At 63.4% G+C, this 57,671-nt stretch carries 39 protein-coding genes (2 of these 39 cut by a window edge); 13 read left to right on the forward strand and 26 right to left on the reverse strand.

Features of this window, described 5'->3' with window-relative positions:
- The 3 genes in view from FQ705_RS32795 to FQ705_RS32805 are tightly spaced (at most 57 nt apart) and all read right to left on the reverse strand, a layout consistent with a single transcriptional unit that may run on beyond the window.
- Positions 1–298, reverse strand: the 5' portion of a protein-coding gene (locus tag FQ705_RS32795) for a TIGR00366 family protein (protein ID WP_144149041.1). It extends 1,094 nt beyond the left edge of the window; 298 of the gene's 1,392 nt are visible here — the first part of the coding sequence; its start codon is at positions 296–298; the stop codon falls past the left edge of the window.
- Between the two features lie 57 nt (positions 299–355).
- Positions 356–1,420 (reverse strand): phosphotransferase family protein, encoded by a 1,065-nt coding sequence (locus tag FQ705_RS32800; protein ID WP_144149043.1) that lies wholly within the window; start codon positions 1,418–1,420, stop codon positions 356–358.
- On the reverse strand, positions 1,420–2,613 hold the full coding sequence (locus FQ705_RS32805) for an acyl-CoA dehydrogenase family protein (protein ID WP_144149437.1): 1,194 nt from the start codon (positions 2,611–2,613) through the stop codon (positions 1,420–1,422). Before FQ705_RS32805 ends, FQ705_RS32800 begins: the two co-directional genes overlap by 1 nt.
- Positions 2,614–2,776: 163 nt before the next feature.
- Here FQ705_RS32805 and FQ705_RS32810 point away from each other — a divergent pair, with 163 nt between their 5' ends.
- Entirely contained in the window at positions 2,777–3,475 is a 699-nt protein-coding gene (locus tag FQ705_RS32810; protein WP_144149045.1) for a GntR family transcriptional regulator, read from the forward strand.
- 7 nt (positions 3,476–3,482) lie between these two features.
- Here FQ705_RS32810 and FQ705_RS32815 read toward each other — a convergent pair whose 3' ends face one another.
- Entirely contained in the window at positions 3,483–3,920 is a 438-nt protein-coding gene (locus FQ705_RS32815; RefSeq protein WP_144149047.1) for a hypothetical protein, read from the reverse strand.
- Between the two features lie 159 nt (positions 3,921–4,079).
- Positions 4,080–6,401 carry a cytochrome P450/oxidoreductase gene (locus tag FQ705_RS32820; RefSeq protein ID WP_144149049.1) on the reverse strand — a complete coding sequence of 774 codons (2,322 nt, stop codon included), beginning with the start codon at positions 6,399–6,401 and terminating at the stop codon, positions 4,080–4,082.
- Between the two features lie 140 nt (positions 6,402–6,541).
- Between FQ705_RS32820 and FQ705_RS32825 the strand changes: the two genes are divergently transcribed.
- Positions 6,542–7,390 carry an IclR family transcriptional regulator gene (locus tag FQ705_RS32825; RefSeq protein ID WP_144149051.1) on the forward strand — a complete coding sequence of 283 codons (849 nt, stop codon included), beginning with the start codon at positions 6,542–6,544 and terminating at the stop codon, positions 7,388–7,390.
- Between the two features lie 346 nt (positions 7,391–7,736).
- Here FQ705_RS32825 and FQ705_RS32835 read toward each other — a convergent pair whose 3' ends face one another.
- On the reverse strand, positions 7,737–9,026 hold the full coding sequence (locus FQ705_RS32835; protein WP_144149055.1) for an HD domain-containing protein: 1,290 nt from the start codon (positions 9,024–9,026) through the stop codon (positions 7,737–7,739).
- Positions 9,027–9,068: 42 nt separating this feature from the next.
- Positions 9,069–9,983 carry a LysR family transcriptional regulator gene (locus FQ705_RS32840; RefSeq protein WP_144149057.1) on the reverse strand — a complete coding sequence of 305 codons (915 nt, stop codon included), beginning with the start codon at positions 9,981–9,983 and terminating at the stop codon, positions 9,069–9,071.
- Between the two features lie 109 nt (positions 9,984–10,092).
- Between FQ705_RS32840 and metE the strand changes: the two genes are divergently transcribed.
- Both metE and FQ705_RS32850 read left to right on the forward strand, forming a co-directional pair.
- Positions 10,093–12,384, forward strand: coding sequence for a 5-methyltetrahydropteroyltriglutamate--homocysteine S-methyltransferase (gene metE / locus FQ705_RS32845; protein ID WP_144149058.1), 2,292 nt, complete (start codon positions 10,093–10,095; stop codon positions 12,382–12,384).
- Positions 12,385–12,593: 209 nt separating this feature from the next.
- A complete protein-coding gene (locus FQ705_RS32850) occupies positions 12,594–13,877 on the forward strand; it encodes a cystathionine gamma-synthase family protein (protein ID WP_144149060.1) in 1,284 nt (427 codons plus the stop codon).
- Between the two features lie 5 nt (positions 13,878–13,882).
- On the opposite strand, the gene cobF is transcribed toward FQ705_RS32850, so the two are convergent.
- Together cobF and FQ705_RS32860 are read right to left on the reverse strand one after the other, a co-directional pair.
- Complete coding sequence (cobF, locus tag FQ705_RS32855) at positions 13,883–14,647, reverse strand: precorrin-6A synthase (deacetylating) (RefSeq protein WP_144149062.1); 765 nt, start codon at positions 14,645–14,647, stop codon at positions 13,883–13,885.
- Positions 14,647–15,573 (reverse strand): LysR family transcriptional regulator, encoded by a 927-nt coding sequence (locus FQ705_RS32860; protein WP_144149064.1) that lies wholly within the window; start codon positions 15,571–15,573, stop codon positions 14,647–14,649. The genes cobF and FQ705_RS32860 overlap by 1 nt, the downstream gene beginning before the upstream one ends.
- Positions 15,574–15,812: 239 nt before the next feature.
- Between FQ705_RS32860 and FQ705_RS32865 the strand changes: the two genes are divergently transcribed.
- The 3 genes from FQ705_RS32865 (at position 15,813) to FQ705_RS32875 (ending at position 20,310) form a co-directional block, all read left to right on the forward strand.
- Entirely contained in the window at positions 15,813–17,300 is a 1,488-nt protein-coding gene (locus FQ705_RS32865) for an MFS transporter (protein WP_144149066.1), read from the forward strand.
- Between the two features lie 282 nt (positions 17,301–17,582).
- On the forward strand, positions 17,583–19,136 hold the full coding sequence (hpnH, locus tag FQ705_RS32870; RefSeq protein WP_222105689.1) for an adenosyl-hopene transferase HpnH: 1,554 nt from the start codon (positions 17,583–17,585) through the stop codon (positions 19,134–19,136).
- A 331-nt stretch (positions 19,137–19,467) separates the two neighbouring features.
- Positions 19,468–20,310, forward strand: coding sequence for a DMT family transporter (locus FQ705_RS32875; RefSeq protein ID WP_144149068.1), 843 nt, complete (start codon positions 19,468–19,470; stop codon positions 20,308–20,310).
- Between the two features lie 54 nt (positions 20,311–20,364).
- Here the strand turns inward: FQ705_RS32875 and FQ705_RS32880 are convergent, their stop codons facing one another.
- Genes FQ705_RS32880 through FQ705_RS32890 form a run of 3 tightly spaced genes read right to left on the reverse strand, consistent with a single transcriptional unit; the run spans position 20,365 to position 24,555 of the window.
- On the reverse strand, positions 20,365–21,804 hold the full coding sequence (locus FQ705_RS32880) for an efflux transporter outer membrane subunit (RefSeq protein WP_144149070.1): 1,440 nt from the start codon (positions 21,802–21,804) through the stop codon (positions 20,365–20,367).
- 17 nt (positions 21,805–21,821) lie between these two features.
- Positions 21,822–23,420, reverse strand: coding sequence for an MDR family MFS transporter (locus tag FQ705_RS32885; RefSeq protein ID WP_144149439.1), 1,599 nt, complete (start codon positions 23,418–23,420; stop codon positions 21,822–21,824).
- Complete coding sequence (locus FQ705_RS32890) at positions 23,413–24,555, reverse strand: HlyD family secretion protein (RefSeq protein WP_144149072.1); 1,143 nt, start codon at positions 24,553–24,555, stop codon at positions 23,413–23,415. The genes FQ705_RS32885 and FQ705_RS32890 overlap by 8 nt, the downstream gene beginning before the upstream one ends.
- A gap of 95 nt (positions 24,556–24,650) precedes the next feature.
- Between FQ705_RS32890 and FQ705_RS32895 the strand changes: the two genes are divergently transcribed.
- Complete coding sequence (locus tag FQ705_RS32895) at positions 24,651–25,412, forward strand: CerR family C-terminal domain-containing protein (protein WP_144149074.1); 762 nt, start codon at positions 24,651–24,653, stop codon at positions 25,410–25,412.
- Positions 25,413–25,523: 111 nt separating this feature from the next.
- Complete coding sequence (locus FQ705_RS32900) at positions 25,524–26,000, forward strand: YybH family protein (protein ID WP_144149076.1); 477 nt, start codon at positions 25,524–25,526, stop codon at positions 25,998–26,000.
- A gap of 19 nt (positions 26,001–26,019) precedes the next feature.
- Here the strand turns inward: FQ705_RS32900 and FQ705_RS32905 are convergent, their stop codons facing one another.
- Positions 26,020–27,018 (reverse strand): 2-hydroxyacid dehydrogenase, encoded by a 999-nt coding sequence (locus tag FQ705_RS32905; protein ID WP_260854699.1) that lies wholly within the window; start codon positions 27,016–27,018, stop codon positions 26,020–26,022.
- A 34-nt stretch (positions 27,019–27,052) separates the two neighbouring features.
- The gene (locus tag FQ705_RS32910; RefSeq protein ID WP_144149078.1) at positions 27,053–28,408 is read right to left on the reverse strand and encodes an MFS transporter; all 1,356 of its coding nucleotides are present in this window, start codon (positions 28,406–28,408) and stop codon (positions 27,053–27,055) included.
- Positions 28,409–28,564: 156 nt separating this feature from the next.
- Here FQ705_RS32910 and FQ705_RS32915 point away from each other — a divergent pair, with 156 nt between their 5' ends.
- Positions 28,565–29,728 carry a citrate synthase family protein gene (locus FQ705_RS32915; protein ID WP_260854700.1) on the forward strand — a complete coding sequence of 388 codons (1,164 nt, stop codon included), beginning with the start codon at positions 28,565–28,567 and terminating at the stop codon, positions 29,726–29,728.
- Positions 29,729–29,741: 13 nt separating this feature from the next.
- Here the strand turns inward: FQ705_RS32915 and FQ705_RS32920 are convergent, their stop codons facing one another.
- The 3 genes from FQ705_RS32920 to araD form a co-directional block, all read right to left on the reverse strand.
- Positions 29,742–30,812, reverse strand: a complete 1,071-nt coding sequence (locus FQ705_RS32920; RefSeq protein WP_144149081.1) for a LacI family DNA-binding transcriptional regulator — start codon at positions 30,810–30,812, stop codon at positions 29,742–29,744.
- A 222-nt stretch (positions 30,813–31,034) separates the two neighbouring features.
- Positions 31,035–31,769, reverse strand: a complete 735-nt coding sequence (locus FQ705_RS32925; protein ID WP_144149083.1) for a ribonuclease activity regulator RraA — start codon at positions 31,767–31,769, stop codon at positions 31,035–31,037.
- Between the two features lie 12 nt (positions 31,770–31,781).
- Complete coding sequence (gene araD, locus FQ705_RS32930) at positions 31,782–33,605, reverse strand: L-arabinonate dehydratase (protein ID WP_144149085.1); 1,824 nt, start codon at positions 33,603–33,605, stop codon at positions 31,782–31,784.
- 353 nt (positions 33,606–33,958) lie between these two features.
- On the opposite strand from araD, the gene FQ705_RS32935 reads away from it, so the two are divergent.
- Both FQ705_RS32935 and FQ705_RS32940 read left to right on the forward strand, forming a co-directional pair.
- On the forward strand, positions 33,959–35,110 hold the full coding sequence (locus FQ705_RS32935; RefSeq protein ID WP_144149087.1) for an alkene reductase: 1,152 nt from the start codon (positions 33,959–33,961) through the stop codon (positions 35,108–35,110).
- A complete protein-coding gene (locus FQ705_RS32940; RefSeq protein ID WP_144149089.1) occupies positions 35,103–35,816 on the forward strand; it encodes an SDR family oxidoreductase in 714 nt (237 codons plus the stop codon). Before FQ705_RS32935 ends, FQ705_RS32940 begins: the two co-directional genes overlap by 8 nt.
- A gap of 83 nt (positions 35,817–35,899) precedes the next feature.
- On the opposite strand, the gene FQ705_RS32945 is transcribed toward FQ705_RS32940, so the two are convergent.
- The 8 genes from FQ705_RS32945 to FQ705_RS32980 form a co-directional block, all read right to left on the reverse strand.
- Positions 35,900–37,420: an efflux transporter outer membrane subunit gene (locus FQ705_RS32945; protein WP_144149091.1), complete on the reverse strand. Its 1,521-nt coding sequence runs from the start codon at positions 37,418–37,420 to the stop codon at positions 35,900–35,902.
- Entirely contained in the window at positions 37,417–40,740 is a 3,324-nt protein-coding gene (locus FQ705_RS32950) for an efflux RND transporter permease subunit (protein ID WP_144149093.1), read from the reverse strand. Before FQ705_RS32950 ends, FQ705_RS32945 begins: the two co-directional genes overlap by 4 nt.
- Complete coding sequence (locus FQ705_RS32955) at positions 40,737–43,877, reverse strand: efflux RND transporter permease subunit (protein ID WP_144149095.1); 3,141 nt, start codon at positions 43,875–43,877, stop codon at positions 40,737–40,739. Before FQ705_RS32955 ends, FQ705_RS32950 begins: the two co-directional genes overlap by 4 nt.
- A gap of 15 nt (positions 43,878–43,892) precedes the next feature.
- The gene (locus tag FQ705_RS32960) at positions 43,893–45,164 is read right to left on the reverse strand and encodes an efflux RND transporter periplasmic adaptor subunit (RefSeq protein WP_144149097.1); all 1,272 of its coding nucleotides are present in this window, start codon (positions 45,162–45,164) and stop codon (positions 43,893–43,895) included.
- Between the two features lie 608 nt (positions 45,165–45,772).
- A complete protein-coding gene (locus FQ705_RS32965) occupies positions 45,773–46,936 on the reverse strand; it encodes a hybrid sensor histidine kinase/response regulator (RefSeq protein ID WP_260854701.1) in 1,164 nt (387 codons plus the stop codon).
- A complete protein-coding gene (locus FQ705_RS32970; protein ID WP_144149099.1) occupies positions 46,933–49,884 on the reverse strand; it encodes a PAS domain S-box protein in 2,952 nt (983 codons plus the stop codon). Before FQ705_RS32970 ends, FQ705_RS32965 begins: the two co-directional genes overlap by 4 nt.
- 3 nt (positions 49,885–49,887) lie before the next feature.
- Positions 49,888–54,894, reverse strand: a complete 5,007-nt coding sequence (locus tag FQ705_RS32975) for an AAA family ATPase (protein ID WP_144149101.1) — start codon at positions 54,892–54,894, stop codon at positions 49,888–49,890.
- A 26-nt stretch (positions 54,895–54,920) separates the two neighbouring features.
- Positions 54,921–55,601, reverse strand: a complete 681-nt coding sequence (locus FQ705_RS32980; protein WP_144149103.1) for a response regulator transcription factor — start codon at positions 55,599–55,601, stop codon at positions 54,921–54,923.
- A gap of 463 nt (positions 55,602–56,064) precedes the next feature.
- On the opposite strand from FQ705_RS32980, the gene FQ705_RS32985 reads away from it, so the two are divergent.
- A complete protein-coding gene (locus FQ705_RS32985; protein WP_144149105.1) occupies positions 56,065–57,543 on the forward strand; it encodes an ATP-binding protein in 1,479 nt (492 codons plus the stop codon).
- Positions 57,544–57,573: 30 nt separating this feature from the next.
- On the opposite strand, the gene FQ705_RS32990 is transcribed toward FQ705_RS32985, so the two are convergent.
- A protein-coding gene (locus tag FQ705_RS32990; RefSeq protein WP_144149107.1) for a response regulator transcription factor crosses the window boundary here: on the reverse strand, positions 57,574–57,671 show its end. 277 nt of this gene lie beyond the right edge of the window; the window shows 98 of its 375 coding nt (coding positions 278–375); the start codon falls outside the window, past its right edge; it ends in the stop codon at positions 57,574–57,576.

Below are 57,671 nucleotides of genomic sequence, written 5' to 3' on the forward strand. Positions count from 1 at the left end.
CGCGCTGCACGAGCGGCGCCTCGGCGATCGCATAGCCGGTGCAAAGAATCAGGATCATCTGCAGCGCGAAGCCGAAGATCCCGAAGACGCCCGTGTACCACGAGTTGAGCATGACCGGAATCGATGCGTGGGGCGCAAACGCAAACGCGAGCAGCATCACCAGTACCGTGAGTCCGATCGACAGCACGAACGGGTCCGGCATGATCTGTTCGAAGACATACACCATGGCGCCGACGACGCGGTTGGCGGAACCTGTCTTGTGAGCGGGATTGATTGCGGGGGGAGGCGTGGAATTCATGCTTTTGACCTGATGAGACGTTCTTGTAGCAACAGCGGCGCCGTACCGGCGCTCACTTCATTTGTGCAACGACTGCGCCTGCTGCCATGCGAGCGCAGCCACACGTTCGAGCCGCGCCGACATGATCTGGGCGTCCGCACTCGCTGCCGTGCCACGCGCCACGCGGCCGCGAATGCCGTGCAGGATCGCCGCGAAGCGGAACAGATTGAAGGCGACGTAGAAATCCAGATCCGGGATGCCGGTTCGTCCGGTACGACGGCAATAGGCAGCCACATAGCCGGCCTCGCTGGGCAACCCGGCTGCCTCAAGGTCGACGCCGGCCAGACCGCCGAGAATGTCGCTCGGCATGCGGAACATCATCGCGTGATAGGCGAAGTCGGCAAGCGGATGGCCCAGCGTCGACAGCTCCCAATCCAGCACGGCGATGACACGCGGTTCCGTGGCGTGGAAGATCACGTTGTCGACGCGAAAATCGCCGTGCACGATCGAGGTTTCGTCGGCGGCGGGAATGTGTTCGGGAAGCCATTGCGCGAGCCGGTCCATGTCGGCATTGCGGCCGGCCTGCTCGTCCTGCTGATACTGACCGGACCAGCGCGCGACCTGGCGCTCGATATAGCCGCCAACCCGGCCGTAGTCGCTCAAACCGATCGCCACCGGATCGACGAGATGCAGCTTTGCGATGGTGCCGTTCATCGCGTCCATCAACTGCGCTCGCGAAGCAATCGGAGCGGACGAGAAACTCGCATCCCAGAAGATGCGCCCCGCCACCATGTCCATGACATAGAACGCGCTGCCGATCACCGAGTCGTCGGTACACAGGCCATGCACATGGGGCACGGGAAAATCGATCGGTTCCAGCGCGGCGACCACGCGCGCTTCACGCTCGATCGCGTGCGCGCCTTTGAGCAAGGGTCCGGAAGGCTTGCGACGCAATACGTAATCGCCCGTTGGGGTACGCACGCGATAGGTCGGATTGGACTGGCCGCCTTTGAACTGCTCCACCTCGATCGGGCCGTCGAAACCGGCGACATGCTGCTTCATCCAGGCGCCAAGCCGGGCCTCGTCGAACCGATTGCGCGGCGACACCGCTACCGTGCCGGACTGGTCGGGGATGTCGCTCATCATCGCTCTCCTGGCGTCGCGGCGAGCGTCTGCCGCTTGATGGCTTTGGCAATCGACCATTTGTGCACTTCCGTCGGGCCGTCGTAAATGCGAAACGCGCGAATCTCGCGAAACACCTGTTCGACGATGGTGTCGCCCGATACTCCCGTGCCGCCCATCACCTGAACGCAGCGATCCGCCACCCGGAACAGCGCGTCCGACACCGAGGCTTTCGTCATCGAACTTTCGAGCGTGCCGAGCGAACCGCTATCGAGAATGGATGCACACCAGTCGATCATCAATTCCGCCTGCTGGAGGTCCATGAGATTTTCCGCGAGCATGAAGCCGACGCCTTCATGGTCGATCAGCAGTTTGCCGAACGACTTGCGCCGACACGCGTACGCCGTGGCGATTTCATTGGCGCGCGTGGCCGCGCCATGCCAGCGCATGCAATGCGACAGCCGGGCGGGCGAGAGACGCACTTGCGCATAGCGAAAGCCTTCGTCCACTTCGCCCAGCACGTGATCGTGAGGCACCCGTAGACCGTCGAGGCAAACGACGGCGTGGCCGCCTGGCATCGAACTATCGATGGTGTCGAGGATACGCTCGATCCGTACCGCGGGATGCGGCAGTTCGACGAGAAACATGGTGGCTTTGACCGCCTCCGCCGAACCGGTGCGCGCCATCACGATACCGGTTCGCGCGCCGGCGGCGCCCGTAATGAAGGCCTTGCGTCCGTGGATGACCCAGCTATCGCCATCGCGCCCGGCGGTGGTTTGCAGCATCGACGGATCGGAGCCCGCCCCGCCTTCGGCCGACGGTTCGGTCATGAAGAACGCGGAGCGCGCGGTGCCGGCGATCAGCGGCGCGAGAAAGCGCGCCTGTTGCTGCGGCGTGCCGATCTTGCCGAGCAGATACATGTTGCCCTCGTCCGGCGCCGCCGTGTTCAACGCAAGCGGCCCGAGCGGCGAGAGGCCCGAGCGCTTGAGCACGGCAGCCGTTTCGAGTTGCGTCAGATGACTGCCGTCCGCGCCGATGTGCGGCGTCAGAAGTCCGACCTCGCGCGCCTTGGCCCGCAGTTCGTCGACCAATGCATCTTCCGGGCCGTGACTCGTGCGGCGCGGATCGGATTCGTAAGGGATCACGACCTCGCGCACGAATTGCTCCACGCGAGCGGCAATCTCGATGCCGCGCTGCGTTCCGACTACGCTCATGCTGCTCATGGTCCTTTCGTCTCCATCAGGCATATTGTAGGATTGGATTGTAGGACAATTATCCGAAGCACGCACAGCTTACAATCGTGCTACGAATGACGACGCGCCAATGCGTCACGACACGAAACGGGCGGATGCGCCCCGTTCGGAACGACCTTTTCTTATGCCCAAAGCCAGCCAGACCACCGCGCAATCCGACGCTCGAAACCCACCGCGGCAGTCGCCGGCCAGCGCGTCGGACCTCGTTTTCATGGGGATCGTCAGAGGACTCGAGCGACACACGTTCGTGCCCTCGCAGCGACTCGTCGAGGCGGACCTCGCGGAACAGTTCGACGTCGGCAGGAATTCGGTGCGCGAAGCGCTGCAGAGACTGGCCGCCGAAGGCATTGTCGAGCTGAATCGTCACCGCGGTGCGTCGATCCGTTCGCTTTCGCTGCAGGAGGCCAGAGATGTGATGGAGGTGGCGGAACTGCTGACCGGTTTGCTGGGCCGCGCCGCCGCTCGTCATGGGAAACGCTCGCCGCATGCGGCCGAGCTTCGGCTAGCGCTTGCCGATATTGCAAGCGAGCGTGTCAGATCGAGTAGCGAGGCGTTCAGCAAAGCGCGCCGTAATTTCTATCGTGCTCTGCTCGATATCGCGGCGAACCGGGAACTGAACCGTCTGTTTCCCGCCGTTCAGATGCATGTCGTGCACGCGCAATATCGCACGCCGGAACTACTCGAGATGCGGATCGTGGACTATGCCCGCATCGGCGCGGCGGTCCTCGCGGGCGACGGCAAGAAAGCCGAGGCTGCCGGCATCGACCATGTGCGGCACGTGCGCGAGGCGATCGAGCGTGTCGCGACCGGCATGGCGGATTGAACGGACGTCAACGGTTACGCAGCGCCCGGCGCAGTAACGCGCTCAGCGCCACCGTTTTCAACACACATTCCCCCAGCGACAGAGCGAAGCCCAAGGGGAAAATCCGCAATTCGGCGGGCAGGCTGAAGCCGACCGCCACCACGCTCAGCGCACTGAGGAATCCGTAGACCAGTAACGCCGTGCGATTCCGCAAGAGCACGAGCGCGATCAAACCGATCCATAAGACCTTGCTCAGCAGGCACGCCGCCACCTCGGCGCCCCATGGCACACCCCAGACTTCGAACGGCGCTTCCACCAGCGACCAGATGCCCGTGGCGATTACGCCGAGCACGAGCCACCGGCCCAGGGGCGCAGCGACCGAAGTGCGCGGTCCGGTTGCCGACCATGGCGACGCAAACTGCGCGTGACCCAGTTCGAAGCCCAAATCGGTTTCCATCTTTTCCATGAGAATCTCGCTAGCCGAACGCATCGTTTGCGGGGAATGTGCCCTTACCTGAACGGTAGAACATCCTTGCTCCGCCGCCTATCCGACAAACGTTTGCCAGTCGTCCCCATTGGTTGGTGCGACCTATACGAAGGTTTAGCTCGTGGGCAAAATCGCAGCCTAGAGTTCGAGTACCAGTCGCTTTCCGGCAGCGCGCGAGCAACAGGTCATCATCCGCGTATGGGATTGCCGCTCGCCGCGGGTCAACACCACGTCGCGATGATCGACCTCGCCCGCCAGCACGCGAACTTCGCACGAGCCGCATAGGCCTTCTTCACAATCGCTCTGAACGTCCACGTTTGCTTTGCGCAGCGCGGCGAGCAGCGTTTGATCCGCCGGCACCATCACGACCAGACCCGAGTCCTTCAATTCGACCTCGAAGGCGTGCTCGTTGGCGGGGTCGAGCGCGCCGAGCTTCGATTCGAAATGCTCCACTTTCAGCGCGTCGTCGGGCCAGCCCGCGCTGGCTTCCTGCAGCGCATCGAGCATGCGAACCGGGCCGCATGCATAGACCTGGGTGCCTGCGTCCACCTTCAGCGCGCCGAAATCATGGCGAGTGCCTTCCTGCGATACATAGACCTGCAACCGATCGCCGTGCAACGCGATCAGCGCCGGCAATAAGGCCATCGAATCCCGCGCGCGTCCGCTGAAGTGAATCTCGTAGTCCAGGCCGAGTGTTTTCGCGCGGCGCGCCATTGCGCTGATCGGCGTGATGCCGATGCCACCCGCGATCAGAATCAGCTTCGTCGCCGTTTCGTCGAGACGGAAGTGATTGCGTGGCCCGCGAATCCGCAACTGCGCGCCGATCTGAAGGTGGTCGTGCATCCATTGCGAACCGCCGCGGCCTGGCGACTCCCTGAGCACGGCGATGTCGAACACAGCCGTATTCGCAGGATCGCCGCACAGCGAGTATTGACGCGAGATTCCGGTCGCGCCACATGCGACATCGATGTGCGAGCCCGCACTCCAGCGCGGCAGCGGCCGTCCATCGGGCGATGCCAACGTCACGCGCACGATATCGTGCGCCTCGCGCGATAGCGACGTGACCACCACCGGCCGGCTGATCGCATGCGCCGACGGTTCGCCGATCCGCACCGAGCCGCGCGATTCGAGCACGGCGGGATCGCGTCGCTCGGGATTCATCGCCGGGTCCCATTCGACCCGCAGATGTTCCGGGCCACGGAACGAGGTATTCGGCACGTAACTGAAACGTTGCTCGGCGAGCCGCATGTGCGGCAGACGTCGCGTGAACTCTTCGAGGAAGATCTGCATCTCCATGCGCGCGAGGTTCTTGCCCATGCACTGATGCGAACCGTAGCCGAAGGTGAGCTGGTCGCTGGCGTTCTCGCGGCGAATATCGAACAGATCGGCGTCGGCGAACTGGTGCTCGTCATGATTGGCCGACGACGTGACGATCAGCAGCTTCGATCCCGACGGAATGTCGATCCCCCCGATCACCACGTCACGCGTGGCGAGACGCCGCCACGCCGCGACCGAACCGTTGTGCCGCAAGCACTCTTCCACGGCATTCGGAATCAGGCTCGGGTCTTCGCAGATATCGCGCCATGCCTGGGGATGCTCGAGCAGCAGCTTCATGGCATTGGCCGTGGCGTTCGCGGTGGTCTCGTGCGCGGCGACGATCCCCGCCATCATCATCGAATGCAGATAGGAGTCGGTCACGACGTCCGGCAGTTCCTTCTGCTTGCGAATGCCGTATTGCATCCAGCCGGGCGCGTCGGGATTCTGGCGCATCTTGTCGAGCACCTTGCCCGCGAACGTCCAGAATTTGCCCACGGCATGCGCGACGGCCACCTGTTCTTCGGGCCTGGGACGGCCCCACGTGTTGACCGTGTGCGCAATCGAGTATTCGCGCAGCGTGTCCATGTCCTCTTCCGGCACGCCGAGAAAATGCAGCGCGACGGTCAGCGGCACTTCCCACAGCATCTGGTCGACGAGATCCGCGCGGCCGTCGTCGATGAAACGGTCGACGTATTCGCGCGCGAGATGCCGCACCATCGGCTCGTGATGCAGCAGTTCCTCCGGCGTGAACGGGTCCATGAGCGCGCGACGACGCGGCATATGCGCCGGTTCGTCCTCGTTCACGAGCGTGCGGTTCAGCGCGAAGCCATATGACGCGAGCACGGCATTCGCTTCGGGGCCTGTCGGCGTGATTTTTTCGAGCGCGATCGATGGACTGAACGTGAGGTTGTCGCGAAAGATCGCCTTGATGTCGTCGTAACGGGTGACGACCCAGTAGCCGAGTTTCGGGCTGTAAAAGACCGGTTCCTGTTCGCGTGCCCAGCGCACGTATTCCGGCGGGTCCTGCTGATAGCCGTCTTCGAACGGATCGAAGTCCGCGGCCCGCTGGCTGACGGGACACGCTGGTGCGCCGTGGTTGAAGGGACAAGCGGAGCCACGCTCCGTTGAATTCGTCTCGCTCATCAAAGTCTCCTGCGCCAGATAACCATTTGCGTAACTATAATACGCAATGCGTAACTAGGTTCTCGGGGTTTACGAGATGAAGCGACGACCACGCTTTGATGAAACCTTGGTCCGGAAAGAGTGCCCGCTAGAATGCAGCCATGAAAAAAAATCCAATCGAAGCGCCTACGGCGGGCGCGCCCATCGCGGCAGTGCCCGAGCGCGAGCGACGCCAACGCGTGCAATCCGCCACGACCGCCGTCGTGCTGCTCAAAGGTCTGGCCACGCTCGGTGGACGGGCTTCGCTGACGGCGCTGGCGGCTTACGTCGACGAGAGTCCCGCCAAGGTGCACCGCTATCTGGTCAGTCTGATCGAAGAATCGCTGATCGTGCAGGAGGCGGCCACGCAGCAGTACGTGTTGGGCCCGGAGTGCCTCACGATCGGTCTTGCGGCAATGCGGCAGGTCGACCCGATTCGTATCGCGGAGCCGTCACTGGTGCGGTTGAGGGAAAGCCTCGAGGTCACCTGTTTCATCGCGGTAATGGGCAACCGCGGACCGACGATCGTGCGTTTCGAAGAGCCGGGCTTGCCGGTCACCGTCAACGTCCGCGTGGGGTCAGTGATGTCGGTGTTGTGGTCGGCAACGGGCCGGCTTTTTCTGGGCCTGCTGGACGAATCGCGCATCCTCGCGATGGCGCAAGACGAGTTGACCCAGGCCACGGACGATCTGCGCGCGCAACTCGACGCGGACGATCCGATTGGCCGCCTGCGTGCCGACGTGCAAGGCGTGCGGTGCGCGACGGTCAAAGACACGTACCTCAAAGGCATCAGCGCGGTGGCCGCGCCGCTCTTCGATTTCAACGGGCGCTTGTGCGCGACGCTCACGGCGCTCGGTGCAACCGGCGGCTTCGATTGCTCGATCGACGGACCGGTCGCCACGGCGGTAAGACGCGAAGCGGCGGCGATTAGTACGCGGCTTGGTTTTGCTGGCGCGTCGCGTCCGGTTTAATGCTCCGCCGTATCGCGGGTGCGTGAGGGATGAGAGGGTTTGCGTAGCGGCTTCAGCTATCACCAAGGAAAGCGTGCTTACATTTCGCTATGGGTATACAGTCGGACGATCGGTCGCGCTCTGTGACCCCATTCTGGAATGATGATGCGATCACAAACTCAAGTGGCACCGCGAACAACCAGCGTCGTGAGCGAGTACGCAATTTCGCGTCAGGCGCAAAGCCAGGCGTTGCAACAAGCGGACCGCGCACGCGCTGAAAAACGGCGCATCAATGATGAGCGCATCGATTCCAGCGCGAGCAAGTGGCGTTATTCAGTGGACTTGAACGGTAGTTAATTCCGTGTCGTTATTCCGACTGTCTGAACCGGCATGTTTGCGCGAGTTCGCACGGCACGTCGAACATCTCGCCCGCCACCGAAGCGGCACGCCCAAGCGCGCTCTCCGGTACGAATAGATAAAACCGCCAGAGGTCGGCATAGCGATCCTGCAGTGCGCCGATCTCCGCGAAAGCGCTACTGCCTGCGTCGTTCAGATACTCGAGCCCCCGGCTGGTCTCGACCGGTACGGAGGCTTCCTTCATCGCGGTGAGTGCGGGGCAGTACAGCACGACATCCGCAAATGGCAGGTTCAACTTCTCTGCGAGTTCCGCTTCGGCTCGCGCACGCCCCATCCGCGAGGCGTGATAGCGGGCCACCCAGTCTTTTCGCAGTGCGAGCGGCACGCTCCGGCCGGAGACGACGTAGCCGCGTTTGAGCAGGTCGCGATTCAAGGTGCGTCGTGCAAGCGCGGCGGCATCCGCTACGCCGCAGCGCGCGAGACGATCCAGCAAGGTCCAGTCGTTGAGTTCCAGCAGGTCGCCTTCGGCGAGCACGCCGTGATCGAGCGCAATCTCCACCGACTTGGAAATCATCGCACCCGCTACGACTTTGGTGTGGTGATAGTAGACGCGCTCGGTCAGGTAGTAGCGCAACCGCAGCACGCCGATCACTTCGGAACGGGCATCCGGCCGGTCCATACCGTGCTTTGCCAGCCTGATGACGAGCCGGTCGTCGTGTTCGGCGAAGCAGCGGAATATCCGGTCGTCGTAGTCCTGAGCAAGACCGGCAAAGAAGCTATCGCGACGCAGATAGTCGAGCAGATCGGCGTCGATGCTGCCCGACACGATATCCTTCGCCCAAGCCGGTGCCCTTTCCGTCGACGGCAAGCCGAGCAGGCCGCCCACGAGATCGCGAATGCCCAGGCGGCCCAGCGCTTCGCCAGGTTTACCTGCAAACATGTCCGTCAGACGTGAGCCTTTGTCGTGCCGCGCGAATAAACGGCGCTCGTCCTCCAACGTGTGGCCGAACGGCACGTGGGTGACGTCGTGCAGCAAAGCCGCCACGCCAATCACTTCTTCCAGTTCCGTGGGAATCTGCACGCCCGAACGACGCAAGCTCGCGACGATCCGATGCGCGACCGCGCAGACTCCGACCGAGTGATCGAAGCGCGTATGCAGTGCGCCGGGATACACCAGATGCGCCGTGCCGAGTTGCTTGATACCGCGCAGCCGCTGCATCACCGGCAGGTCGACGACCGCCGTCTCGAGAGCGGTCAGCTCGATATCGCCATGGATGGGATCACGTAGCAGCGTAGGCACTCACGGTTAGCACGGCGAGCGGCTCGCGCTGCAGATACTGTGTCATGGCGTTTCCTTCGGTTCGACTGAAGCTGTCGGCGGCTTGCGCGCCATGTCGACGAATGCCTTCAGATAATCGACGTCGGTATCGGTTTCGCGGGCGCCCAAAAAAATCTGTTTGGCAATGCCCTTCCTGCCCAGGCGCACCGGCACGAGATTCATCTTGCCCGCGTATTCTTCCACCAGCCAACGCGGCAGCGCCGCGACGCCCCGGCCGCTCGCCACCATCTGCAGCATGATGTCGGTCGTTTCGATGGCCTTGTGACGCCTGGGCGTGACGCCTGCCGGCATCAGAAACTGATTGTAGATATCGAGCCGATCGGTCTCCACCGGATAAGTGACCAGCACTTCCTGGGTCAGTTGCTCCGGCTTGACATAGTCGGCGCCGGCGAGCGGATGCTCGCGATTCACCACCAGCACCTGTTCGTAATCGAACACGGGTTCGAAGCGCAAACCGGGCTTGTACAGCGGGTCAGGTGTCACGAGCAGATCGATCTCGTAGCCGAACAGCGCGCCAATGCCGCCGAACTGAAACTTCTGTTTCACGTCGACATCGACGTCCGGCCAACTCGCCAGATACGGCGCGACCACCTTGAGCAACCACTGATAGCACGGATGGCATTCCATGCCGATGCGCAAAGCCCCGCGCTCGCCCTGCGCGTATTGCGTGAGACGCTCCTCGGCGAGCGCCAGTTGCGGCAGCACGCGATTGGCGACGGCAAGCAGGTACTCACCGGCCTGCGTCAAACGCAGACTGCGCCCTTCGCGCAACCAGATGTCCGTGCCCAACTGCTGCTCCAGCTTTTTCATGGAGTGACTCAGCGCGGATTGCGTCACACACAGCACGTCCGCCGCAGCGGTGAGCGAGCCGTACTCGTCCACCGCCTGAACGATGGCCAGATGAATTCTTTCAAGCATGGTCGCACATGAGCAAAACTAATGGTTCATTGAATTATCACCATTTTACTTCATGGAATGCCGTCGCTACGATCCACGCATCCGCAACTGATCGAATCAAGGCGAAACGATGGCAACGACACACAATCTGGGCTTCCCCCGCATCGGCGCGAAGCGCGAACTGAAGTTCGCATTGGAATCCTACTGGAAAGGCGAATCGTCGCTGGACGAGCTGAAAGCGCTGGGCGCCCAGTTGCGCGCGCGTCACTGGGCGGACCAGACCGACCTCGACCTCGCCGCCGCCGGCGACTTCGCGTTCTACGACCAGGTGCTGGACATGAGCTTCACGCTGGGCAATCTGCCGGAACGCGTGCACGGTTTCCATGGCGACGCGCTCGACAACGCCTTCCGCGTCGCCCGTGGCCGCTCGGCCAAGGGTGCGGAAGATCACAGCGCCTGCTGCGGCGGCGTCGCGGCCGGCGAGATGACCAAGTGGTTCGATACCAACTATCACTACATCGTCCCCGAATTCAGCGCCAGGACCGAATTCAGGCTCGACGCGTCGCGTCTGCTGGAACAACTGGCCGAAGCCCGCGCGCAAGGCGTCAAGGTCAAGCCGGTGATCGTCGGTCCGGTGACCTATCTCGCGCTCGGCAAAGCCAGGGACGACTCCGACAAGCTGGCCCTGTTGCCGCGCATCCTGCCCGTCTACGCGGAATTACTCACGACGCTGGCCGCACAAGGCGTCGAATGGGTTCAGATCGACGAGCCGATCCTCGTCACCGAACTGTCCGCCGAATGGCAGAAAGCGTACGAAACGGCCTACGCGGCACTCGCCACGAGCAAGGTCAAGCTGCTGCTGGCCACCTACTTCGGCCCATTGCTCGGCAACCTGCCGCTGGCTTGCAAGCTGCCGGTGCAGGGCCTGCATCTGGATGCGATCAATGCCCGCGCCGAAGTCGATACGGTGATCGCTCAATTGCCACGGGATCGCGTGCTGTCGCTCGGCGTAATCAACGGCCGCAACGTCTGGAAGACCGATCTGAGCCGCGTGCTCGAGTGGCTCGAACCGGTCGCGAAGCAACTGGGCGAACGCCTGTGGATCGCACCGTCCTGCTCGCTGCTGCACGTGCCGGTCGACCTCGACAGCGAGCAGAAGCTCGACGCGGAAGTCCGCTCGTGGCTCGCTTTCGCGCTGCAAAAGCTGGGTGAACTGAACGTGCTCGCCACCGCGCTGAACCAGGGCCGCGATGCGGTCAAGGCCGAGTTGGCCGCCAACCGCGCCGCGCTTGCCGCACGCCGTGCTTCGCCGCGCGTCGACCACCCGGCCGTCAAAGCCGCTCTCGCGAAGATCAACCCGGCCCTCGGTCAACGCAAAAACGCTTACCCGGCGCGTGCCGACAAGCAGTCGGCCCTTCTGAACCTGCCGGCCTACCCGACCACGACGATCGGTTCGTTCCCGCAGACCGGCGAAATCCGCCATGCACGCAGCCAGTTCAGGAGCGGCGTGCTGGACCAGGCAGGCTATCAGCGTGCGATGCGCGCCGAGATCGAACGCAGCGTGCGCGAGCAGGAAGCGCTGGGGCTCGACGTGCTGGTGCACGGCGAAGCCGAGCGCAACGACATGGTCGAGTATTTCGGCGAACAGCTCGACGGCTACGCCTTCAGCCAGTTCGGCTGGGTGCAGTCGTATGGCTCGCGTTGCGTGAAGCCGCCGATCCTGTTCGGCGACATCAGCCGCCCGAAGGCCATGACGGTCGAGTGGATCAAGTACGCCCAGTCGCTCACCACCAAGCCGATGAAGGGCATGTTGACCGGCCCGGTCACGATCCTGAACTGGTCGTTCGTGCGCGACGACCAGCCGCGTTCGGTATCGTGCTACCAGTTGGCACTGGCGATCCGCGAAGAAGTGCTGGACCTCGAAAAGGCCGGTGTGCGCGTGATCCAGATCGACGAGGCCGCGCTGCGCGAAGGCCTGCCGCTGCGCCAGTCGCAGTGGCAGGAATACCTCGACTGGGCGGTGGAATCGTTCCGCATCGCGGCTAACGGCGTACGTGACGAAACGCAGATCCACACGCATATGTGCTACTCGGAGTTCAACGACATCATCGCGTCGATCGCCGACATGGACGCCGATGTCATCACGATCGAAACCTCGCGCTCGGACATGGAGTTGCTCGACGCGTTCGACAACTTCAACTACCCGAATGAAATCGGCCCGGGCGTGTACGACATTCACTCGCCGAACATTCCGACCGAAGAGCACATCGTGCAATTGATGAAGAAGGCCGCCGAGCGCATTCCGGCGCAGCGCCTGTGGGTGAATCCGGACTGCGGCCTGAAGACGCGTCAGTGGGAAGAAGTCATGCCGGCGCTGACCAACATGGTGGCGGCGGCGAAGAAGCTGCGCGCAATGGTATAAGCCGCGCGCGCGGTGCTCTGCCGGGTTCTCTCCGCCATGACGAAACCTTTCGCCAGTCTGTTTTATCTGGCCGTGCCGCTCGCGATGAATTCTTCGCCAAGGAGTAGCATGGTCACGCGCTAGCTCGAAGAGCGATCCTCTTTAAGCGTTGTGCGCGTTGGGACTGCAACCACCGTTCAATCTTCCCCAAGACATGACATGGAGAAAGCATGGCCTATCGCAACTACCACAAACGCCAGATTGCCGATCGCGATCTGCATCCCGAAACGCAGATGATGTCCTACGGCTACGATCCGTTCCTCTCGGAAGGGTCGGTGAAGCCGCCCGTCTTCCTGACGTCGACATTCGCGTTTCGCACGGCCGAAGACGGCGCCGATTTCTTCGACATGGTGTCGGGCCGCAAGCCACTGCCGGAAGGCGAAAGCGCGGGCCTCGTGTATAGCCGCTTCAATCATCCGAACCTCGAAATCGTCGAGGACCGTCTGGCGCTGCTCGACGGCTCGGAAGCCGCAGTTGTCACGTCGAGCGGGATGTCCGCCATTGCGGCGATCCTGCTGGCATTCCTGCGGCCCGGCGACTGCGTGGTCCAGTCGGTCCCGCTGTATGGCGGCACGGAAACGCTGATTTCAAAATTTCTGCCTGAATGGGGCATCCAGTCCCAGATCATCGACGACGGTCTTTCAGTGCAGGCGATTCGCGATGCGCTCGAAGCCGCCGCGCAAAAAGGCATCGTGAAGATGTGTTACATCGAGACGCCGGCCAACCCGACGAACGCCTTGTTCGACCTCGAAGGTCTACGCCGCGAAATCGACGCCTTCGAAACGCGCCACGGCTATCGCCCGCTCTCGGTCTGCGACAACACCTTGCTGGGTCCGCTGTATCAGAAGCCGGTGAAACAGGGCATCGATCTGAGCGTGTATTCGCTGACGAAATACATCGGCGGCCATAGCGATCTGGTTGCCGGCGGCGTGACGGGCAAGCGCACTCTGATTACCAAAGTACGCTCGATCCGCAGCGCCCTCGGCTCGCAACTGGACCCGCATTCGTCGTGGATGATTACGCGCTCCATGGAGACCCTCGTGCTGCGCATGGAGCAGGCCGCGCGAAGCGGTAGCGCGGTCGCGCGATGGCTCGCGGCCAATCCGTTTCACCCGGTAAAGGTGCTGCATCCGGAACTGATCGACGACCCGGCCTACCAGACGCTCTATCAACGTCAGTGCAGCGGGCCGGGGTCGACGTTTGCCTTCGTGCTCGACGGTGGGCGCGAGCAGGCGTTCAGATTCATCAATAGTCTGACGTTGTTCAAATCGGCGGTGAGTCTCGGCGGCACCGAGTCGCTGATTTGCCACCCCGCTTCGACGACGCATTCGGGCGTCCCGGCTGAAGCGCGCGCCGCAGCAGGCGTGTCCGAAGGTTTGATTCGCGTCTCAGTGGGACTGGAGCATCCCGACGACCTGATCGCCGATCTGTCGTACGCGCTGGAAAACTGCTGAGCCCGTCAAACGCGCTCGCGTCTGCGCAGCAGGTACGTATCCATGATCCAGCCATGGGTACGGCGCGCCTCGTCGCGCACGCGCTCGATTTCATCCATGACGTCGCGCAGTTTGCCGGCGATCAGGATTTCGTCCGGTGTGCCGACGTAGGCGCCCCAGTAGATATCGAGGTCTTCGTGCGCGAGGCGCTTGAATGAGTTCTGCGAGTCAAGCATCACGACGACGCTGTCGACGTTCTCCGGAAATCCTTCGGCGATGCCGCGGCCGTTGGTGATCTCGACCGAGCGGCCGATCAGGTTCAGCGCGATCCGGTGTTGCGCGGCGAGCGCCTGGACACTGCTGATGCCGGGTATCACCTCGTAGTCGAACGCGAGCCGCCCTTCTTCCGCGATGGCCTCGAGAATGCGCATGGTGCTGTCGTAGAGCGAGGGATCGCCCCACACCAGAAACGCGCCGACTTCGTCTTCGCGCAATTCGTCGGCAATCAGGCGCTCGAAGATCGACTGCTTGTCGCGGTTCAGTTCGTCGATCGTTGCGCGGTAGTCGGCGTCGTCACGCCGACGCTCGGGGCTGCTTGCCTCGACGATGCGGTAACGATCGTCCGTCACGAACCGTTCGATGATGAGCTTGCGCAGCGCGATCAGCTTCTCTTTCGCGACGCCTTTGTCCATCACGAAGAATACGTCGGCCTGGTTCAGCGCATGGATCGCCTGAACGGTCATGTAATCCGGATTGCCGGCGCCAATGCCGATGACCAGAATTTTTTTCATCACGCGAGTTCCTGACTGATTAGTTCGATGCTGTCCAGTTGCGCCGCGCAGATGTCCCGCACGATCCGCACGAAATCGTCGAAATACGGACGCCCTGCAATGCCTTTGGGTGCAACGGCGTATAGCTCGCTCCACAGCCCGCCTGGGCCGACGCGTTTAGCCAGGACGTAGTCGTGATCGACGTAATTCTTCACGCCCCAGTTCGGCAAGGCCGCGATGCCACGGCGGCTGGCCACCAGTTGCATGATCGCGATGGTCAACTCCGCCGTACGCCGTTCGAGCTTGATGCCGGCGGGCTCCAGCACTTCGCGGATCAGATCGATGCGCGCTTCCGGCACGGGATACGTAATCAGCGTCTCGCCTTGCAGATCGGCGGGGCCGACGCGCCGCTTGTTGCGCAAGCGGTGCTCGTTGGCGATCACCACCTGGATCTCGAAGCGAAATAGCGGTGCGATGTGCAGATTGCGCCTGGCCGCAGGCTTCGAGCCGATCACCACATCGGCTTTGCCCTCGCTCAGCAGTTTCATCGGCTCGGCATGAAAGCCCGCCACCAGATCGACTTCGACTTCCGGCCAGCGGCGCCGGAATTCATCCATGACCGGCATGAGCCAGTCGAAGCAGGTGTGACACTCCAGCACGATGCGCAGCTCGCCGCGCACGTCGCCCTTCAGTCGGACAAGGTCACGCTCCGCCGTGGCGACCGCGGCCACCGCTTCGCGCGCCAGCACGAGCAGCCGCTCGCCGGCGGCAGTGAAGCGCAGGCCCTGCCGGGTACGCTCGAACAGCGAGACCTCGTAGTGCGCTTCCATATCGCGGATTTGATGCGACAGCGCGGACTGGCTGAGATTGACGCGCTCGGCGGCCGTCACCAGTTTGTCGGACTCGGAGATCGCGATCAGCGATCGCAGATGACGCAACTCAAGCATGGCGTGTCATGCGCGGCGCGCAATCTCGGTTGTGGCCGTGGAAAAACGGGGAATGGATTTGAATATGAATGTGGCTCATACGAATTTGAAAACACGTCGCGGGATGAATCATAGCGTACGCACGGTGAAATCCCGATCGGCGGGCGGCCCTGTAAAAGCGGCATTAGCAAATAACAAATGTGGCTTTGTACCTGGACGGGGCCTCGCAGTAGGATGCACGCTTTGCCGGTCTCCTTTGCATGTCAACCACCTTTGCGCCCGCTTCGCCCGCTGTTTCGACAACCGGGCCCGCAAAGCCCGTCATCCGTTCGGCCTCTGACGTTTCAAATCTCGTCAATCAGGGTGCGGCTGCCGGCAGCGATGCCCGCATCGTCGTCGCGATCGCGCTCGGCGGCGTATTTCTCGACGCCTACGATCTCGGCGCTCTCGCTTTCGGCGTCAAAGACGTCGCCCGTGAATTTTCACTGACACCGACCGGCACCGGGCTCGTCGCATCGGCCATCACGTTCGGGGCGATTTTCGGCGCCTTCTTCGGCGGATTTCTCACCGACAAGATCGGCCGCTATCGCGTCTTCATGGCCGACATGTTTTTCTTCGTGGTGGCCGCGCTGGCCTGCGCCTTTGCGCCGAACGCGTGGGTGCTGGGTGGCGCGCGCTTCGTGATGGGACTGGGCGTAGGGATCGATCTGCCGGTTGCGATGGCCTTTCTTGCCGAGTTCTCGCGCCTCTCGGGACGCGGCAACAAGGCCGCGCGCATCGCGACGTGGTGCCCCGTGTGGTACGCGGCCATCAGCATCTCGTACCTGCTCGTGCTGGGCTTTTATTCGACGCTGCCCGCCAGTCACTCGGGTTTGCTCTGGCGTCTGATTCTGGGCTTCGGCGCGGTGCCGGCGCTCATCATCATCGCCGTGCGCAGCCGGTACATCAGCGAATCGCCGGTGTGGGCCGCCAATCAGGGCGACCTCGAAGGTGCAGCGCGCATCCTGAAGCGTTCCTATGGGATCGACGCGGAAGTGGTGCAAGACCTGCAAGCCAGCGCTGCAGGCGCGCCCGTGCGTGCGGGTTCATGGCGCAACTACGCGGCACTGCTGCACGGTGTCTATCTGAAGCGCACGGTGCTGGCCACGGTGATCGGCATCGCCTCGGCTTTCGCCTACAACGCCGTTGCGTTTGGTCTGCCGGTCATCATTTCGAGTTTCCTCAAGCAGTCGATGCTGACCACGATTCTCGCGTCGCTCGCGCTGAATCTGGGTTTCGCTTTCGTCGGCGGCGTGATTGCGGTGCGCATCGTGCCGAAGTTCGGCGCATGGAACCTGACGGTGCTCGGCTACTCTCTCCAGTTGATCGCGCTGCTGGGTCTGGCCATCGTCGGCCGGCCTTCGTCGACACCCGAGGTGGTCGCGGCCGTCGCCTTGCTTGCCGCTTTCCTGGCGGGCCAGGGCATCGGCCCCGGCTCGCACAGCATGACCTTCGCCTCGCTGAGCTATCCGACCTCGCTGCGCGGGGTGGGCGTGGGCTTCAATCAGACCTTGATGCGCGCCAGTTCGGCGGCGTCGTTGTTTCTGTTCCCGGTGCTGGCCGCCGCACTGAGCACACGCGTGTTCTGGATCATCGCGTTCGCGCCGCTGTGCGGGTTGCTGGCTTTGCTCGCGATCCGCTGGGAGCCATCCGGCTACGACGTCGACGCAGAAGATTTTCAGACCGGCGCCCAGGCGCCGGCGCGCTGACGCGGCTCGTTTTCCGACGCCGACGGCCGGCCCGGCGCTCCCCGCCGCGTCAGCGCCACGGCGTCGCCTGATACGCGCCGCCAACCCGCAAGCGCAGTTTGTGCGATCATTCTTCCTGTTCCGGGATCCCCACCTCCGCGCCAGACCGGTTTATTCCGCCGGCGCGGATACGGCTATCCCGCTTTCGCACAAGATAGCGCCCGAACCGGGCGTGTAGCACTCAATTGAACGCAGTTGCGGGATTTGCCCGCCGAGTAAAGATTACCGAGGAGAGTTCGCAGCATGGGAGTGCCAATTTCGCAGGCATGGACGGTCGCCACCTACGTCCTGAAACAGAAGCTGATGCGGCGTAGCCGATATCCGCTCGTCCTCATGCTCGAGCCGCTCATGCGCTGCAATCTGGCGTGTGCGGGCTGCGGCAAGATCCAGTACCCGGCGCATGTGCTGAAGTCGGAACTCACGCCGGAGGAATGCTTCAAGGCGGTCGAGGAATGCGGCACGCCGATGGTCGCGATTCCGGGCGGCGAGCCGCTGCTGCATCCGCAGATGCCCGAGATCGTCGCCGGTCTGGTAGCGCGCAAGAAGTACGTCTACATGTGTACGAATGCGCTGCTGCTCGCCAAGCACCTGCACCTCTTCAAGCCGAGCAAGTATCTGTCGTTCTCGGTTCACGTCGACGGCCAGCGCGAGCATCACGACTTTGCCGTGTGCCGTGAAGGCGGCTACGACATCGCAATGGAAGGCGTGCGCGCGGCAGTCGCGGCCGGCTTCCGCGTCACCACCAACACCACGTTGTTCGACGGCGCCGATCCGAACAGCGTGCGCCTGCACTTCGACGAAATGATGGAAGTGGGCGTCGAGAGCATGATGGTTTCGCCCGGCTACACGTACGACAAAGCCCCGGACCAGAAGCACTTTCTCGGCCGCGCGCGTTCGAAGAAGCTGTTCCGCGCCATCCTGTCGAACCGGAAGAAGAGCTGGCGCTTCAACGCGTCGCCCATCTTCATGGAATTCCTGATGGGCAAGAAGCATCTCACCTGCACGCCGTGGGGCATGCCGACGTACAGCATCTTCGGCTGGCAGAAGCCGTGCTATCTGCTGCAGGACGGCTACGCCGATACCTTCGACGAACTGATGGAAAGCGTGAAGTGGTCGGAATACGGCACCGAGAGCGGCAATCCGAAATGCGCGAACTGCATGGTCCACTCGGGTTATGAAGCAAGCGGCGTGAACTACACGTTCGGTTCGTTCAAGGGCATGTTCCAGACCGTCAAGGCGATGCTGTTCGACAGCTACAAGGACGAGGGCGCCACCGAGATCCTGTCCGGCTGGAAGAAGACCTCGCACGAAGTGCCGATGGTGTTCGTGCCGTCGGCGCAGCGTTCCGACGCCGCGAAGCAGGCTCGGCAGGAAGCTGCGCCGGTCGTGCAGACGGCCGCGCCGGACCAGATGGAAACCGCCGCGGGCACCGTGCACGAGAAGCTCGAAGGCTGGACGCCGGAACTGACCACCGAAGCAGAAGTGCGCGAAGCGATGGAAAAGGCCTTCGATTATCGTGGCGACGTCACGATCACTCGCAAGGACGGCTCGACGGTCGCCGGCTATCTGTATGACCGCCAATACGGCGCGGCCTTCAAGGATTGCTTCGTGCGGATCATTCCGACCGGCAAGCAGACGAAGGAAATCGTTCCGTACGCGGACATCGGAACCATTGCCTTCACCGGCAAGGACACTGCAGCGGGCAAGACCTTCGAAAACTGGGTCAAGCGCTACTGGGAAAAGAAAGCTGCAGGCGAGAAGAACATCCAGATCGAGCCGGAATATCTCGGCGATTAAACGGCTCGGGGCAACCCGCCGTCACGCAAGTGAATCACCGGCGAGCACAGAGCGCATCTGTGTTCCGCCGGCACCGAACCGGGCGCAGCAACGGCCCGGATTCGCGCAACACCCTCCTTATCTCGCGCGCCGTTTCATCCTCTCTTTTTCCTCACGCTAGTTGCCACGCCCGCCTCGATCGAGCCGCGTGATGCGATCGTCTCGCTTTCTGAAGCGCGAGTTTATCTAACTCGACTGCCCAATTAATCTGGTTTGTTGGCCACGCGCAAGATAGTTATCCTGCTTGAAGCACGGCCTATTTCGCTCTTTCTCCTTCCAACCCGGAAACCGCATGCTCAGTTATACCGGCGGCCTGGTCCTCATCGCCGCCCTGCTTCACGCGAGCTGGAACGCGCTGCTGCACGGCAATCGCGACCGGTTCCTGTCCATGACCTGGATGAGCATCGCCATCGCATCGGTCGCCACGCTCATGGTCCTCGCCACGCCACGGCCACCCGCGGCTGCGTTGCCCTACCTCGTCGCATCGGGACTCGTGCACATCGTCTACAACGTGAGCCTCGTGCGCTCCTATCGCCGCAACGATCTGGCGCAGGCGTATCCGATCGCGCGCGGGTCGTCACCGCTGCTGGTCTCGCTCGGCGCGGCGCTCTTCGCGCATGAAGCAATCGGCCCGCTCCATGCACTCGGGATCACGATGATCTCGGGCGGCATCATCGCGATTGCGTTGCAAGGGCGGCATGTCTCACGCATGGGTGTGTTGTCGGCGCTCACGACCGGCGCGACGATCGCGCTCTATACCGTGATCGACGGCATCGGCGTGCGCTTGTCCAGCGGCGAGGCGATTGCCTACACCGCGTGGATGTTCCTGTTCTATTGGCTGATGCCCGTGCTGTTCGTCGCGAAGCGCGGACTTGCCGCACTGTGGGCGCCGCTACGTGACGCGCCAGTGGTCATCGCCTCGTCGCTTGCCGGCGGGCTGGTGTCGATTGCGGCGTATGGCATCGTGATCTGGGCGATGCAATCGGGCGCGATGGGCGCGGTCTCGGCGTTGCGCGAGACCAGCGTCGTGTTCGCGGTGCTGATCGGAAGGATGTTTCTACACGAGGCGGTCAGCGCAAAGCGCTGGCTCGCGTGTGCGATCGTCGCGGGCGGGGCGGTTTGTCTGGGCCTGTGAACTCGCTGGAGCATGACCCTCAAGCCGCGAGCGAAAAGCCGCCGCCGCCACGCATTAACTCTGCTGCGCTTGCCAGCCGATGCCCAGGCTCTTCTGCAACGAGACAAAGTCTTTGAGCAACTCGGCCTGTCCCGCGACCACATTCTGCTGCGCGGTGAACTCCTGTCGCTGCGTGTCGAGCAGATCGATCAACGTGGCGACGCCCGCCGCATAACGCTGCCGCATCAACGTGGCCGAATGCGTAGCGGACGTCTCTACCTTCTGCAACGTGACGACATGTTCGCGCTGATGCCCATAGCGCGAGAGCGACGAGTTGGCGTCCTGCAGTGCGCCGAGCACGGCCTTGGTATAGCGCGCCTCGGCTTCGTCACGCGAGGCTTCTGCCGCGTGCACGCTGCCCAGCGTACGGCCGAAATCGAGCGCGTTCCATTGCAGATACGGCGCGGCGATCCAGCTGAAATTGCTCTTGCGCACGAGATGGCCCGGATCGCTCGCGCTGAAGCCGATATCTCCGAGCAAGGTCACCTTCGGGAAAAAATCCGCGATGTGTTCGCCGATCTGCGCATTGCTCGAGGCGAGCCGTCGCTCCGCTGCGCGAATATCGGGGCGCTGCTGCAACATCGTCGACGGGTCGCCGATTGCGACCGTGCCGGGCAACGCCGGCAGCGGCCGGACCGTCGCGAGTTGCTCATCCAGCGCGCCGGGCGCGCGGCCGGTCAGCACCGCGAGACTGTCGAGCGAATCGGTCAGCTGGGCGTCCAGCGGAATCAGCGTCGAACGCGTGTTTTCCACTTGCGTCGTCAAGCGCTCGACGTCGATATCCGCCGCCGTGCCGCGCTCGCGGCGCTGCTGCGTGAGCGTCAGCATTTTCTGTTCGGTCTCGGCCTGGCGCTGCGCCAGTGCAAGGCGTGCCTGCTGATCGCGCAGTTCGACGTAGACCTGTGCCACTTCGGCCGCGAGCGACACCCGCGTGTCCGCGAGATCCGCGTCGACTGCTTCCGCATCTGCCGACGCCGCTTCGACTGCGCGCCGCGTGCCGCCGAACAGATCGATTTCCCAGGTAGCGTCGAAGCCAGCCGTATAGAACTGCAACGGGCCGCCACCCGACGAGCCGAACGCGCTCGTATCAGGCTGTCGCATGCGCAGTGCCGCGGCGTCGCCGGAGACCTTGGGCAACGCGTCCGCCCGTTGCCGTTGCAATTGCGAACGCGATTCCCGCAGCCGCGCCTTCGCGGCATCGACATCGGGATTGTGGGCAAACGCGGCGTCGATGAGCTCGTTCAGTTGCGGATCGTTGAACGCGAGCCACCACTGATTCGGCGCGGGCGTCGCCGTCGTGCCGACGGCCGGCGCACGCACGAACGTGGCCGTGCTGTGCGCGTCCTGCGCAACCGGCGGCGCACCGTGATAATCCGGACCGACCGTGCAGCCCGACAAGGCGGACAGCAGCGCAACGGCGGCGAGGGCGAAACACGAGAGACGATTGGACATCATGGAAAAATTAGAGGGCATTAGTGTCCCGCGGACGAAGGCGGCGGCGCATCACGGCGCGGTGTTTTCAGAAGCAGCGCAAGCGGAATGCACACGAGCAGCGCGATGCCGAGCAGATAGAACGTTTCCGAATAGGTCATGACGATGGCCTGCTGCTGGATCTGCGCCCCGAGTTGCCCAAGCGCGCGCATCTGCGAATAAGCCATGTCGCCGGTATGCGCGAACCAGTTGGCGGCATTCGCGCTCAGGCTCTCCTGCCCGATCAGCGAATTCGCGCTGACCGACTCGCGGATCATCGCGGTATGGAACGTCGTGCGCCGGTCGATCACAGTGCCGATGATCGCCAGACCGATCGAGCCGCCGAGGTTGCGCGCCATGTTGTAGAGGCCGGCGGCGTCGCCGGAATCTTCACGCGAGACGGCGGCCATCGACGCCTGATTGAGCGGCATCATCGCGAGCATCTGGGCCGTGCCGCGTATCAGTTGCGACCACACGAAATCGTGCCCGACGCTCTGCGCCGTGAGGTCGATGTCGAGCATGCAACTGATTGCGTATAGCAGCAGCCCGGTGATCACCAGCACGCGGAAATCGAATTTGCCGAGCAGCGTGGGCAGCACCGGCATGATCAAAAACGCCGGCAGCCCGGACAACAACATGATCGCGCCGGCCTGTTCCGCGTTGTAGCCCGCCACCACGCCGAGAAACTGCGGCAACAGATACGACACGCCATACAGTGCCGCGCCGACTGCGGATACGATCACGATCACACTGGCGTAGTTCGGATTGCGCATCAGGCTCAGACGCACGATCGGCTTCCTGGCCGTGAGTTGCGAAGCCGCGATCAGGAGCATGCCAAAGAGCGACACGCAAGTGAGCGTGACGATCATCGACGACTCGAACCAGCGTTCGCGCTGACCTTCTTCGAGCACCACGGTGAGCGAACTGAGGCCGATCGCGAGGCCGATGATGCCGAGCCAATCCGCCTTGAGGAACGCCTCCCAATGCGGCCGATCCGACGGCAGGCCGACGATCAGCAAAGTCATCAGCGCGAGACAGACCGGCAGATTCATGAAGAAACACCAGCTCCAGCTGATGTTCTCCGCGAGCCAGCCGCCGACCACGGGGCCGAACAGCGGCCCAAGCAGCACCGTCAGCCCGAACAGCGTCATGCCGACGGGCATCTGCGACATCGGCAAACGCGTGCGGATAATCGTCTGCGCCGTCGGGATCATCGCGCCGCCGGCAAAGCCCTGCCCGATTCGGCCGACGATCATCATCGGCAAGGTGTGCGACCAGCCGCACATCATCGAGAACGCAATGAACAGCGCCGAGTTGGCGAGCAGGAAATTGCGCAGTCCGAACACGCGCGTGAGCCAGGCCGCGAGCGGAATCATCACGATTTCCGACATCAGGTAGCCGGTCGAGATCCACGTGCCCTCGGTGCCAGTGGCGCCAATTTCACCCTGAATCTGCGGCAATGCGGAGTTCGTGATCGAGATGTCCAGCGTCGCCATCAACGCGCCGAGCGCGCCGGCAGCCACGGCGATCCAGTCGCCGACGCTGGCGCGCTCCTCAGCATGTGGCGCGGCGGCGGGCAGGGTAGCGCCGCGCTCAGCCACGGTGGTTCTCGGCATCGATGCGCTCGTCGCGCTCACGCGCCGAACGCGTGTCGACATCCACGTTCACCGACAATCCCGGCAGCAACACACTGCGCGTCTCCGCGCCGGTGTCGATGCGAATTCGCACCGGCACGCGCTGCACGATCTTGGTGAAGTTGCCCGTCGCGTTTTCCGGCGGCAGCAGAGCGAATTGCGAGCCCGTGCCCGGCGAGAAACTGTCGATCACACCGTGCAGCGTGTGCCCAGGCAACGCGTCGACGTGCAGTTCCACCGGCTGGCCGACACGCATGCGGCCCACCTGCGTTTCCTTGAAGTTTGCCAGCAGGTAAGTGCTTTGTACCGGCACGACCGTCAGCATCCGCGTGCCGGGTTGTGCGTACTGCCCGACGCGCACGGTACGATCGCCGACCTTGCCGCCGAGCACGCTGCGCACGATGGTGTTGTCGAGATCGAGTTGCGATTGCTGGGCGCTGGCCTGTGCGGCTTCGAGTTGAGCGCGGGCCTGCGCGAGTTGCGCGTTGGCCGAGCCGATCTGCGAGCGGGCCGCGTCGACTGCCGCCGCGTTCGCGGCGAGCGTGGCATTCGCCTGATCGCGTGTGCTCGTGAGTTCCGCCAGCCGCTCACTGCTCTCGGCCCCGGTTGCAACGAGCGGCGCGTACCGCCGCACTTCGTCGCTCGCGTGCTGTGCGCTGACACGGGCCACCTGCTGCTGCGCCTGTGACTGCGCGATGTTGGACTGCTGCTGCCTGATCTCGGCCTGCGCGCGTTCGATGTCGGCCTTGCGCGCGTCGATGGTGGCCAGCGCCTGGTCGAGCGCGACCTGGTACTGTCGCGCGTCGAGATGCACCAGCGGATCGCCCGGCTTCACGAGCTGGTTGTCCGCGACGTAAACTTCCGTCACATAGCCGGCGATCTTGGGCGCGACCGTCACACTGTCGGCTTGCAGATAAGCGTCGTCGGTGCTTTCGATGAAGCGCCCCACCGTCCACCAACGCGCGAGCCAGACGCCGCCGACGATCAACGCGACGACCCCGAGTGCGATCAGCACCGTGCGCCGCGTGGGACGCCGCGTGCCGGTTGCCGGGGAATCTTCGGCGGGAATCGGGCGGGAGGGAGAGCCTGCGGTCGCTGACATGTTATTGGTCCAATTATTTCCAGTTGGCACAATTATTCCAGTCGATAAAATTGTGTCAAGTGATATATTTCTGCGGATGTAACGGAGAGAAAGGCATGAGCACCGCAAAGAAGCTGCGCCGTCCCCCGGACGGCGGCTATGCGCGCGGCGACGAAACGCGTCACCGCATCATCGAGGCGGCCGTCGAGCTATTCGGCGAACACGGCTTCGAAGGCGCGTCCACGCGCGACATCGCGGCCCGCGCCGGCGTCAATGCGCCCGCGCTGCAGTACTACTTCGAGAACAAGGAAGGGGTCTATCGGGCGTGTGTCGAAGCGATGGCCGACGACGCCTGGACGAGCTTCGCGCCGGCCGTTGCCCACGCGCACCAGGCACTGCGTGAGAACGCCGACAGCACCGTGTTGATCGATGCGTTCATCCGCATTCAGGAAGCCATGGCGGACCGCACCTTCGAGAAAGCGAATCAGCCAGGCCGGCGGCTTTTCTTCGCGCGCGAACAGGCAGGATACGAACCGGAAAGCGCGACGCAAATCCTGGCCAGCCGCATCCGCGACCCGTTGAACAATGTGAGCTCGGCGCTAGTCGGGCGAATTTCCGGCCGCGCGGCGGATGATCCGATCACGTTGATCCGCACCTTCAGCCTGCATGGGCAACTGATGATTTTTCACGTCGCGCATCGCTCGACGCTGTCGGCGTTCGGCTGGACGTCGATCGATGCGAAGAACGCCGAGTTGCTCAAGTCGACCGTCGGGGAGCAGACGCGTACGTTGCTCGAGCACTGGAGTCGCGAGCATGATGCGAGGGGCGTCGAGGACGTTCGGACCAAGGGCAAAGGGAAGACACGCCAGCCGGGATAAGTGCGTTGCGATAGCGATAACGGGTCACTGCGTCTTTATGCAGGAGACTTTAGCGAGAACCGCGTTGCGCACGCAGCACGCCGGGCGTAGCCTGTCGATTTGGAGCGTGCCATGCGCAAAGCGCTACTGGCGATTTCCGCCATCCTGGCGGGTGTCGGTGCAACGAGCCCGGCGCTCGCCGACGTCGCTTCCGACAAGGCGGCCATCACCGCCAGACTGCAGCGCTGGACCGAAGCCTTCAACACGCGCGACGCGACGGGCGTCTGCGATATCTTCGCACCCGATCTGGTGTCTACCGTTCCCGAAGCGCTCGATGGCAGCCACGATGCCATCTGTTCGAGGCTCTCGATCCTGCTGAAAAAGCCGGAACTGCAATTGCACTACGACCGGCCGGATATTCGCGAGATCATCGTTTCCGGCGATATCGCCGTCGTCCGGCTGTTCTGGACGCTCACGGCCCGCAAAGGCGCCACACAGAGCATGGACACCGAAGCGGGTATGGACATTTTCCAGCGGCAGCCGGATGGCCGATGGTCCATCGCCCGCTTCATCTCATTCGGCACGATGCCGAACAAGGTGCTGCAGTAAGCGCCAACGATGGACCCAACTAGGCAAATCGGGAGTCGCGGGCTGCGATCATGCCTGTGTCGTCCGCCGTATCGCGCGGCCCCGTGACACCGAAGTGCCGAGCCAACGTATCGACGACGTTTTCCGCCATGCCACGACGGGTTTCTTCCGTCGCCGAACCGATATGCGGCGTGAGCACCACGCGTTCGTCTTCGATGAGCGCGGCCGGCACCTCCGGTTCATACTCGAACACATCGAGCGCGGCGCCCGCCAGACCGTTAGCGGCCAGGGCCGCGATCAACGCCGTTTCGTCGACCACGGGACCGCGCGCGATATTCACGAGGAAGCCGCGCGGGCCGAGCGCCTCGATCACTTTCGCGTTCACCAGATGATGCGTGGCCGCAGACAGCGGACAGGTCAGAATCAACATATCGCAATCCGCCGCCAGGCGGACCACGTCGTCGTAGTACGGGAATTCGACGGGCTTGCGCGTCGGGCCAAAATACGCGATGCGCGAGCCGAACGCCTGCAGACGTCGCGCAATCGCCGAGCCGATCGCGCCCAGGCCGACAATCCCCACCTTCATGCGCGAGATCGAACGGCCGAGCGAATACTGTCCGTGCTCCGGCCATTTGCCCGCACGCACATACGCATCTGCGTTCACCAGATCGCGCGTGACGGCGAGCGCGAGGCCAATCGCGGTGTTGGCCACGTCCTCGGCCAGTACCTGCGACGAATTTTCGATCACGATACCGCGCGCCTTGACCGCCGGCACGTCGACGTTGTCGAGGCCGGCGCTGTAGCTCGAAATGATTTCCAGCGCGGGCAACGCGTCGAGAAAAGCCGCGTCGATTTTCGTCTTGCGCAGCGCGATGCCGCGAACGGCCGGGCCGTGCTCTTTCAGGAACGCCGCAACGGCGGCGGGATCGTCGGGTAAGTCGAGCACCGTAAAGAGCGCGCGCAATTCCGCGTTGGTCCATTCCGGCAAGTCGGCCGCCTGGAGAATGATCGGCTTTTGCATAACGAGTGTTGGGTTCATCCAGTTAATCGATTCGAGTCCGGCACTGTATCGTTCACGCCATTTTGACGCGCTCGATCTTACCCATGAACAGCAGATAGATCACGGCGGCCACCAGACAGTGTGCAGCGACAAAATAAAGTCCGGCCGTATAGCCGCCCGTCGCCTGAACAATGTAGCCAAACACAATCGGCGTGACGATCCCGCCGATATTGCCCACGCAATTGAAGATCGCGCCGGCCAGGCCCACGGCTTCGCGCGGCGCCGTATCGCAGACGATGGCCCACGTGCCCGCACCGGCCGCGGCGCCCTTGCCGAAGAACGCGATCGTCATCAGCAGCACGATCACCGTGTTGCTTTCGGTGAAGGCGGAAAAAATCAGGCAGCAGCCGACCGCCATGCCGACGATATACGGCGTCTTGCGCGCCCACGACACGCTCCAGCCGCGTCGGATCAGCCAATCCGAAATCACACCGCCCGCGATACCCCCCACGAAGCCGGCGATGGCCGGCACCATGGTCGCGAGTCCCGCCTCCATGATGTTCATGCCGCGTGCCTGAACCAGATAGATCGGAAACCAGGTGATGAAAAAATAGCTCAATGCAATCACGCAGTACTGGCCGATATACGAACACCACAGCATCCGGTTGCTCAACAGCACGCGCAACGCCTGCCCCGACACAGCCGGGCGCGACGAGCGCTCCTGGGTCGAGTCGATATCGACCATCGCGCCGCCCGCCACCATGTGATCCAGTTCGGCTTGCGACACCCGCGGATGTCTGCGCGGCTCGTGCATGACCCGCACCCACACGCCTGCCGAGGCGATACCGATCAGCCCGAGCGCAAAAAACGGCGCGGGCCAGCCGAACTTCGCCGTGAGCCAGCCCGCGAGTGGCGAGAAGATCGCCACCGCGAAGTACGAGGCCGACGCGAACAACGAGGTCGCGAGCCCACGCTCGTCTTTCGGGAACCACATGACGGTCACGCGGCTATTGGCCGGAAAACTCGGCGCTTCGATGAAACCGAGCGCGAAGCGCAATGCAAAGAGCAGACCCAGCGCGATCGATACATCCGACGTGATCTTGCCGACGAAACCCACCAGGATCGTCGCGACGGACCACATCACGAGTGTGGCGCCGTACACCGCTTTGGTGCCCAGACGATCGAGCAGCAAGCCGCCGGGTATCTGGCCGATCACATAGGCCCAACTGAAAGCCGACAGCACATAGCCGAGTTGAATGTGATTCAGGCTGAACTCTTTCGCAATACCTGGCCCTGCAATCGACAGGATCGCGCGGTCCGCGTAGGCCACCGTCGCCAGCAGCAGAATCGTCGCGAGAATGGTGAAGCGTGTACGTGTCAGGCGGCTTGAATCCGTCGCTGCGTACGGAGCTGTCCTTTCGGAAAACATCGATGTCTCCTCCTCGTATGTCTCGCCTGCTGGCGGCATGGCAAGTGTCGCGTGCCGCCGCTGACTTGCAGGTGGGTGATGTGCTTTAGAGTTGTCGTATGTTCTGCATTAGACTCACGCAATCAGTGAGCGTCAACCTTGATTGGGATAATCAACGTGAAGATCTGGATCACCCAGGAGGAGGCCTGTGAAGCGCTGGGCGTGCGCAAGCAAACGCTCTATGCCTATGTGAGCCGCGGACAGATCGAAGTGCGCTGGGACCCCGACCATGCCAGCCGCAAGCTGTACCGTGAATCGGATGTCGCCGCGCTCGTGAAGAAACGCGGGCTCGGACGCGCTCACAAGAGCATCGCAGCAAGCACGATGGCGTGGGGCGAACCGATCATCGACACGCGCATTTCCACGATCGTCCGTGGGCAGCTTTTTTATCGCGGCAAGGACGTGCTCGGGCTGGCCGATCACCTGTCGCTGGAAGACGTCGCGCAACTCCTGTGGGACGCGGCGGAATTGCCTCGTTTTCCGGTATTCGAGCCGGTGCTGAATTCGGGTCCGCTGCGCGCCCGCGCCTACGCCGCGATGGGACTTGCCGCTGCAGAAGGCGATGCGGCCCGCACGCTCGATGTCGATAGCATGATCGAGGAGTCGGCGAGGCTGGTAGGCAGGCTGGCTAGCAGTTTTGTCGCGCTCGCCAGTGACGAGGGACCGCTCCATTGGCGCATTGCCCGCGCCTGGCAGTGTGAGCCACAAGCCGACTTGCTGCGCCGCGCGCTCGTCCTCCTCGCCGATCAGGAGTTGACCAGTTCGGCCTTTGCGGCACGCGTCGCCGCTTCGACGGGTGCCTCGCTGGGCGCGTGCGCGCTGGCGGGACTGGCCACCTTGTCGGGACCGCTGCACGGCGATGCGACGGCGCGGGTTCAGGCGTTGATGGACGATGCGCAGCAATCCGGCGTCGAGGCGACAGTCGAACGCTGGCGCTTGGGTGGCAACGCGTTGCCCGGCTTCGGACACGAGCTCTATCCCCAGGGCGACCCACGCGCGGCCAACCTGCTGGCCGCCTTCGAGCCCGCCAGACGAACCCGTCAGTTGATCGATCATGTCGAACGCGAAACCGGCCTGAAGCCATCCATCGATATCGCGCTGACCGCCCTTGCGGAACTCTGCCATTTGCCTGATGGCGCAGCCTTCTCGCTGTTCGCGATCGGCCGCAGTGTCGGCTGGATGGCGCACTCCATCGAGCAATCGGCCACGCGCAGTCTGCTGCGGCCTCGGGCGAATTACGTCGGGCCCGCGATCGGTGACATAAAAAACGAAGCGGACTAACGCGGCGCGGCGCTCAAGTCGTCTCGCGTTCGACGATTCGAAAGCCCACGTCGGTCACTACGACCTTGTCTCGACCTTCCAGACGGTCCAGCAGACAACGCGCCGCCGTGCGGCCGATGTGCGTGCCATCCACGCGCACCGTGGTCAATTGCGGCGTGGTCTCCGTGGCAAATTCCAGATCACCGAAACCGCAGATCGACAATTGCGACGGCACTGCCAGCCCAAGCCGACGCGACGCGCCGAGCACGCCGATCGCCAGAAGATCCGAGCCGCAAAACACGGCGTCCAATCGAGGCGCCTGCTCCATGAGCGTCGGCAACGCCGCCTTGCCGACGGCCACCGAACTCGGCGGCGACACCAGCACCTCGGCGATCTCGTGAATGCCCGCCTGAGCAAGCCGCTCGCGAAAGCCGTCGCGGCGCGCTAGCGCCCGTTCGTCGTTGGCCGATACCAGGCCCGGCGTGCGTACCTTGCGCTGCAAAAAGTGTTCGGCCACCGCGACGCCGATCTCGTAGTGAGAAAAGCCGACCAGCATATCGATCGGCGTATCGGTCATGTCCCACGTCTCGACGATCGGCATGCCGACGTTGCGCAAGCGCTCCCGCAACGAGTCCGTATGCGCGACACCGGTCAGCAACACGCCTTCGGGACGCCGGCTCAGGACCGCGTCGAGCAGCGCCTCTTCACTCGAATCGCTATAGCCGCTCAGCGCGAGCAAGACCTGATAACCGGCACGCGACATCGTCTCGCTGAACACCTGGATCGTTTCGGAGAACAGCGAATGAGCGATGGTCGGCACGATCGCCGCGATCAGCCGCGAGCGTGACGACGAAAGTCCGCCGGCGAGACGGTTCGGCACGTAGCCAAGCTTTTGCACGACCTGTCTGACCCGTTCGAGCGTTTCGGGCGCGACGGTCTCGGGGTTGTTGAAGACGCGCGACACCGTCATCGGCGCGACGCCGGCCTGCGCGGCCACGTCGGCGATGCGCAGGCCCTTGGGGCCGCCGCGTGCGCGTTTTGCAGGCGCAGCGGTCGGCTCGGCGAGGTCGGCGTTGTCAGCGGCGCCCGGCTTGGGATTCGGCATGGTTCACTAGCGATGAATAAAAAGTCGCGCCTATTGTAGACGGGAGGTCGCGCCGCGCCGCGACTGGCCGAGCGAAGCGTCGAGCAGCGAAACGCAGCGTGCTGGTCGGCAGGAGCACGGCGCCGGGAAAGCACGCGACGCTGAGCAATGCGGCCACCAGCATCCCGACGATCGCTCGATTGCCGCAGCACGCTCACCAGCATTGCATGCGTGACGGCCGTTTTATTTTTGTCGTGCACGCCACTGCGCGTAAGCCGCCAGTGTTTCCTCGTTCGGCGGATAGGTGCCGCGCAACGGACGGCCTTCTTCGATACGCAGCGTGATGAACGCTTCGAGGTGTTCCTGCTCGGTGGCGTCGTTGGCGACTTCGGCGGCCATTTCGCGCGGCACGATCACCACGCCGTCCACATCGGCGACGACGATATCGCCTGGATACACCGGCACGCCGCCGCACGCGATCGGCACGTTCATATCGACCGCGTGGTGTTTGGCCAGATTCAACGGCGCGCTGGCACCGGCGCACCAGAGCGGCAAGCCCAGCTCGGCGATCGTGCCGCTGTCGCGCACCGGCCCGTCCGACACCATGCCCGCGACCCCGCGTTTGGCGAGCCGCAACGCGAGGATCGAACCGACCGACGCCACCGCGCGCTCGCCACGGCAATCCTGCACCAGCACGCTGCCGGGCGGCGCCGATTCGACGGCCTTGCGTTGCGGATGGTCCGGGTCCTGAAACACGCCGACGTGATCGAGATCTTCGCGGGCGGGAATATTGCGTAGTGTGAACGCCGGACCGACCACATTCGGCGCGCCGGGCGCCGGTTTGACGAGCGGCGTGACGCCTTGCAGAAATACGTTGCGCAGGCCGCGCTTGAAGAGCTGGGTGGTCAACGTGGCCGTGCTGACGTGGCGGAGTTGTTCGAGGGTCGCTTCGCTGACGGTGATATCGGATGCGCTCATGAAAGGCTCGGGTTAGTGGATTTCGGGTTCGCTGCGTTTCGTCGCGGGCGCGTCTGGCGCGCCCTGTTCCACCGACGCAGCGGGTGCGATTGATTCGGGGCCTTGCGCTGCGGCATCGCTCAAGGGCTCTTCGAGGAAATCGAAGTCACAGCCCTTGTTCGCCTGCGTGACGTGCAGCTGATGCATCACGCCGAAGCCGCGCGTAAACGGAAGCTTGGGCGGTTGCCAGGCGGCCTTGCGCGCGGCGAGTTCGGCGTCGCTCACTTCCAGATGCAGGCGGCGAGCAGCGATGTCCAGATCGATCATGTCACCGTCTTTCACCAGCGCAAGCGGGCCGCCCACGAACGACTCGGGCGCGACGTGCAGCACACACGCGCCGTAACTCGTGCCGCTCATACGCGCATCCGAAATGCGCACCATGTCGCGCACGCCTTCTTTCAACAGCTTCTGCGGAATCGGCAGTTGACCCCATTCGGGCATGCCGGGTGCGCCGACCGGACCGGCGTGTTGCAGCACGATCACCGAATCGGCGGTGACGTCGAGGTCCTCCGCATCGATACGCGCGGCCATGTCCGCGTAATCCTTGAAGACGACGGCGGGACCGCGATGCTTCTGCAGGTGCGCTTCCATCGCCGCCGGTTTGATCACCGCGCCATCCGGCGCGAGGTTGCCGGACAGCACGGCGAGGCCGTCGCTGGCGACGACCGGATTGCTGCGCCTGCGGATCACGTCGTCGTTGAAGATCTCCGCACCGGCGATGTTCTCGCCGAGCGTCGCACCGTTGACCGTCATCTGCGTACCGTCGATCAACTCGCCGAGTTCGAGCAGCAACGCGCGCAGTCCGCCGGCGTAGAAAAAATCTTCCATCAGATACTGGCCCGAGGGACGCAGATTGCCGATCACCGGCGTGATGCGCGAGAGTGCGTCGAAACGCGCGGTCGTCAGATCGATGCCGGCGCGACGCGCCACCGCCACGAGGTGAACGATCGCGTTGGTCGAGCCGGACATGGCCAGCACCGTGGTCACGGCGTTATCGAAAGATCTGGCGGTCAGAATGTCCGAGGGTTTCTGATCGGTCCACACCATCTCGACGATGCGCTGCCCGGTCAGCGAGGCGAACTGCGCATGCCGCGAGTCGACCGCGGGAATCGACGAGAAGCCCGGCAACGTCAGACCGAGCGCTTCCGCAGCGCTCGTCATGGTGGACGCAGTGCCCATCGTCATGCAATGGCCCGGCGAGCGTGCGATGCCGCTCTCGATGCCCTTCCACTCGTCCTCGGTGATCTTGCCCGCGCGCAGTTCGGCCCAGTATTTCCATGTGTCCGACCCGCTGCCGAGCGTGCGGCCGTTCCAGTTGCCGCGCAGCATGGGGCCGGCGGGCAGAAAGATCGATGGCAGGTTCATGCTGATCGCCCCCATCAACAAGCCCGGCGTGGTCTTGTCGCAGCCGCCCATCAGGACGCAACCGTCGAACGGATAGGACTTCAGCAATTCCTCGGTTTCCATTGCGAGGAAATTGCGGTAGAGCATCGTGGTCGGTTTCTGGAACGGTTCGGCGAGCGTCATCACCGGCATCTCGACGGGAAAGCCGCCCGCCTGCCAGATACCACGCTTCACCTCTTCCACGCGTTGCCTGAAGTGCGTGTGACAGGAGTTGATCTCGCTCCACGTATTGACCACGGCGATCACCGGCTTGCCCATGTAATCCGACGCGTGATAACCCATTTGCGCCGTGCGCGAGCGGTGGCCGAACGAACGCAGGTCGTTCACGCCATACCAGCGGTAGCTGCGAAGCTCTTCAGAAGTCTTGCGGTTCGATGACACGGACATCTCCATGGTAACGCTACCATTACGCTGCGCAGCACAAAGCCGGATCAGCTTCTTGATGCGAATGATGGTAGCGATACCATCGCATTGTGTCGCCAGGGGATATCACTGAGAACGATGCGTAGTGCGCGCCGATCCGGGCACAGGCCTCGCGGCGGGTTTGATGCATGAAGGCATCACGCTTCAATCGCGCGGAATTATTCAAAAATTTTTGAGAATCTTTCAACGACCAGATCAATTATCAAATCAAACCGCGTCTCGCAGAATGGCGGCATGCGATCGAAACACAGCCCCAGCACGGCTCAGCGTGCGAAGCGGCCCGTGTCGCGATCAACTCCGACCTTCCATTTGCGAGACGCGCCATGTCCACCCAGTCACCGCTTTTCACCCCCATTGTCGTCGCCGGTCAGACGCTGCCCCACCGGATCGTCATGGCGCCGATGACGCGCGCCCGCAGCACGCAACCGGGTGACGTACCCAACGAAATGAACGCGCGTTACTACGCGCAGCGTGCTTCGGCGGCATTGATCGTCACGGAGGCGACTCAGGTGTCGCCGCAAGGCAAGGGCTACTCGTTCACGCCCGGCATCTATAGCGACGCACAGGTGGCCGGGTGGCGTCTCGTCACCGAGGCGGTCCACGCGGCGGGCGGCCGGATCTTCGCGCAGCTGTGGCACGTCGGCCGCATGTCGCATGCCGATTTTCATCAGGGCAAACTCCCGGTTGCACCCTCGGCCGTGCCATTCGACGGACAAATCTGGAAAGTCGATCCCACGACGGGTGAAGGCGCCATGGTCGATTCGCCGACGCCGCGTGAGCTGACGCGCGACGAAATCAAAGCGATCGTCGACGACTTTCGACGCGGGGCACGCCACGCGATCGACGCCGGTTTCGACGGCGTCGAGATTCACGGTGCCAACGGCTATCTCATCGATCAATTCCTGCGCACGACATCCAACGTCCGCACCGACGAATACGGCGGCTCGCGAGAAAACCGGCTGCGCTTTCTCAAGGAAGTGGTCGACGCGATCGCTGACGAAATCGGCGCCGAGCGCACCGCCATTCGCCTCGCGCCGTTCCTGACCGCTCGCGGTATGGCCTGCCCCGACATCCTGCCGACCATTCTCGAAGCCGCCGAATTTCTGCAGGCACGCGGCGTCGGCTACCTGCATCTGGTCGAAGCGGACTGGGACGACGCTCCGCAATTCACCGAAGACTTCCGTCAAGCCATCCGCGCCCGCTTCACGCGGCCAATCATCGTCGCGGGCAAATACGATAAAGCCAGGGCGGACTGGGTGCTGTCGAAGGGTTATGCGGACCTGGTGGCTTTCGGGCGGTCGTTCGTCGCCAACCCCGATTTTCCGCGCCGGTTCGAGCACGATCTGCCACTCGCGGAGTTCGACGGCAAGACGCTGTTCGGCGGCGGCGAGCACGGCTATACCGACTACCCCGCGCTTGCGCACGAGTCCGTGCAGCGCGCTACTTCCACACTTGAGGAGCCGTCAAATGTATAACTTCGAATCGAAATCGGTTTTGATCGTAGGCGGCAGTTCGGGCATAGGCGCGGCGAGCGCGCGAGCCTTCGCCGATCTCGGCGCCAACGTCACGATCGCGTCGCGCAATCAGGTAAAGCTCGACGCCGTGGTCGCCGATATCGGTGCCAACGTGCACAGCGCCGTGCTGGATACGACCGATGAAGCCGCCGTCGAAGCGTTCTTCGCGAAGGCCGGTCCGTTCGATCACGTCGTGGTGTCGGCGGCGCAAACGCCTGGCGGTCCAGTTCGTCAGTTGGCACTGGCCGACGCACATGCCGCCATGGACAGCAAGTTCTGGGGCGCCTACCGCGTGGCGCGCGCCGTCAGGATCGTCGAGGGAGGTTCGCTGACCTTCGTGTCGGGCTTTCTCAGCGTGCGGCCGAGCAGGAGCTCCGTCTTGCAAGGGGCGATCAATGCCGCGCTGGAGGCGCTGGCACGCGGACTCGCGCTGGAGTTGTCGCCGGTTCGCGTCAACACCGTTTCGCCGGGGCTCATCGCCACGCCGCTCTGGTCGAAGCTGGCCGACGACGCGCGTCAGGCGATGTTCGACGGCGCGGCCGCCCGCTTGCCTGCTCGTCGTGTCGGCCACGCCGAAGACGTCGCTAATGCCATCGTCTACCTGGCGGGCACGCCCTACGCGACCGGCTCCACGGTGCTGGTGGATGGTGGTGGGGCAATCGCCTAGCGCGCATGCTCGCGCGGCTGTCGGGTTCAAGCGCCGACCGGGCGAGCTGACTAAAACGTTGGCCGTTTTGCTCTACCTCGCGATCACGGCACTTTCGCGTCGCTGCTACCCGTGGAAGCATTGTCGGTCTGCACCGGTTCCGCCGGCGTCCTGTCCGGATGCCGCGGATCATGCAACTGATCCGCCGACCAGCCGCCGCCCAGATCGCCGAATAGCGACGCCGCGTCGAGCAAACGCGACTCCTGCACGTTCAGCGCGGTCTGCTGAAGACTCAACTGCGTAGCCTGGGCGGACGCGACCGTCGTGTAGTCCACTGTGCCGGCCTGATATTCGTTGAAAGCGATCTCGGCGCCACGGTTCGCATCTTTGACCGCCGTCTCCAGCACGGTGTTCTGCTCGGCCAGAATCCGTAATCCCGACAAGTCGTCTTCCACGTTCTGGAACGCCGACAGCACCGTGCCGCGATAGCTGGCCACGGTCGAGTCGTAAGCGGCCTTCGCCGCGTCGACGTCCGCGCTGCGCAGGCCGCCATCGAACAGCGTTTCGGTGGCGCTGCCGCCCAGCGACCAGACATAGTTGGCCACGTTCAGCAGACCCGACAACGGCGACTGCGTGAGCCCCGCCAGACCGGAGAGAGAAACGTCCGGGTAATACGCCGACACCGCCACGCCGATCGCGGCGTTCTGCGCGGCCATCTTGCGCTCGGCGGCGGCGATGTCGGGGCGACGTTCGAGCAGCGTCGACGGCACACCGACGGGCATGCCCGGCAGCGTCGGCATGGTGGTGCTGTGGGTGATCGACAGTTCCTCCGGGTTCTTGCCGACCAGCACCGCGATTGCATGCGCGTATTGCGCGCGCGCCACGCCGAGCGCGATCAGATTGGACTGCGCACTTTCAAGTTGAGTGCGGGCCGTAATCACGTCGGACGGCGCGATGATGCCCGCCTTATCCTGGTCGGAGACGACGTCCAGATAATGCTGATACGCCGCCACCGTTTTCTGCAGCAGGTCGATGTTGGCATCGCTCGTGCGCAGCTCGATGATCGCCGTGGCAAGCGCTACCTGCTCGGAGAGCGTCGCATTGGCGAAGGTCGCTTCGCTCGATTGCGCCGTCGCGGCGTTTTCTTCGATCGTGCGGCGCACCTGGCCCCACAGGTCGGGCGCCCAACTCACGTTGCCTTCGAGCGAACCCGAGTTGACCACTCGCGCGGCATTGCCGCTCGAGGCACGCTGCTTCGTGCCTGAACCGGTCGCGCTGACAGTCGGAAACAGACCCGCGCGCGCCGCCCGCACTTCCGCCAACGCTTCCTGATAGTTCGCGTAGTCCGCGCGCACGGTCTGGTTCGACACCGACACCAGCGGTTCGAGCTGGTCGATCAACGGGTCGCCGAAGGCCGTCCACCAGTCGCCCTTCGGCTTGTCCGCGGCAGGTTCGGCTTGCGTCCAACCCGGCAGTTCCGAGTAAGTGGCCGGCACGCTGACTGGCGGCCGATGGTAGTCCGGCCCGACCATGCAGCCACTCGCCAGCAGGGCCAGCGTCGAGGCGGCCAGCGGCCGAAGCAGGCTCAGCGGGCCTGAATGTCTAAGGAAAAGCTTCATCGTCATGCCCTCGTATCCGGTTGTCCGGGTCGCTGCTCGTCGCGATTCCATGGCAGGTTGGCGGACCATTTGACCAGCTTGGAACGCAAGCGGTCGAGGTAGAGGTAAATCACCGGCGTCGTGTACAAGGTAAACACCTGACTCAGGATCAGGCCGCCCATCACCGTGATGCCGAGCGGTTGCCGCAGCGACGCGCCTTGCCCGATGCCGATGGCGAGCGGCACCGCGCCGAGCACGGCCGCGAACGTCGTCATCATGATGGGCCGTAACCGCACCACGGCAGCCGAGTGAATCGCGTCGCGCGCCGGCATCCCTTCGCTGCGCTGTAACTGGATGGCGACGTCCACCATCATGATGCCGTTCTTCTTCACGATACCGATCAGCAGAATGATGCCGATCATCGCGATCACCGAGAACGGTGTGCCGAAAATCAGCAACGCCAGCGTCGCGCCGATGCCTGCCGAAGGCAGCGTCGACAGAATCGTCAGCGGGTGGATCGAACTTTCGTACAGGACGCCGAGCACGATATACACGACGCCGAGCGCCGCGAGGATCAGTAGCGGTATCGTGCCCATCGATTGCGAGTAGGCCGCCGCCGCGCCGGCAAACGAGCCGTGAATGCTGGCGGGCATGCCGATCTCGCGGATCGTGTTGTTGATCGACTCGGCCGCCTTGCTCAGCGAACCGCCGGCCGGCAGGTTGAACGAAATCGTCGCGGCGACGAGTCCGCTTTGATGGTTCACCTGCGTCGATGTATGGCTGTTGGCGTACGAGGCCAGCGCCGCCAGCGGCACCATGGTTTCCGCCGACGTGCTGTCCGCGCTGCCGGTCGAACTGCCGCCCTTGCTGTTGGCGATGCTGTTGGTGGTCGCGTTGGCCTGCGCGTTCGAATTCAGCGTGTTCGTGCTCGACGAGCTGGTCGTGCTAGTGGCGGTGGCCAACGGCACACCCGACACCGTGGCGCCTGGCATCTGCGTGCCGGCGGTGCCGGTCGCATTGCCCGAGGACTTGCTCAGGTAGATCTGACTGAGCGTTTGCGGGTACTGCCAGTAATCCGGCGCGACTTCCATCACCACGAAGTACTGATTCAACGGGTTGTAGATGGTCGACACCGTGCGCTGGCCGAACGCGTCGTACAGCACGTTGTCGATCTGGTTCGGTGCAAAGCCGTAGCGTGCCGCCGTCGCGCGATTGATGCTGACGTAGGTCTGCAAGCCGTTTTGCTGCAGGTCCGAGTTCACGTCGAGCAACTGCGCGCGCTCCTTGCCGAGCGCCGCGACCAACAGCGGCGTCCATTTGAAGAGCGCGGCGGAATCGTCGCTGGTCAGCGTGTATTGATACTCGGCGGCCGATTGCCGTCCGCCAATGCGCAGATCCTGCTGCGCCTGAATGAAGAGCCGCGCGCCGGACACCGCGTTGAGCTTGGGCCGCAAGCGGTTCACGACGTCGGTGGCCGTCGCATGGCGCTGCGCCAGCGGCTTGAGTTCGATGAACACGTTCGCGGTATTGAGCGCGCGGCCGCCGGTGAAGCCCGCCACGGAGGCCACCGCCGGGTCCTTCTGCACGATCTCCTGCAACTGCGCGAGCTTCTTTTGCATCGCCGGGAAGGAGATGCTCTGGTCAGCGATGATCTGGCCGATCAGGATGCCGGTGTCCTGCTCGGGGAAGAAGGTGGCTGGCACCAGTTTGAACAGGAACACGTTCGCCACCAGCAGGCCGATCAGCAGCAGGCCGACCAGCAGCGCATGATCCAGCACCGCTGTGAGCGAACGCGCGTAGGCCTCCTTGAAGCGATCGAATTGCTTTTCGACCCACGTCGCCCAGCGGGCCTTCGAATGCCCGGCATGCTCGCGGCTCAGCACATAGGCGCACATGGCCGGCGTGACCGTGAGCGAAATCACCAGCGAGATCAGAATCGCGATGGACAGCGTCACTGCAAACTCATGGAACAGCAGACCGACCACGCCCGGCATCAAAATGATGGGCAGGAATACGGCGATCAACGAGAGGCTCATCGAGATCACGGTGAAGCCCACTTCGCCGCTGCCCTTCAACGCCGCCTCTTTCGGACTGAGCCCCAGCTCCATGTGACGCACGATGTTTTCCAGCACCACCACCGCGTCGTCGACCACGAAGCCGGTGCCGATGGTCAGCGCCATCAGCGAAAGATTGTCGATGCTGTAGCCGAGCAAATACATCGGCCCGAACGTGCCGACGATCGACAGCGGCAGCGCAACCGCCGGCACCAGCGTGGCGCGCGGCGATTGCAGGAAAATGAACACCACGCCCACCACCAGCAGTACGGCGATGAACAAGGTGCGCTCCGTGTCACCCACCGACGCGCGCACCGACTCCGAGCGGTCGATCGCCACACCCACGTGCACACTGCTCGGCAGCGTCGCCTCGATCGACGGCAGGACCTTGCGAATCTGCGCGACGGTGCTCACCACGTTACTGCCGGGCATCGGATACACGATCACGAGAATCGCCGACTTGCCGTTGAAGAGCCCGGCATTGCGAATGTTTTCGTTCGAGTCCCTGACTTGAGCCACGTCGCGTAACTGGACCGGCGCGCCATTGCGGTAGGCCACGACCAGATCGCGGTACGGCGCGGCATGGGTGATCTGGTCGTTGGACGTGACCACATAGCGTTGATTGCCCTCGTCGAGATGGCCCTTGGCGCTATCGGCATTGGCCGCGCTGATCGCCGCGCGCACGTCTTCGAGACCGATGCCGTAGCTGTTCAGCTTGCCCGGCTGCAACTCCACCCGCACCGAAGGCAACGCGCCGCCGCCGAGCGTGATCTGCCCCACGCCCTTGACCTGCGAGAGCTGCTGCTGGATCACCGAATCGGCGGAGTCATAGAGCTGCGCCTTGGTGAGCGTGTCCGACGTCAGCGAGAGCACCATGATCGGTGCGTCCGCCGGGTTGTACTGGCGGTAGCTCGGATTGCTGCGCAACGTCGTGGGCAAGTCGGCGCGTGCCGCCTGGATGGCCGCTTCGACGTCGCGCGCGGCGCCGTTGATGTCGCGCTTCAGCCCGAACTCGACAACGATCATCGAGGAGCCCACGTAGCTGATCGACGTCAGCTCTTCGACATCGGCAATCGTCGCGAGCCGCCGTTCGAGTGGCTCGGCCACCGTGGAGGCCATGATGTCCGGACTCGCGCCCGCCATGTTCGCCTGCACCACGATCACCGGAAAGGCGATGTTCGGCAACGGCGCGACCGGCAGCCGGAAATAGGCAAGCGTCCCGGAGATCAGGATCGCGATGGCCAGCAGCGTGGTCGCCACCGGCCGCCGGATGAACAACGCCGAGATGTTCAAGGCGCCTCCTCCGTCCCGCCTTCAGACGTGGGCTTCGGATCTTGCGGCTTATTGCGTTTGCGCCAGCGATTGACACGCCCGGCCATCCGGTCGAAGAACAGATAAATTACCGGCGTGGTGAAGAGCGTGAGCACCTGGCTCAGCGTCAAGCCGCCGATGATCGCGAGCCCCAGCGGCCGCCGCAATTCCGAACCCGTACCCGAGCCGAGCAGCATCGGCAGAGCGCCGAGCATGGCGGCGAGCGTGGTCATCAGGATCGGGCGGAAACGCAGCAGCGAGGCCTCGAAAATCGCCTCGCGCGGCGCCTTGCCGTGGTTGCGTTCGGCGTCGAGCGCGAAGTCCACCATCATGATGGCGTTCTTCTTGACGATACCGATCAGCAGCACGATGCCGATGATGCCGATCACGTCGAGATCGCTGCCGGCGATCATCAGCGCAAGCAGCGCGCCGATCCCTGCGGAGGGTAGCGTCGAGAGAATCGTCACCGGATGGATGAAGCTCTCGTACAGCACGCCGAGCACGATATACACCGCCACCAGCGCCGCGATCAGCAGATAGACTTCGCTCGATAGCGAATCCTCGAAAGCCTGGGCCGCGCCCTGCAGCGACGAGGTGATCGACGGCGGCAGGTTCACCGCCTGCTCGGCTTCGTGAACCGCCTTGACCGCCGTGCTCAGCGACGCACCCTTCGCGAGGTTGAACGAGATCGTCACCGACGGGAACTGCGCGAGGTGGCTGATCACCAGCGGCGACTTCCTGATCTCGATCTTTGCGATGCCCGATAGCGGCACCTGGCCCGTACTGCTGGTCTGGCTCGGCAGATACAGGTTGCCGATCGCCTGCACGTTCGGCAGCGATTCCGGCTTGGCGACGAGAATCACGCGATACTGGTTCGATTGCTCGAAGATGGTCGAGACGATGCGCTGACCGAGCGCGTCGTACAGCGCGTTGTCGACCGTCGCCGGCGTGATGCCGAAGCGCGCCGCCAGTTGCCGGTTGACTTCGACGTTCACGCTGAGGCCGTCGCTATTCATGTCGCTCTGCACGTCGGCCAGCGAAGGAATCTGCTTCAGGCGCGACACCAGTTCCGGCACGTACTTCTGGAACGCCTGCTGACTCGGCCCGCGTAATACGAAGCTGTACTGATTCGGCGAGACGGTCGTGTCGAGCGTCAGATCCTGCTCGGGCTGCATGTACAGTTTGACGCCAGGCACATTCGCGACTTCCTGCTGCAGCCGCCGCGCCACCTCTTGCGCCGTGTCGGAACGCTTGTCGCGCTCGCGCAGATTGATCAGGAAGCGGCCGTTGTTGAGCGTCGAATTGGTGCCGTCGATACCCACGTACGAGGTCAGCGACGTCACGTCCGGGTCTTTCAGGATCGCATCGGCGAGTGCGCCCTGGCGGTTCACCATCGCCGTGTAAGAGACCGAGTTGTCGGCCACGCTGATCCCTTCGATCACGCCGACGTCCTGCACCGGGAACAGCCCCTTCGGAATCGCCACGTACAGAATGCCGGTCAGCACCACCGTGCCCACCGCCACGACGAGCGTCAGCACCTGATGATCCAGCACCCAGCGCAGGCCGCGCTCGTAGGCGTTGAGCGTCTTGTCGAACAGGCCCTCGCTGATCCGCTCGAAGCGGCTCGGATGCCGTTCGGCCTGTGCGCGCAGCATGCGTGCGCACAGCATCGGCACGACCGTCAGCGAGACGATCGCGGAGATCACGATGGTGACCGCCAGCGTCACCGCGAATTCGCTGAACAGGCGCCCGATCACGCCGCCCATGAAGAGCAGCGGAATCAGCACGGCGATCAGCGAAATGGTCAGCGACATAATCGTAAAACCGATCTGCCCCGCGCCTTCGAGCGCGGCTTCCAGCGGCGTCTTGCCCTCTTCCAGATAACGCACGATGTTCTCGATCATCACGATCGAATCGTCGACCACGAAACCCGTGGCGATGATGAGCGCCATCAGCGAGAGGTTGTCGATCGAGTAGTTCAGCTGGTACATCACGGCGAGCGTGCCGATCAACGACACCGGCACCGAGACGCTCGGAATCAGCGTGGCCGGTACGTTGCGCAGGAACACGAAGATCACCGCCACCACCAGCACGATCGCGAGGATCAGTTCAAGCGCCGCGTCGGACACCGACGAGCGGATCACGCCCGTGCTGTCCGAGACCACGGTCACTTTCATGCCGGCCGGCAAGGTGGATTCGAGCTGCGGCAACTGCTTCATGATCTGGTTGACGGTCGCGATCACGTTCGCGCCGGGCTGGCGCTGCACGTTCAGCACGATGGCCGGCGAACCGTTGTACCAGGCGCCGCGCTCGACGTCCTGCGCGGCCTGGCTGACCCGCGCGACGTCGCGCATGAAGACCGGCGCACCGTTCTGGTACGCGATCACCGTGTTGAGGTAGTCCTTCGGGTCGGTGATCTGATCGTTGCCGTTGATCGTGTAGTCGAGGTCGGGGCCGTCGAAATTGCCCTTCGGCTGACTGACGTTGACGTAGCTGAGCAGCGTGCGCAGATCGTCGATATTCAGGCCATACGCGGCCAGCTTGTGCGGGTCGGCTTCCACGCGGATCGCGGGAACGTTGCCGCCGCTGGTCGTCACCACGCCTACGCCCGACACTTCGGAAATCTTGGTGCCGAGGCGATTGTTGGCGACGTCCTCGAGTTGGGTCAGCGACATCGACTTCGAGGTGACCGCGAGGGTCAGGATCGGCTGGTCGGCGGGGTTGACCTTGGCGTAAGTCGGCGGCGCCGGCAGGCCGGAGGGCAGATAGCTGTTGGAGGCGTTGATGGCCTGCTGAACGTTCTGCTCGGCGATGTCGAGGTTCAGCGACAGATCGAACTGCAGCGTGATGACCGACGCGCCGTCCGAGCTATACGAGGTCATCTGCTGCAAGCCCGGGATCTCGCCCAGTTGCACCTCGAGCGGCGCGGTGACCGTGGTGGCCATCACGTCCGGGCTCGCGCCCGGATAGAAGGTCTGCACCTGGATGGTCGGATAGTCGACGTTGGGCAGCGATGAAACCGGCAGCACACGCATGGCAACGAGGCCGACCAGCACGAGCGCGATCATCAGCAGCAGCGTGGCTACCGGGCGAAGAATGAACAGACGGGAAATATTCATCGGCGCGCGAACCTGCTACGACGAAGCCGCGTTGGCCGACGCCGCTGCGGACGCAGCAGCGGGTTCCGAGGTGGCGGGCTGTGCGGCGGCGTCGCTCGCCGCTGCGCTGGCCGACTCACTGGCCGCCGCACTCGCCGCCGCCGCCTTCGGCGCGGCCGCCTTGATCTTCGCGCCGTCGTTCAGACGGTCGGTGCCGTCCGTGACCACCTGGTTGCCCTGCGCGAGACCGCTGAGTATGACCGTGTTCCTGCCGTCGCTCGGGCCGAGTTTGACCTTGTGGACGGAGACGGTGCTGTTCGCATTGACCAGATAGACGAAGTCACCCGGCGCGCCGGTTTGCACGGCGGCGGTCGGCACCAGCACGGCGTTCTGCAGGGTATCGACCAGCAACTTGACGTTGACGAACTCGTTGGGGAAAAGCGCCTCGTCGTCGTTCGCGAAAGTGGCGCGCAAGGTTACCGTGCCGGTTGCCGTGGCCATCTGATTGCTGACGGCGTACAGCGTGCCGGTCGCGACCTCGTGGGCGTTGTCGCTGGAATAGGCGGTGACCGGCAAGCTCGCGCCGCCGTTCAGGCGCTGCACGATGGAGGCGAGCGAATCCTGTGGCACAGTGAACTGCACCGTCGTCGGCTTGATAGTGGTGATGACCACGATCCCCGTCGACGACGATGCCGTCACGTAGTTGCCCGGATCGACGAGGCGCAGGCCGACCTTGCCGGAAACCGGCGCGGTGATGCGGCAATAGGTCAGATCGAGGTCGTACTGGGCGATGGTGGCGAGGTCGGATTTGACCGCGGCTTCGTCCTGCTGCACGAGAAACTGCTGATCGGCGAAAGTCTGCTGGGCGATCGACTTGCGCTCGTTCAACTCCGTGTAACGGGCGAGATCGGCGTGCGCCTGAGCCAGCGTCGCGCGGTCTTTGGCAAGCGTTGCCTCGGCCTGCTGCTTGCTGATCTGATACTGACGCGGATCGATCTGCGCGAGGAACTGGCCCTTCTGCACTTCCTGGCCTTCGTGATAGCCGACCGCCGTGAGGTAGCCGCTCAACTGCGGCAGCACGGTCACGGTAGCCGTGGGCGTCACCGTGCCGAGCTCGCTCAGCGTGACCGGCATCGAGCCGAGCGTGGCGCTCGCCACGGTAACGACGATCGGTGCGACGTCGCGCGTCGGCTTCTTGCGGGTCAACAGGTGGACCACGACGAGCGCGACCAGCGCGAGCACGACAACCACGAACAGGATGAGCCCGCGTCGGGACCGCTTCGGTTGCGTGGACACGGCTTCGCTCATAGGTATCTCCGAAAACAGTTGCTGCCGTTGAGGATCAGGCGGGGAGTCATTCTCTGCCGGAATGGTGGGAACATGCCACGGTTCTCGTGCCTTGTCACAACTCTACGGACATTGGATGGGGCGTCAGCTAATCGCAAGCCAGGCGCTCACGCAAAGTGCATGCCGCCAGGCGGGTGCCTGGCCAGCTATGACCTGAGGATTGGGTCCGCGGCGATGAACGCGTTTCGTAAACGCCGGTAATGTTCTATCAAGGTATCCCGGCGGCATAACGCATGCGGCGAGTCGCCGATTGCTACGAGGGCCTTGCTGACAGAGCGCGGGTCGTTCATGTTCGCCTTGGTGGAAGCGGGGGCACAGCGATTTGGATTCGGCATCGCATCAATGTACCAGGGCCGGGCGAGGCTTGAGTTACGAGCGTGATACATGTCGGGTTGTGAAAGACTACGCGAGGGTTGTTCGGTGCGGATGAGGCGCCGGCGACCGCTTGAGGATGATGGTTTTTTCGGCCATCAGGCGCGACTTGCACACGCGCTCAATGAAAGCGAATTGAAATACTCAGCGTGTCGCTGGCGGTTTAGAGGCAAACCTTGAAACAGCCGGATTGCACTTCAAAGATCGCTGCTGAGCGTAAGCGTCGCGATCAATCCGGGGTGATTGTCGGCAAAGTCGAGCGACCCCCGATGCAGGGTCGCCACGGCTTTGACCAGCGCGAGGCCCAGGCCGACACCCGGCGTTCCACGACTGGTGTCGCCGCGATAGAAGCGTTCCGTCACCTTCGGCTTTTCCGCATCGGGAATGCCGGGGCCGTCGTCAGCCACCGAGATCAGGATGCGCTCTGGCGCACGCGTTGCGACGATCCTGATGTCGCCGCCATCGCGTGCGAACTTGAGTGCGTTGTCGATCAGATTGCCGATCGCCTGCGCCAGCAGAAGCGGATCGGCAACGACCGCCAGATCGCCCGAGCACGCCAACGACAGGCTCACGCAGCGCAACTCCGCCACCGGCTGATAGAACTCCACCGCGTCGGACAGCAGACTCGCGAGATCGCTCGGCACGAAGCCCGAGCGGCGCACGCCCACGTCGATTTCGGCCAGCCGCAGCAGCGCGTTGAAAATGCGGATCACGCGATCGACGTCCGTCATCGCCCCTTCGAGTTCCGGCAAGGTGTCCCGATTGCCCTGCCGCCTCAAGGTCAGGATCAGCGCCTCCAGCCGCGAGCGCAGTTCGGTGAGCGGCGTGCGCAAATCGTGGGCGATCGAGTTCGAGACGTTGCGCACGCTATTGATCATTTCGATCAAGGCCTCCTCGGCCTGCTTGCGTGTCTTCACCTCCCGCTGCAACTGAACGTTCTGCGCTTCCTGAAGTTTTTGCAGAGCGCGCAGCTTCAAATGCGTATTCACGCGTGCCGCCACTTCCTCCATCTGCAAAGGCTTGGTGATGTAGTCCACCGCGCCCGCGCGAAACCCCGTGATTTTCTCGTCGGTTTGCGTCAGCGACGTCATGAAGATCACGGGAATATCGCGGGTCTTCTCCATCGCCTTCAGCCTGCGGCAGGTTTCGAAACCGTCGAGGCCGGGCATCATCACATCGAGAAGAATCAGGTCGGGCTCCGCGAGCTCGGCGCGCCGTAACGCTTCTTCGCCGTCGCGCGCGATCGCCACGCGCAGATTCTTGCCCTCCAGGCATTCGACCACGAGGCCGAGATTGGCGGGTGTGTCGTCTACGACGAGAACGATCGGCGTAGTGGTATCGAACGGTTGCACTGTGCTCACGCGTCTTGGCCCAGATATTTTTCGATCATGGCCAGCAGCGCTTGAGATTCGTAAGCAGCCGCAAGCCGGCGTAACTGCGCCGCGAAGGCATCGTAGCGAACGTCCAGACCGGCGAGGTAGTCCGCGTAATGCACGATGTCGCGCATCGATCCAAGCAGCGCAATGCGCCGCAAGGCCTCCAGTTCCCCGTGCGGAGGAACGGTCAACGGCTCTTCCACGGTTGCTGTCGCCACGCGTGTCGTCCAGGTCAGCGCCAGTAGCGCGGCTATTTCATTCAACAACTGATCGAGATCTAGCGGCTTCTCCAGAAACACGTTCGCTCCTGCGCCGAGATTCGCCTGGGCATTGGCATACGAGGCATCCGCCGACACGGCGATGACAGGAATAGGCCGCAGCGCGTGCGTCGAGCGGATATGCGTGAGCATCTCCAGGCCACCCATGACCGGCATGACGGTGTCGAGCAGGATCAGATCAGGTGGCGACGCCAGTGCGCGGGCCAGTGCATCGCGGCCGTTGCCGCTCTCCGAGACGAGGAACCCGCAGCGCTGCAAGGTATCCACGATCAGCGCGCGATTGGCGGCCACGTCGTCGATCACCAGCACGTGACGTTGCTCGCCTTCATAACCCGTGATTTCGAGGCGCGGGCTGAAGCCCGCCACTTCCGCGTGCGAAACCGGGGCATCGAGTTCGAACCAGAAGGTGCTGCCGCGTCCCACCGTGCTCGTGACGTGAATGTCGCTGCCCATCATGCGCACCAGTTGACGGCTGATGGCAAGCCCAAGACCGGCACCCCCGGTGCGGCGCGTGAAATCGCCAGCCTGCTCGAACGGTTGAAAGATGGCGTCGAGACGGTCGGGACTCACACCGACGCCGGTGTCGCGGATTTCGAAGCGCAGGCGCCCATCGGCGACTACGCTGACGACGAAGCTGACTTCGCCCTGGTCGGTGAACTTGACCGCATTGGCGAGCAGATTCAACAGGACTTGCCGAAGGCGCTTTTCGTCGACCCGTATCACTTTCGACAGATTCGCCGCCGCTTCATAGTTCAGCACCAGGCGCTTCTGATCGGCCCGCACGCTGACCATTTCCGCGATCACGCGCAGGAATGGTCCGAGCGGCACATCCGTCAGGTTGAGTTCGAGCTTGCCGGCCTCGATTCGCGCGAAGTCGAGGATGTCGTTGATCAGCAGAAGCAGATGCTCGCCGCTCTGTTCGATCACGCCCAGACTCGCCAGCTGGCGCTCGGTCATCGTGCCGTCGCGCCGCAGAATCTGCGCGTAGCCGAGGATGCCGTTCAACGGCGTACGCAGTTCATGGCTCACGTTCGCAAGAAACTGGTCTTTCGCGCGATTCGCGGATTCGGCGGCATCCTTGGCAACGCGTACGGTGTGCTCGAGCGCCTTGCGCCCCGAGATGTCCTGGAGAATCGCGATGGCGTGCACGGGCAAGCCGCTGGAGTCACGCTGCAACGCGACCGAGACGCTCACCCACACACGCGAGCCGTCGCGCTTCAACAAGGGTTTTTCCTCCGAGTAGTGCGTGAGCCGACCCTCGGCCAGCATGCGCAGATTTTCCTCGCTCGACGCCCGAAAGGCGGGGTCGGTAATGTCCTGAAAGCGTTTAAGCAACAGGTTCTCGCGCTCGTAGCCGACGATCTCGCAAGAGCGCTGATTCAGTCGCAGGAAATGGCCTTGCAGATCGCAATGTGCGACGCCCACCGCGGCGTTCTCGAACGTGCCGCGAAAACGCTCTTCGCTAAGACGAAGCGCCTGCTCGGTCAGTTTCAGCTCCGTGATATCGACCAGGCTGCCCACGAACCGCACCGGTTTGCCGCTCGCATCGCGTCGCGCGAGACCTCGCACGAGTACCCAGCGAACGCTGCCGTCGCGATGGCACAGGCGATTCTCGATTTCGAATGCCTCGGAGATCGTCGCGAGGTAATTGCGCATGGCGACTTCCGTGCGCTCGCGGTCGTCGGGATGCAAGACGCTCATATAGGCGTTGAAGTCGAGCATGGAGGTCGAGCGCGTGTAGCCGAGCCACTCCCAGATGTTCGAGAAACGGGCAAAACCACTGCGGTAATCGCCATCCGGCATGTCGATTTCCCACACGCCCACATTGGAGCCGTGCATGGCCATTTCGAGCCGGACATTGGTCTCACGAAGGATCTCTGCTTCTTCGGCGCGGCGTCTTTGCGTGACGTCGCGGAACACGAGCACGACGCCCTGGATCTCACCGCGCTCGTCGACGATCGGCGAGCCGCTATCGTCGATGGCAATTTCCCGGCCGTCGCGCGACAGCAGCACGGTGTGATTCGCCAGTCCGACGATCGTGCCGGCGCTCAACACGGCGGTCACGGGGTCTTCCACCGCCGCGCGAGTCGTCTCGTTGACGACCCGGAACACTTCGGCGAGCGGCCGCCCCATGGCGTTCTCGCGCGACCAGCCGGTGAGATTCTCGGCGACGGGATTCATGAAACTGATGCGCGAGTTGCGGTCGGTCGCGATCACCGCGTCGCCGATACTCGAGAGCGTAACCGCATAGCGCTGCTCGCTTTCGCGCAGGCGCCGCTCGGCACCGTGCTTGTACAAAGCCATTTCGACGACGGTGCGCAGCTGGGTGTCGTCGAACGGTTTGAGGACATAGCCGAACGGCTCGGCCAGGGTGGCCCGCCGCACCGTGTCCTCGTCCGCATACGCGGTCAGGAACACCACCGGCAAATTGCATTGCTCGCGCAACAACCTGGCGGTGTCGATCCCGTCGAGTTCGCCTTCGAGACGGATGTCCATGAGCACGAGGTCGGGCGACGTGTCTCTTGCCAACGGCAGCGCGTCTTCGCCGCGCGCCGTGATGCCCACCACCGTATGGCCCACGCGTCCCATCTGCTGGGCGATGTCGCGGGCCACCACCCGGTCGTCTTCGACAATGAGAATTCTCGCCGACGCCATGGCTCAGCGTCCGTTCGCGTTGAATGTGATGCTGCAGATCGTGCCGCCCATGTTGCTCAATTCCAGCGTTCCGTGCAGTTGGTGCGTCAGGTCGTGGACCAGTTGCAAGCCGAGTGAATCGGATTCCTTCAGCGAGAAGGCCGGCGCGATGCCGATGCCGTCGTCGGCCACGGTGAGCTTGCAGCGATCTTCATCGACCAGACCGAGTTCAATGCGCACGCAACCGCTCCGGCCTGCCGGGAAAGCGTGCTTCAACGCATTGGACACCAGCTCGTTGATGATGAGGCCACACGATACCGCACGGTTCATGTCGAGCTGCAACTCGTCCACCTCGATCTGCAATTCGACGGCCATATGACCGGTGTCGTAAGCGCGTGCAAGGTGGCCGCACAGGTTGCGCACATGCGTGGCCATCGCGATGCGCGCGAAGTTGCCGGCGCGGTAGAGGTTCTCGTGCACGAGAGCCATCGAGCGCACGCGGTTGCGGCTGTCGGCGAACAACTCGGCGACCGCCTTGTCGGTGACCCGGGCAGCCTGCAGGTTGAGCAGGCTGCTGATGAGTTGCAGATTGTTTTTTACCCGATGATGCACTTCATGCAGGAGCGCCTCTTTCTCTTCGAGCAGCGCTTCCTTTTCTTCGAGCGAAGCGTTTTCGAGTGAGATCGCTGCCTGCGACGCGAGCAATTCGAGCACCGCGATACGCGGCGGCGTGAATGCGCCCGGTGCGAGGTCGTTCTCCAGGTACAGCACACCGATCAGCTTGCCCTGCTTGGCCAAAGGCAAACACAACACCGCGCGCACGCGGCTCGATCTGAAATATTCGTCGGTGGAGAACGGATGAGGCAAGGAAGCGTCGTCGAGCAACACACGCTGCCTGGTGCGCATGCTGTAGTGAAGAATCGACGTGGGCAGGTGCTGGGACGTCACCGTTTCGCTTTGCACGCGGACATCGACACCACGGCTCGCCAGTGCTTCGGCTTCGATCCACAACGCTTCGCCACGCGGCAATACGAGCAAAGCGCGGCCCGCGCCGGCATGTTCGAGCACGATGGTCATCAGCGTCCGAATCAATTTCTCGAAGGCGATTTCGCCAGAAATCGCTTGCGAGGCTCGCACCACGGTCTCGACGTCGAACTGCTCCGCCGCGATGCCGCGGGTGGCGCCGTAATTTGCCGGTTCGGAGACCAGGTTCGGATAGCGGCGATCCAGTTGCTGAACCTTGGCTATCGCACCCCAACGTAAATACGCAAGCCGCGCATTGCCGAAATAAGCGTGCGAGATAGTCGTGAAGCCGCGCGCCAGGTAAAACGTCGCGCCGATTTCGTTCGCCAGAGCTTCGACTAGCGAAAACTCGTGTTCACGAGCCAGACGGATCGCGTTCTCGTACTCGCCCATGGCGTCGAAATGATTGCCCTCGATGCGCGCAATCTCGCCGGCGATCAGCGCCGCGCGACATCCAAAGTTGCTCGGGCAATGCTCGGCCCAGAGCGCCACTTTCGCGTGATGCTCGACCAGGGCTTCTAAATGCCGGGGCCGCTCGTTTTCTTCAGCGTCGTCGTATTGACGTGCCCGCGCGAGCGCCGCATAAAAATGATATTCGGCGATTTCGAAGTGGCCCGACGAGGTCCACAGCAAAGGCGCGGCTTTCGCCGCCGCGGCCATCGCGTCCGCTATATTCCCCGCAAAATAACGGGCTTGCAGCTTGCGAATCCAGTACCAGCAGGCAGCAATGGCGAGGCACGGGTCGGCTTCGAGATGGGCCTCGAACGTGGTCTCGTCGAAAGTTTCGTCGTTGAAGGACGCCGGCGAAGGATTCAGGCCGCGCAGACTTCGAATCAACTGCAACTGCGAACTGATGATATCCACGATCAGACCGAATTTGGCCGCCTGGACGACGCCGAGGCGCTGATGCGCCTCGCGCTCGACATCGGCCAGCGGTTCGCTCGCCGCCAGCAAACCGGTGACGAGACAGCAACTGCTGAAACCCGTATAGGTCAGGTCGCCGCTTTCGGTCGCCGCCTCGAACGCGCGGCGCAACAGCGGGAGGCCGGTGCGAATCGGCTTGGTCCAAGGCGTGACGTGGTACGCAAAGCACATGTACACGCGCGGCTTGAAGCGCTGCAAACCGCGTTCGTCGACGAGGCGCAGGCCCAGCTTCCCGAAGCTATAACCCGCTTCGTAGTCTCCGAACACGGGACCCGCCACCATGCCGAGGTACGAATACCCAATCGACGAGGCGTCGCTGTTGCCGTGTTCGAGACTCAGATTCGCCATCCGGCACAGGACGAGGCAAACCAGATTTTCATCGCTGAAAAACGCCGGCGGAAGGACGGCGGTGAGCACATCGAGGGTCGCACGCCGGTCGGTGTCGGTGAGCAGCGGCAGATCGATCAGGGATTCGATCGGCGCCGTGCCGATCTGCTGAAGGAGCCGGTCGTACTCGACGCGCGCCTGGTCGCGAGTGGGATGCGGCTCCCAATCGATCCCGACGCCACGCAGATACTCGAGGCAGATCTCCACCGCGCGGTCGCTCTGGTCCAGCGCGGTAAACAGCGTGACGCGCAGCCATGTGACCGCTGCGCGGTCCGGCAGCGTGGCCGCACGCCGGGATAAGGCGGCCAGACGCTCCTTGGCCGAATCGGTTTCGCCCGTGAGGAACTCGCATTCCGCGAGACTGCTTTCGAGCGCAAACTTCAGGGGGTAGTGCCGGTCCCAGGCATCGCGGCCCTCCAGCATCGCGCTGCCGATCGACAGATAGGTCGAAGCAGAAACATAGGCGGACGACGTCTTCGCGCGCCGCCCCGCAATCAGATTGAACTCGACGACCCGTTCGCGCTCGGCGGGATCGTCGATGAGACTCAACGCGCGGTTGTACTGGTTGACGACCTCGAAGATATCCTGCTCGAGAACGGCGGCGCTCACATTCCCCGCAAACATCCGGCCGATGCGCAAATGTGCGTGCGCGCGTTCGTCGACGGGAATGAGCGCATAGGCCGCTTCCTGCACCCGGTCGTGCAAAAACGCGTAGCCGTGCTCGCGCCGAAACACGAGCCCCGCCTCCACCGCCGCGGCCAGCGCGGCATGGATCTCCTGCTCGGAGACACCCGCGACGCGCGCGAGCATGGCCGTCGCCGCGACGTTGCCAAAACAGGCGAACTGTTTCAGCGCGCCCTGTGCTGCCGGCGACACCCGTTCGATCTTGCCGACCATCAAATCGACGACGCTGTCGGAGAAGCGCGTCTGGCGCAGCGATTCAACGTCCCAATCCCAGGCGCGACGCAAAGGATCGAAGGCCAGGTGATGCTCGTCGGCGAGCATCTTCAGAAATTGCACCGTGAAAAAAGGATTGCCGCCGGCCTTCTCGAAGATCAAGGCAGCGAGTGGCTGAACGTCCGCCTGGTCGGCGCGGAGTGCCTCAGCGATCAGACGCGCTACGTCCGCGAGATGCAGCGGCGTCAGCACGATGTCCTCGACGGGCGTCCCCGCTGCGCGAATCGACGCGACCGCGCGCGCGAGCGGATGCGCCTGGCCCACCTCGTTGTCGCGATACGCGCCGATGAGCAGCAGATTTTTCAGGCGCGGCTCGGCAAGCAGATTGTCGAGCAGACTGAGCGTGCCGGCATCCAGCCATTGCAGGTCGTCGAGGAACAGCACCAGTGGATGATCGGCATGCGCAAACGCGCCGATGAAACGCGCGAAGACCCTCTGAAAACGGACCTGAGCGTCCTGCGCGGACAGCTCGGGTACGCTCGGCTGCACCCCGATGATGTTTTCCAGCGCGGGGATCAGGTTGACGATCAACTGACCGTTCGCGCCAACCGCCTCGCCGAGCCGCTTGCGCCAGCGCGCGACCTCCGCGTCGCCCTGCTCCAGAATCTGGCGAATCAGACTGTGAAACGCCTGACCCAGAGTGGCATACGGAATATCGCGTTTGTACTGATCGAACTTGCCGGCGGCGAAGCGCGCGCCCGAGGTCGCGAGCTTTTTCTGCAACTCATTGACCAGCGACGATTTGCCGATGCCGGAGTAGCCCGACACGAGGACGAGCTCGGCTCGCCCTTGCCTCGTCAAGCGCTCGAAAGCCGCATGCAGCGTTGCCGTTTCCGCCTCCCGGCCATAGAGCCGCTCCGGAACCAGCAACCGCTCGGCCGCGTCGCGCGTGCCGAGTGCGAACGGTTCGATGCGCCCGGTTTGCTGCCATGCCTCGACACAGCGCAGCAGATCGTCCTCCAGACCGCGCGCGGTCTGGTAGCGATCCTCGGCGGTCTTCGCGAGCAGCCGCATGACGATCGCGCCGACCTGGGGCGGCACCGTGCTCACCACCTCGTTCAACGGAATCGGCGTTCTGGCGATATGGCTGTGAATCCATTCGACCGGCGAATTCGCGCGATAGGGCGAGCCACCGGCAAACATCTCGTACAGCGTGAGGCCGAGCGAATAAAGATCGGTGCGCGAGTCGACCGGGCGATTGATGCGCCCGGTCTGCTCCGGCGCCAGATAAGGCAGCGCGCCCGCCGTCCTGTCGGGCAGCGAACCGGGCGCCCGTTCGCTCGTCTCACGCGAAGCGAATCCGAAACCGGTCAAGGCGACGCCATCGGTATCGGGATCCACCAGAATATTGACGGGCCGGATGTCCTTGTGGATCAGACCGCGCCCGTGCAGGTCGGCGATCGCGCCGGCGAGATTTCTCGCGACGCTCAATGCCCGATCGAATGGCAAGGACCCCATCGGAATCGACGAAAGCGAAATGCCGCGGGGATCTTCGAGTATCAATGCCGTGCTGCCGCGGTGCTCGATCAAGGCGTGCGGCCGAGCGATCAGCGGCCCCTCCAGCAAACCTCGCAATTCATAGGCGCGTTCGAGCCGTGCCTGACTATCGGCGGCCGGCTGCAGGGCCGATGAGGTAACGGCGAGCCACGTCTGGGCGTGATCGCGCCGTTCGATTCTGGACAATACGAACTCGCCGTCGTCGCAGAGCGTTTCAAATTCGAAGTCTGATAATTCGATCATGCTGCAGCCCCGCCGCCGCGTTTGCGCTAGTCGTTCACCGACAACATGTAGCCAGCATTGCGTACCGTCTTCAACAAGGAACGCTCGAAGCCCGCGTCGATCTTGTGGCGTAGCTTGCTGACGTGGACGTCGATCACATTGGTTTGCGGATCGAAGTGATAGTCCCAGATGTTTTCCAGCAGCATGGTGCGTGTAACGACCTGATCCTTGTGGCGCATCAGGTATTCAAGCAGCTTGAATTCGCGCGGCTTCAACGCGATCGGCTTGCCCGCGCGCATGACCTTGCGGGAAAGCAGGTCGATGCAGAGATCGTCCACTTTCAGCGTGGTCTCGGCGTAGTTTTCATGCGAGCGGCGAGTCAAGGCGTCGAGCCGGGCCAGCACCTCGCCGAACGCGAATGGCTTGACCACGTAGTCGTCGCCGCCGGCCTTCAGCCCGCGAATGCGCTCGTCGACCTCGTCTAGCGCGCTCACGATGAGGATCGGGACTTTGTTGCCCGTTGCCCGCAATGCCGCGATGATGCCGAGCCCGTCGATCCCGCCGGGCAGCATGCGATCCATGATGATGGCGTCATAGGTCTCGCTGGCGGCGAGAAACATGCCGTCGCGACCGTTGTCCGCGGAATCGATGACATGCCCCTCTTCTGCCAGGCCTTTTTTCAGAAACCCGGCAACCTGTTCGTTATCTTCGACGAGCAAGATTTTCATTGGAATTCCGCGCACTCGGGCTCAGGTATCGGCGAGATCCGAATACCGCCGCGATCGTCGTTCATGCTTTTCTCCGCAGCTCAGCAACGCTCAAGACTTCAATGCCAGCCCGGACCGACCGTGGGATGACAGAGCCATCCGCATGCTGTCGGCCGGACGGCGCGCTCCCGGCTAATCCACCGATTATCCGGGAAAATCGGCGACATACGAATTTGCGCGCTCATTAAATTTTTTTAATTTTTGCCCCGAATACCCCTGGCTATATTTCCGGGTCGATATGGCGGCCTTGCATTCGCGGCCGCGGCGCTGAGCAGGTTGAAAACATTGCGTTAACTTTCCTTAATGATTCCCTAATCGTGGGGATATTCCGCCAATTCTAGAATCACTGCCAATCAAACGGGAAATGTCACCGTGACACGGCAGACGCCCAGCATGGACACACTCAATCCCAAGCGGAACCGCCATGATCAAGATCGGCAGAGTCGACGTGTCGCTGGAACTACGCAAGCTGTTTCTGAACGGCCAGCCGATGCGTCTCGGCACGCGGGCCTTCGATATCCTCGAAGTGCTGATCGAGGCGAGCGGCCAGCTCGTCACCAAAGAAGATCTGTTCAGCGCGGTCTGGCCCGACACGATCGTCGAAGAGAGCAATCTGCAAGTTCACATTTCCGCGCTCCGAAAATTGCTCGGACCGGACAAGGATCTCATCAAGACCATCCCGGGTCGCGGATACTGCCTGATCCGCGGCCGCCAGTCCGAGCAGGCAACGTCCCCGCTGTGGAGTGAAGCGAACCCGCCGGAATCCGGTCTCGCGCCGAATCCCTTTCCCCTGTGTTGCGCCCCGTTGATCGGCCGGCAGCAGGCGCTGGAGGACGTCAGAGGCGCGATCGACGTGTCGCCCCTGGTGACGCTGGTCGGCACCGGCGGCATCGGCAAGACGCAACTCGCCCTGGAGGCAGCGCGTTCGATCGCTTCCAGGTTCGCCGAGGTGCGCTATGTCGACCTCTCTGCGATCGAACATCCGGACTCGATACTGAGCACGATCTACGACGGGCTCGCCCACCCGCCCGAGGGTGGCGCGTCGCTGCGGGCGCGCAGGCAGCTGGTCGTACTCGACAACTGCGAGCACGTGATTCACGAAGCCGCCTCGCTGTGCGAACGGCTGATTCAGTCCAACCCCGACATCAAGATCGTCGCGACGAGCCGCGAGCCGCTGCGCGCCAGTTTCGAGCGCATTTACCGCGTCCTGCTACTGGAAGTCCCTCGGCAAGCGGCAGATCACGAGGAAGTCTTGCGCTGCAGCGCCGTGCAAATGTTCATTTCACGCGCACGGGCGCGTGAGCCCGACTTCCTGGCAGATGGGGAAAGCCTGGATCTGATCGGCGTGATCTGCCGACGACTGGACGGCCTGCCGCTGGCACTGGAACTGGCGGCGGCCCGCGTGACCACCCTGGGTATCGGCGAACTCGTCACGCAACTCGACAATCGTTTTTTCGTGTTGACCGGCGGCTTGCGTACCGCGCCGGCGCGCCAGCGAAGCCTGAAGGCTACGCTCGACTGGAGTTATCAGCTTCTCTGCAGCCGGGAGCGCATAGTGCTGCGGCGCATCAGCGTATTCCACGAGCGTTTTCGGCTCGGCGAGGCATGTCGGATTGCCGCCCGCGACGGCCTCACCGAAGATGACGTGATCGAAGCGATCGCGGGCCTCGCCTCGAAGTCGCTACTCACGGTGGGAGCGTGCGGTTCCGCTATGAGCTACGCCCTGCTCGAAAACGTACGGGCCTACGCATTGCAGATGCTCGACGAAGCCAGCGGCAGCGACATGACGGTCAACAGGCACGGACCCGGCGCCGGCGCCGGGGGCCGCAGCATGGCGGGGGCGCAGACCGATACCACCGTGCCCGACGATCAGCAGATGAGCCTGGCGATACCGGACGGTTGATCGACAAAATGGGCAACGTGGCCCACCGGCTCAACGCTCGCCATTCTTGCGCCCGATGGCAAGTTCGATTGAATCGAGCAGCACTTCTTCAGCGAACGGCTTTCGAAGAAAACTCACCGCGCCGTGTT

The organism is Paraburkholderia sp. BCC1884 (assembly GCF_900996225.1).
Lineage (GTDB): Bacteria > Pseudomonadota > Gammaproteobacteria > Burkholderiales > Burkholderiaceae > Paraburkholderia.

Coding starts and splice junctions, on each gene's coding strand:
- FQ705_RS32800 (WP_144149043.1), bottom strand. CDS start 1,420: ATGAGCGACATCCCCGACCAGTCCGGCACGGTAGCGGTGTCGCCGCGC.
- FQ705_RS32805 (WP_144149437.1), bottom strand. CDS start 2,613: ATGAGCGTAGTCGGAACGCAGCGCGGCATCGAGATTGCCGCTCGCGTG.
- FQ705_RS32810 (WP_144149045.1), top strand. CDS start 2,777: ATGCCCAAAGCCAGCCAGACCACCGCGCAATCCGACGCTCGAAACCCA.
- FQ705_RS32815 (WP_144149047.1), bottom strand. CDS start 3,920: ATGGAAAAGATGGAAACCGATTTGGGCTTCGAACTGGGTCACGCGCAG.
- FQ705_RS32820 (WP_144149049.1), bottom strand. CDS start 6,401: ATGAGCGAGACGAATTCAACGGAGCGTGGCTCCGCTTGTCCCTTCAAC.
- FQ705_RS32825 (WP_144149051.1), top strand. CDS start 6,542: ATGAAAAAAAATCCAATCGAAGCGCCTACGGCGGGCGCGCCCATCGCG.
- FQ705_RS32840 (WP_144149057.1), bottom strand. CDS start 9,983: ATGCTTGAAAGAATTCATCTGGCCATCGTTCAGGCGGTGGACGAGTAC.
- metE (WP_144149058.1), top strand. CDS start 10,093: ATGGCAACGACACACAATCTGGGCTTCCCCCGCATCGGCGCGAAGCGC.
- FQ705_RS32850 (WP_144149060.1), top strand. CDS start 12,594: ATGGCCTATCGCAACTACCACAAACGCCAGATTGCCGATCGCGATCTG.
- cobF (WP_144149062.1), bottom strand. CDS start 14,647: ATGAAAAAAATTCTGGTCATCGGCATTGGCGCCGGCAATCCGGATTAC.
- FQ705_RS32860 (WP_144149064.1), bottom strand. CDS start 15,573: ATGCTTGAGTTGCGTCATCTGCGATCGCTGATCGCGATCTCCGAGTCC.
- FQ705_RS32865 (WP_144149066.1), top strand. CDS start 15,813: ATGTCAACCACCTTTGCGCCCGCTTCGCCCGCTGTTTCGACAACCGGG.
- hpnH (WP_222105689.1), top strand. CDS start 17,583: ATGGGAGTGCCAATTTCGCAGGCATGGACGGTCGCCACCTACGTCCTG.
- FQ705_RS32875 (WP_144149068.1), top strand. CDS start 19,468: ATGCTCAGTTATACCGGCGGCCTGGTCCTCATCGCCGCCCTGCTTCAC.
- FQ705_RS32880 (WP_144149070.1), bottom strand. CDS start 21,804: ATGATGTCCAATCGTCTCTCGTGTTTCGCCCTCGCCGCCGTTGCGCTG.
- FQ705_RS32890 (WP_144149072.1), bottom strand. CDS start 24,555: ATGTCAGCGACCGCAGGCTCTCCCTCCCGCCCGATTCCCGCCGAAGAT.
- FQ705_RS32895 (WP_144149074.1), top strand. CDS start 24,651: ATGAGCACCGCAAAGAAGCTGCGCCGTCCCCCGGACGGCGGCTATGCG.
- FQ705_RS32900 (WP_144149076.1), top strand. CDS start 25,524: ATGCGCAAAGCGCTACTGGCGATTTCCGCCATCCTGGCGGGTGTCGGT.
- FQ705_RS32905 (WP_260854699.1), bottom strand. CDS start 27,018: ATGAACCCAACACTCGTTATGCAAAAGCCGATCATTCTCCAGGCGGCC.
- FQ705_RS32910 (WP_144149078.1), bottom strand. CDS start 28,408: ATGTTTTCCGAAAGGACAGCTCCGTACGCAGCGACGGATTCAAGCCGC.
- FQ705_RS32920 (WP_144149081.1), bottom strand. CDS start 30,812: ATGCCGAATCCCAAGCCGGGCGCCGCTGACAACGCCGACCTCGCCGAG.
- FQ705_RS32925 (WP_144149083.1), bottom strand. CDS start 31,769: ATGAGCGCATCCGATATCACCGTCAGCGAAGCGACCCTCGAACAACTC.
- araD (WP_144149085.1), bottom strand. CDS start 33,605: ATGGAGATGTCCGTGTCATCGAACCGCAAGACTTCTGAAGAGCTTCGC.
- FQ705_RS32935 (WP_144149087.1), top strand. CDS start 33,959: ATGTCCACCCAGTCACCGCTTTTCACCCCCATTGTCGTCGCCGGTCAG.
- FQ705_RS32940 (WP_144149089.1), top strand. CDS start 35,103: ATGTATAACTTCGAATCGAAATCGGTTTTGATCGTAGGCGGCAGTTCG.
- FQ705_RS32945 (WP_144149091.1), bottom strand. CDS start 37,420: ATGACGATGAAGCTTTTCCTTAGACATTCAGGCCCGCTGAGCCTGCTT.
- FQ705_RS32955 (WP_144149095.1), bottom strand. CDS start 43,877: ATGAATATTTCCCGTCTGTTCATTCTTCGCCCGGTAGCCACGCTGCTG.
- FQ705_RS32960 (WP_144149097.1), bottom strand. CDS start 45,164: ATGAGCGAAGCCGTGTCCACGCAACCGAAGCGGTCCCGACGCGGGCTC.
- FQ705_RS32970 (WP_144149099.1), bottom strand. CDS start 49,884: ATGGCGTCGGCGAGAATTCTCATTGTCGAAGACGACCGGGTGGTGGCC.
- FQ705_RS32975 (WP_144149101.1), bottom strand. CDS start 54,894: ATGATCGAATTATCAGACTTCGAATTTGAAACGCTCTGCGACGACGGC.
- FQ705_RS32980 (WP_144149103.1), bottom strand. CDS start 55,601: ATGAAAATCTTGCTCGTCGAAGATAACGAACAGGTTGCCGGGTTTCTG.
- FQ705_RS32985 (WP_144149105.1), top strand. CDS start 56,065: ATGATCAAGATCGGCAGAGTCGACGTGTCGCTGGAACTACGCAAGCTG.